This is a genomic window from Spirillospora sp. NPDC000708 (assembly GCF_040299565.1).
Lineage (GTDB): Bacteria > Actinomycetota > Actinomycetes > Streptosporangiales > Streptosporangiaceae > Spirillospora.
Window position 1 is genome coordinate 1 of record NZ_JBEPCJ010000078.1, and the last position, 52193, is coordinate 52193.

General features: G+C 72.9%; 48 protein-coding genes and 1 riboswitch. Of the genes, 18 read left to right on the top strand and 30 right to left on the bottom strand.

The window, feature by feature from the left end:
• Positions 1 to 88: 88 nt before the first annotated feature.
• The 3 genes from ABT299_RS38885 to ABT299_RS38895 all read right to left on the bottom strand — a co-directional run bounded on the left by ABT299_RS38885 (position 89) and on the right by ABT299_RS38895 (position 2438).
• Positions 89 to 748: a choice-of-anchor P family protein gene (locus ABT299_RS38885; RefSeq protein ID WP_190850398.1), complete on the bottom strand. Its 660-nt coding sequence runs from the start codon at positions 746 to 748 to the stop codon at positions 89 to 91.
• A gap of 126 nt (positions 749 to 874) precedes the next feature.
• Positions 875 to 1711 carry a L,D-transpeptidase gene (locus tag ABT299_RS38890; RefSeq protein ID WP_500253796.1) on the bottom strand — a complete coding sequence of 279 codons (837 nt, stop codon included), beginning with the start codon at positions 1709 to 1711 and terminating at the stop codon, positions 875 to 877.
• Between the two features lie 253 nt (positions 1712 to 1964).
• Positions 1965 to 2438 carry a MarR family transcriptional regulator gene (locus ABT299_RS38895; RefSeq protein ID WP_190868944.1) on the bottom strand — a complete coding sequence of 158 codons (474 nt, stop codon included), beginning with the start codon at positions 2436 to 2438 and terminating at the stop codon, positions 1965 to 1967.
• A gap of 75 nt (positions 2439 to 2513) precedes the next feature.
• On the opposite strand from ABT299_RS38895, the gene ABT299_RS38900 reads away from it, so the two are divergent.
• Positions 2514 to 3752 (top strand): PP2C family protein-serine/threonine phosphatase, encoded by a 1239-nt coding sequence (locus ABT299_RS38900; RefSeq protein WP_500253797.1) that lies wholly within the window; start codon positions 2514 to 2516, stop codon positions 3750 to 3752.
• Here ABT299_RS38900 and ABT299_RS38905 read toward each other — a convergent pair.
• Genes ABT299_RS38905 through ABT299_RS38915 form a run of 3 tightly spaced genes read right to left on the bottom strand, consistent with a single transcriptional unit; the run spans position 3736 to position 7197 of the window.
• The gene (locus ABT299_RS38905; protein WP_151544042.1) at positions 3736 to 4173 is read right to left on the bottom strand and encodes a response regulator; all 438 of its coding nucleotides are present in this window, start codon (positions 4171 to 4173) and stop codon (positions 3736 to 3738) included. The two genes, ABT299_RS38900 and ABT299_RS38905, sit on opposite strands and share 17 nt — an antisense overlap.
• On the bottom strand, positions 4166 to 6001 hold the full coding sequence (locus ABT299_RS38910) for a sensor histidine kinase (RefSeq protein ID WP_500253798.1): 1836 nt from the start codon (positions 5999 to 6001) through the stop codon (positions 4166 to 4168). Before ABT299_RS38910 ends, ABT299_RS38905 begins: the two co-directional genes overlap by 8 nt.
• Positions 5998 to 7197, bottom strand: a complete 1200-nt coding sequence (locus ABT299_RS38915; RefSeq protein WP_500253799.1) for a PP2C family protein-serine/threonine phosphatase — start codon at positions 7195 to 7197, stop codon at positions 5998 to 6000. The genes ABT299_RS38910 and ABT299_RS38915 overlap by 4 nt, the downstream gene beginning before the upstream one ends.
• 191 nt (positions 7198 to 7388) lie before the next feature.
• Here ABT299_RS38915 and ABT299_RS38920 point away from each other — a divergent pair, with 191 nt between their 5' ends.
• The gene (locus tag ABT299_RS38920) at positions 7389 to 8024 is read left to right on the top strand and encodes an RNA polymerase sigma factor (RefSeq protein WP_500253800.1); all 636 of its coding nucleotides are present in this window, start codon (positions 7389 to 7391) and stop codon (positions 8022 to 8024) included.
• Positions 8021 to 9190 carry a CU044_5270 family protein gene (locus tag ABT299_RS38925; protein ID WP_500253801.1) on the top strand — a complete coding sequence of 390 codons (1170 nt, stop codon included), beginning with the start codon at positions 8021 to 8023 and terminating at the stop codon, positions 9188 to 9190. Before ABT299_RS38920 ends, ABT299_RS38925 begins: the two co-directional genes overlap by 4 nt.
• Positions 9191 to 9322: 132 nt before the next feature.
• Here the strand turns inward: ABT299_RS38925 and ABT299_RS38930 are convergent, their stop codons facing one another.
• Together ABT299_RS38930 and ABT299_RS38935 are read right to left on the bottom strand one after the other, a co-directional pair.
• Positions 9323 to 9613, bottom strand: a complete 291-nt coding sequence (locus tag ABT299_RS38930; RefSeq protein WP_500253802.1) for a hypothetical protein — start codon at positions 9611 to 9613, stop codon at positions 9323 to 9325.
• A gap of 200 nt (positions 9614 to 9813) precedes the next feature.
• Positions 9814 to 11364: a pentapeptide repeat-containing protein gene (locus tag ABT299_RS38935; protein ID WP_500253803.1), complete on the bottom strand. Its 1551-nt coding sequence runs from the start codon at positions 11362 to 11364 to the stop codon at positions 9814 to 9816.
• A 193-nt stretch (positions 11365 to 11557) separates the two neighbouring features.
• Here ABT299_RS38935 and ABT299_RS38940 point away from each other — a divergent pair, with 193 nt between their 5' ends.
• From ABT299_RS38940 to ABT299_RS38950, 3 genes are all read left to right on the top strand, one after another.
• Positions 11558 to 12106: a hypothetical protein gene (locus ABT299_RS38940; protein ID WP_190868044.1), complete on the top strand. Its 549-nt coding sequence runs from the start codon at positions 11558 to 11560 to the stop codon at positions 12104 to 12106.
• A 132-nt stretch (positions 12107 to 12238) separates the two neighbouring features.
• Positions 12239 to 14323 (top strand): RNA degradosome polyphosphate kinase, encoded by a 2085-nt coding sequence (locus tag ABT299_RS38945; RefSeq protein ID WP_190868047.1) that lies wholly within the window; start codon positions 12239 to 12241, stop codon positions 14321 to 14323.
• Entirely contained in the window at positions 14316 to 15215 is a 900-nt protein-coding gene (locus tag ABT299_RS38950; RefSeq protein WP_500253804.1) for an NUDIX domain-containing protein, read from the top strand. Before ABT299_RS38945 ends, ABT299_RS38950 begins: the two co-directional genes overlap by 8 nt.
• A gap of 110 nt (positions 15216 to 15325) precedes the next feature.
• Here the strand turns inward: ABT299_RS38950 and ABT299_RS38955 are convergent, their stop codons facing one another.
• Positions 15326 to 16852, bottom strand: coding sequence for a CYTH and CHAD domain-containing protein (locus ABT299_RS38955; RefSeq protein ID WP_500253805.1), 1527 nt, complete (start codon positions 16850 to 16852; stop codon positions 15326 to 15328).
• Positions 16853 to 16975: 123 nt separating this feature from the next.
• On the opposite strand from ABT299_RS38955, the gene ABT299_RS38960 reads away from it, so the two are divergent.
• Positions 16976 to 17674, top strand: coding sequence for a haloacid dehalogenase-like hydrolase (locus ABT299_RS38960; protein WP_190868053.1), 699 nt, complete (start codon positions 16976 to 16978; stop codon positions 17672 to 17674).
• Here ABT299_RS38960 and ABT299_RS38965 read toward each other — a convergent pair.
• The gene (locus tag ABT299_RS38965) at positions 17671 to 18315 is read right to left on the bottom strand and encodes a TetR/AcrR family transcriptional regulator (protein ID WP_500253806.1); all 645 of its coding nucleotides are present in this window, start codon (positions 18313 to 18315) and stop codon (positions 17671 to 17673) included. The genes ABT299_RS38960 and ABT299_RS38965 overlap by 4 nt on opposite strands.
• A 95-nt stretch (positions 18316 to 18410) precedes the next feature.
• On the opposite strand from ABT299_RS38965, the gene ABT299_RS38970 reads away from it, so the two are divergent.
• Positions 18411 to 19340 carry a zinc-binding dehydrogenase gene (locus ABT299_RS38970; protein ID WP_500253807.1) on the top strand — a complete coding sequence of 310 codons (930 nt, stop codon included), beginning with the start codon at positions 18411 to 18413 and terminating at the stop codon, positions 19338 to 19340.
• A 62-nt stretch (positions 19341 to 19402) separates the two neighbouring features.
• Positions 19403 to 19804 carry an ester cyclase gene (locus ABT299_RS38975; protein WP_500253808.1) on the top strand — a complete coding sequence of 134 codons (402 nt, stop codon included), beginning with the start codon at positions 19403 to 19405 and terminating at the stop codon, positions 19802 to 19804.
• On the opposite strand, the gene ABT299_RS38980 is transcribed toward ABT299_RS38975, so the two are convergent.
• The gene (locus tag ABT299_RS38980; RefSeq protein WP_500253809.1) at positions 19772 to 20263 is read right to left on the bottom strand and encodes a GNAT family N-acetyltransferase; all 492 of its coding nucleotides are present in this window, start codon (positions 20261 to 20263) and stop codon (positions 19772 to 19774) included. The genes ABT299_RS38975 and ABT299_RS38980 overlap by 33 nt on opposite strands.
• 113 nt (positions 20264 to 20376) lie before the next feature.
• Between ABT299_RS38980 and ABT299_RS38985 the strand changes: the two genes are divergently transcribed.
• A complete protein-coding gene (locus ABT299_RS38985) occupies positions 20377 to 20712 on the top strand; it encodes an antibiotic biosynthesis monooxygenase family protein (RefSeq protein ID WP_190868064.1) in 336 nt (111 codons plus the stop codon).
• Positions 20713 to 20784: 72 nt separating this feature from the next.
• Here ABT299_RS38985 and ABT299_RS38990 read toward each other — a convergent pair whose 3' ends face one another.
• Complete coding sequence (locus ABT299_RS38990) at positions 20785 to 22032, bottom strand: NsdA family TPR-like regulatory protein (RefSeq protein ID WP_500253810.1); 1248 nt, start codon at positions 22030 to 22032, stop codon at positions 20785 to 20787.
• A 141-nt stretch (positions 22033 to 22173) separates the two neighbouring features.
• On the opposite strand from ABT299_RS38990, the gene ABT299_RS38995 reads away from it, so the two are divergent.
• The gene (locus ABT299_RS38995) at positions 22174 to 22434 is read left to right on the top strand and encodes a hypothetical protein (protein ID WP_500253811.1); all 261 of its coding nucleotides are present in this window, start codon (positions 22174 to 22176) and stop codon (positions 22432 to 22434) included.
• 173 nt (positions 22435 to 22607) lie between these two features.
• Here the strand turns inward: ABT299_RS38995 and ABT299_RS39000 are convergent, their stop codons facing one another.
• Positions 22608 to 23057: a GNAT family N-acetyltransferase gene (locus tag ABT299_RS39000; RefSeq protein WP_433252509.1), complete on the bottom strand. Its 450-nt coding sequence runs from the start codon at positions 23055 to 23057 to the stop codon at positions 22608 to 22610.
• A 157-nt stretch (positions 23058 to 23214) separates the two neighbouring features.
• On the opposite strand from ABT299_RS39000, the gene ABT299_RS39005 reads away from it, so the two are divergent.
• Together ABT299_RS39005 and ABT299_RS39010 are read left to right on the top strand one after the other, a co-directional pair.
• On the top strand, positions 23215 to 23544 hold the full coding sequence (locus ABT299_RS39005) for a WhiB family transcriptional regulator (RefSeq protein WP_151543281.1): 330 nt from the start codon (positions 23215 to 23217) through the stop codon (positions 23542 to 23544).
• Positions 23545 to 23644: 100 nt separating this feature from the next.
• On the top strand, positions 23645 to 24037 hold the full coding sequence (locus ABT299_RS39010) for a cupin domain-containing protein (protein ID WP_500253812.1): 393 nt from the start codon (positions 23645 to 23647) through the stop codon (positions 24035 to 24037).
• On the opposite strand, the gene pdxR is transcribed toward ABT299_RS39010, so the two are convergent.
• Positions 24025 to 25440, bottom strand: a complete 1416-nt coding sequence (gene pdxR / locus ABT299_RS39015; protein WP_500253813.1) for a MocR-like pyridoxine biosynthesis transcription factor PdxR — start codon at positions 25438 to 25440, stop codon at positions 24025 to 24027. The two genes, ABT299_RS39010 and pdxR, sit on opposite strands and share 13 nt — an antisense overlap.
• Positions 25441 to 25480: 40 nt before the next feature.
• Positions 25481 to 26407: a zinc-binding dehydrogenase gene (locus ABT299_RS39020; protein ID WP_190868074.1), complete on the bottom strand. Its 927-nt coding sequence runs from the start codon at positions 26405 to 26407 to the stop codon at positions 25481 to 25483.
• A gap of 107 nt (positions 26408 to 26514) precedes the next feature.
• Here ABT299_RS39020 and ABT299_RS39025 point away from each other — a divergent pair, with 107 nt between their 5' ends.
• Positions 26515 to 27135 carry a rhomboid family intramembrane serine protease gene (locus ABT299_RS39025; RefSeq protein ID WP_387024270.1) on the top strand — a complete coding sequence of 207 codons (621 nt, stop codon included), beginning with the start codon at positions 26515 to 26517 and terminating at the stop codon, positions 27133 to 27135.
• Positions 27136 to 27142: 7 nt separating this feature from the next.
• Here ABT299_RS39025 and ABT299_RS39030 read toward each other — a convergent pair whose 3' ends face one another.
• From ABT299_RS39030 to ABT299_RS39080, 11 genes are all read right to left on the bottom strand, one after another.
• Complete coding sequence (locus ABT299_RS39030) at positions 27143 to 28543, bottom strand: hypothetical protein (RefSeq protein WP_500253814.1); 1401 nt, start codon at positions 28541 to 28543, stop codon at positions 27143 to 27145.
• Between the two features lie 100 nt (positions 28544 to 28643).
• A complete protein-coding gene (locus ABT299_RS39035; RefSeq protein WP_190868080.1) occupies positions 28644 to 29399 on the bottom strand; it encodes an SDR family oxidoreductase in 756 nt (251 codons plus the stop codon).
• Positions 29400 to 29466: 67 nt separating this feature from the next.
• Positions 29467 to 30942 (bottom strand): hypothetical protein, encoded by a 1476-nt coding sequence (locus ABT299_RS39040; RefSeq protein WP_500253815.1) that lies wholly within the window; start codon positions 30940 to 30942, stop codon positions 29467 to 29469.
• 78 nt (positions 30943 to 31020) lie between these two features.
• Positions 31021 to 31806, bottom strand: a complete 786-nt coding sequence (locus ABT299_RS39045) for a sporulation protein (RefSeq protein WP_190868084.1) — start codon at positions 31804 to 31806, stop codon at positions 31021 to 31023.
• A gap of 98 nt (positions 31807 to 31904) precedes the next feature.
• Positions 31905 to 32228, bottom strand: coding sequence for a DMT family transporter (locus ABT299_RS39050; RefSeq protein WP_387024265.1), 324 nt, complete (start codon positions 32226 to 32228; stop codon positions 31905 to 31907).
• A gap of 31 nt (positions 32229 to 32259) precedes the next feature.
• A riboswitch (guanidine-III (ykkC-III) riboswitch) is annotated at positions 32260 to 32326 on the bottom strand.
• 112 nt (positions 32327 to 32438) lie between these two features.
• Positions 32439 to 33767 carry a UDP-glucose dehydrogenase family protein gene (locus tag ABT299_RS39055; protein ID WP_190868088.1) on the bottom strand — a complete coding sequence of 443 codons (1329 nt, stop codon included), beginning with the start codon at positions 33765 to 33767 and terminating at the stop codon, positions 32439 to 32441.
• A 49-nt stretch (positions 33768 to 33816) separates the two neighbouring features.
• A complete protein-coding gene (locus ABT299_RS39060; RefSeq protein ID WP_500253816.1) occupies positions 33817 to 34977 on the bottom strand; it encodes a right-handed parallel beta-helix repeat-containing protein in 1161 nt (386 codons plus the stop codon).
• 35 nt (positions 34978 to 35012) lie between these two features.
• A complete protein-coding gene (locus ABT299_RS39065) occupies positions 35013 to 36170 on the bottom strand; it encodes a right-handed parallel beta-helix repeat-containing protein (protein WP_387024261.1) in 1158 nt (385 codons plus the stop codon).
• Positions 36171 to 36226: 56 nt separating this feature from the next.
• Positions 36227 to 38200, bottom strand: coding sequence for a right-handed parallel beta-helix repeat-containing protein (locus tag ABT299_RS39070; RefSeq protein ID WP_500253817.1), 1974 nt, complete (start codon positions 38198 to 38200; stop codon positions 36227 to 36229).
• Between the two features lies 1 nt (position 38201).
• On the bottom strand, positions 38202 to 40421 hold the full coding sequence (locus ABT299_RS39075; protein WP_500253818.1) for a right-handed parallel beta-helix repeat-containing protein: 2220 nt from the start codon (positions 40419 to 40421) through the stop codon (positions 38202 to 38204).
• Position 40422: 1 nt separating this feature from the next.
• The gene (locus ABT299_RS39080) at positions 40423 to 41691 is read right to left on the bottom strand and encodes a glycosyltransferase family 2 protein (RefSeq protein ID WP_206700393.1); all 1269 of its coding nucleotides are present in this window, start codon (positions 41689 to 41691) and stop codon (positions 40423 to 40425) included.
• Between the two features lie 501 nt (positions 41692 to 42192).
• Between ABT299_RS39080 and ABT299_RS39085 the strand changes: the two genes are divergently transcribed.
• Both ABT299_RS39085 and ABT299_RS39090 read left to right on the top strand, forming a co-directional pair.
• Positions 42193 to 44028 carry an acyl-CoA dehydrogenase gene (locus tag ABT299_RS39085; protein WP_190868749.1) on the top strand — a complete coding sequence of 612 codons (1836 nt, stop codon included), beginning with the start codon at positions 42193 to 42195 and terminating at the stop codon, positions 44026 to 44028.
• Positions 44029 to 44231: 203 nt separating this feature from the next.
• Positions 44232 to 45671, top strand: a complete 1440-nt coding sequence (locus ABT299_RS39090) for an OmpA family protein (RefSeq protein ID WP_500253819.1) — start codon at positions 44232 to 44234, stop codon at positions 45669 to 45671.
• Between the two features lie 12 nt (positions 45672 to 45683).
• Here the strand turns inward: ABT299_RS39090 and ABT299_RS39095 are convergent, their stop codons facing one another.
• Both ABT299_RS39095 and ABT299_RS39100 read right to left on the bottom strand, forming a co-directional pair.
• The gene (locus tag ABT299_RS39095) at positions 45684 to 47549 is read right to left on the bottom strand and encodes a serine/threonine-protein kinase (protein ID WP_500253820.1); all 1866 of its coding nucleotides are present in this window, start codon (positions 47547 to 47549) and stop codon (positions 45684 to 45686) included.
• Between the two features lie 236 nt (positions 47550 to 47785).
• A complete protein-coding gene (locus tag ABT299_RS39100) occupies positions 47786 to 48373 on the bottom strand; it encodes a TetR/AcrR family transcriptional regulator (RefSeq protein ID WP_500253821.1) in 588 nt (195 codons plus the stop codon).
• Positions 48374 to 48491: 118 nt separating this feature from the next.
• Between ABT299_RS39100 and ABT299_RS39105 the strand changes: the two genes are divergently transcribed.
• Positions 48492 to 49514 carry a hypothetical protein gene (locus ABT299_RS39105; protein WP_500253822.1) on the top strand — a complete coding sequence of 341 codons (1023 nt, stop codon included), beginning with the start codon at positions 48492 to 48494 and terminating at the stop codon, positions 49512 to 49514.
• A 59-nt stretch (positions 49515 to 49573) separates the two neighbouring features.
• Positions 49574 to 49966 (top strand): VOC family protein, encoded by a 393-nt coding sequence (locus ABT299_RS39110; protein ID WP_190868753.1) that lies wholly within the window; start codon positions 49574 to 49576, stop codon positions 49964 to 49966.
• Here ABT299_RS39110 and ABT299_RS39115 read toward each other — a convergent pair.
• Together ABT299_RS39115 and ABT299_RS39120 are read right to left on the bottom strand one after the other, a co-directional pair.
• The gene (locus ABT299_RS39115) at positions 49963 to 50439 is read right to left on the bottom strand and encodes a nuclear transport factor 2 family protein (protein ID WP_500190455.1); all 477 of its coding nucleotides are present in this window, start codon (positions 50437 to 50439) and stop codon (positions 49963 to 49965) included. The two genes, ABT299_RS39110 and ABT299_RS39115, sit on opposite strands and share 4 nt — an antisense overlap.
• Positions 50440 to 50607: 168 nt before the next feature.
• Positions 50608 to 51954: a lipase family protein gene (locus ABT299_RS39120; RefSeq protein ID WP_500253823.1), complete on the bottom strand. Its 1347-nt coding sequence runs from the start codon at positions 51952 to 51954 to the stop codon at positions 50608 to 50610.
• Between the last annotated feature and the right edge of the window lie 239 nt (positions 51955 to 52193).

Genomic DNA, 52193 nt, shown 5'->3' on the forward strand with positions numbered 1-52193 from the left:
ACGCCCCCCCGCACCCGGGGCTGGCGGTAGGCCCTGCTGGGGCCCCGCCGCCCGGCCCGTCGCCGTTCTAGGCCGTCGCCAGGGGCCGTCAGCCGGTGACCGGCAGATCGTGGTGCTTGACCGGCTTCGGCGCGGGCGCCTCGGCGGGACGCTGCGCGGGGACGCGGCCGCAGGTGGCGGACGCGACCCGGACGGCGCCCTTGCCGCCGGGCAGGTTCAGCTGCATGGCGGTGACGGCGAGCCGCCCGTTCGGCATGCGCTGCTGCTTGTTGAGGACGAGCGAGGTGCGGCCGACGCCCTCGACGTCCACCGGGACGGTGGTGTTGGGCGGCGGCGTCGCGTCCAGCCGCTTGCCCGCGACGGTGGCCCGCGTCAGGTGCGCGCCGCCCTGGCCGTTGTGGCAGGTCGCGGTGACCGCGTTCGCCATCAGCTTCGCGGTGGGGACGGCGAGGTCCGTGACGTTGGAGCGGGCGTTCGAGGGCGTCGCGTCGACGTTCAGCGCGGACGCGCGGACGGCCTTGAGGCGGTCCTCGCTGAGCACGCTCTTGTGCGCGGGGCCGCCGTCGGACGAGACGGCGGGCACCGGCGGGACGGCGCCGAGCGGCCCGGTGGCGGCGAGCCCGAAGGCCGACCCGGACCCGGACGGATCGGGCGGCGCGGCGAGGGCGGGTCCGGTGGCCGCGGCGGCCGCGGCGGTGAGGCCGGCGGCGAGCAGGCCGGCGGCGGTCAGGCGGGTGAAGGCGTGCATGGATCGTCTCCGATCGGTGTGTATCCGGATGAAGGGACGGCCGTGGCCGTCGAGCGGGGTTCGCGGGGTCCCGCCGGCGCGTCCGGGCGCCGGCGGACGGCGTGCCGGGCGTACCGGCCGCCGGGCTCAGGCGTCGATGAACACGAGGCTTCCGAGCGGGACCTTGGAGAGGGACTGGAGCGCGTCCTGGGGCACGCGCACGCAGCCGTGGGTGACCGCCTTGCCGAACACGGACCGGTCGGGCCAGCCGTGCAGGGCGACGGTTCCGGGGCCGCCGCCGAAGCTGTCCAGGGTGGCCGAGTGCGTGCCGAGCGGCAGCACCAGCGGGCTGGGCGTCTTCTTGGCGGGGGCGAGGGTGGCCAGCATGAAGGTGCGGCCGGTGGGCGTCGGGGTCTTGGCGGCGCCGACCGCGACCGCCCAGGAGCCGGCGGGCTTGCCGGACTTGAGCAGGGTGAGCCGGCGCCGCGACAGGTCGACCTTGACGGTGTAGGGCGTGTGCGCGGTGAGCAGGCCGTCGGCGGCGCCGGAGATCCAGCCGGTCGATCCGTTGGGGCGGCTCGGCAGCAGCACGCGCCGCCAGTCCCCGGAGCTCTGCACGACGGGCACCCAGGTGGGGCCGCCCAGTTCCGTGGCGGGGAGCGTGGCGACGGTCCGTCCGCCGGGCTTGTCGAGGACCGGGACGGGCTTGGCGGGGTGCACGACGAGCCCGCCGGTGGCGCCGTCCGGTGCGTCGTCGTGCGGGACGCCCTTGAGGCGGGCGAACGTGGTGGCCTCGGTGGCGCCGGCCGCGCCGCCCGGGGCCTGCGCGGGGGTCGCCCGGTCGCCGCCGCGGGCGGAGGCGGTGTTGGCGGGCGAGTGCCCGCAGCCGCCGAGCAGCAGGCCGGCGCCCGCCAGCAGGGTGCCCGCCGCGAGGGCGGCGCGCGGCCGCCGGGCGGGGTCGGCGCGGAGGCGGCGGGCGGTCATCGCGGCCTCCGCGCGGGTCTTCCGGCCTTCCGGTCGCGATGATCGGGAAAGGCATTGTCATTCGCCATGGGGCCGGATGCTAGTAGTGGAGGAGGCGCCCGTTCGGTAAACGGCGAAAATGAGCGCGGCGTGTCCAGGAAAGTGCCCGGATAATTGCCGTCTGATTTCCGTTTATCGGGAGATTCGGCACATGCCTGGTTTTGGGGACTGAAAGGGTGGATCGGAGGATGATGGGGCCGGGGGAGAAGGGGTATCAGGCCATCATGGGGAACGAGCCGCCGCCGGTGTCGCGGCCGGACGCCGCCTCGTGGAACTCCGCGAGGCCCCACAGCAGCGCCGCGCGCGCGGGCGCCGGCATCGCGGCCAGCACGTCGGCGATCTCCGCGCGCCGCCGCACGCGCAGCCGGTCGAGCAGCGCCTCCCCGTCCGCGCTGAGCCGGACGGTCACCTCGCGGCGGTCCCGGCCGGGGTCGCGGATCAGCAGGCCGGCCGCCTCCAGCCGGTCGCACAGCCGGCTCGCCGACGACACCAGGGCGTCCAGGCCGGCGGCCAGGCTGCTGATGTTGACCGGGCCGCGCTCCAGGATGAACAGCGCTCTGAGCTGCGTGGACGGCACCGGGACGTCCGGCGCGTTGTGGGCGTGCGACCATACGCTCATCAGCGTGAACGCGGCATCGTCGAGAGCGGCAGCGGACCGGGCCGCATCATCACCCGACGTGTCCACCATGCCCTCCACTGTTACACACGACGTCTTCTGCGGCATCCCGGGCCGGTTCCGTCCCGGATCGAGATGAGGGAATCTGTGACTTCCCGTCCAGAGCGCGGCGATGCATTCGCGGCGTTACAGAATGCGATCTGGGCCGCCCGGCCGGACGATCTGGTCGCCGCGGCCACCGCGGAGCTGGCCCGGCAGTGGCCGGGGGCGCGCGCCGAGGTGCTGCTCATCGACTATCGGCAGGCTTTCCTCGTCCCGGCCGTCCGCGGGGTGGCGGAGACGTTCGGCCGCGATCCCGCCGACGAGGACGTCCCGCTCGACAACACCGGTCCCGGGCGGGCCTTCGCCGGGCAGCGTCCCGACCGGGAGGTGTCCGGGCTGATCGGCGGGAGGCTCCTCCACCTCCCGCTCACCGTGCAGGGCGAGCGGCTCGGCGTGCTGACCGTCCGCGTCCCGGGCGAGGCCGGCGCCGAGGAGCCGGAGCCGCCGTGGCTGGCACGGGCGGCGGAGGTCCTCGCCCGCGCTCTGAAGATCGCCGACGCGGCGACGGACCTGTTCCGGCGGATCCGGCGCCGGACGCGGCTGACCGTCGCCGCCGAGATGCAGTGGGACCTGCTGCCCCCGCTGTCCCGCGACACCGCCGGGTTCCACCTGGCCGGGCAGCTCGAACCCGCGTACGCGGTGTGGGGCGACAACTTCGACTGGACCTCGTCCGGCGACCGGCTGACGCTGACCGTCAGCAACGGCATGGGCACGGGCACGTCCGCGGCGGCGCTCACCCACCTGGCGGTCAGTGCGCTGCGCAACGCGCGCCGGTCCGGCGCCGACATCGCCGAGCAGGCCGTGCTCGCCGACCAGTCGGTGTACGCGCTGCACCGGGGCGAGCGGAGCGTCGGGACGCTGCTGATGGAGTTCGAGCTGGCCACCGGCCGGGTCCGGGCGGTGGACGCGGGCTCTCCGAAGCTGTACCGGATGCGCGGCAACCTCACCGAGGCGATCGAGTTCGACGAGCAGCTTCCGCTCGGCATGTTCGGGGACAGCCGCTATGCCGTGGAGGAGTTCACCGTCGAACCCGGCGACCGGCTCGTCATCGTCAGCGACGGGGTCCACGCGGCCCTGTCGCCGAGCGGACAGCCGTACGGGGCGGTCGCGCTGCTCCAGGCGCTGCGGGACACCCGGCTGCAGGAGCCGCCCGAGGCCGTCCGCGCCCTGATCCGGCACTACGTCGCGTACTACGAGGGCGGTGAGCCCGCCGACGACGCGGTGATCGTCTGCGTCGACTGGGACGGCCTGCCCGGCGCCGAGCCCGTCAGCGGGGGAGCTTGACGACCGTCACGAAGAAGTCGTCGATCCGGCGGACCACCGACACGAACTGCTCGAAGTCGACCGGCTTGGTGACGTAGGCGTTCGCGTGCAGGTGGTAGCTGCGCAGGATGTCCTCGTCGGCCTCGGACGTCGTCAGCACGACGACCGGGATGCTGCGCAGGTCCTCGTCGGCCTTGACCTCGCCGAGCACCTCCCGGCCGTCCTTGCGCGGCAGGTTCAGGTCGAGCAGCATCAGGTCGGGACGCGGCGCGCCCTCGTACTCGCCCTCGCGGCGCAGGAACGCCATCGCCTGCTCGCCGTCGTTCACCACGTGCAGCTTGTTGGCGACCTTGTTGTGCTCGAACGCCTCGGTGGTCAGCAGGACGTCACCGGGGTCGTCCTCGACCAGCAGCACCTCGATGGGGCGCGCGCCGTCATTCATCGTCGTCTCCGATGGGAAGGGTCCAGTGGAAGGTGGTGCCGGGGTCGTCCTCGCCGCGCTCCTCGCCGGCCAGCCAGATCCGTCCCCCGTGGTACTCGACGATCTTCTTGCACAGCGCGAGGCCGATGCCGGTGCCGGTGTACTCGTCCCGCGGATGGAGCCGCTGGAAGATCAAGAAGATCCGGTCAGCGTAGCGGGGTTCGATGCCGATCCCGTTGTCGGCGCATGTGAACTCCCATTCGTCGCCCTCCCGCCGGACGCTGACGGTGACCCGCGGGGCGACGCCGGGGCGGCGGAACTTGAGCGCGTTGCCGACGAGGTTCTGGAACAGCTGCGTGAGCTGCGTGCGCTCGCCCGGCACCACGGGCAGGTCCGCCACCTCGACCTGCGCGTCCGTCTCCTCGATCAGCGAGCCGAGGTTGTCGAGGGCCTGCGCGGCGACCTCGTTCAGGTCGATCGCGTCCTCGGGGCGCGCCATGCGGCCGACGCGGGAGAAGCCGAGCAGGTCGTTGATGAGCGCCTGCATCCGCTTGGCGCCGTCCACCGCGAACTGGATGTACTGCCGGCCGCGCTCGTCGAGCTGGTCGCCGTAGCGGCGTTCGAGCATCTGGCAGAAGCTCGCCACCTTGCGCAGCGGCTCCTGAAGGTCGTGGCTGGCGACGTAGGCGAACTGCTCCAGCTCGGCGTTGGAGCGGCGCAGGTCCCCGGCCTGCTCGTCCAGCAGCGCGGCCCGCTCGGTGCTGGTCCGCCACTCCTCGATGATCCGGCGGCGCATCGCGTCGATGATCTCGGTCAGCTCGTTGATCTCGGCGGGCCCGGACACGTCCAGCCGGTGCGCGAAGTCGCCCTGCGCCACCTCGCGGACCTGCGCACCGAGCGACGCGACGGGCCGCACCACCGTCCGGCGGATCACCAGGGCGAGCGCGACCACGGCCACCGCCGCGATCAGCAGCGCGGCGCCCACCGACCACAGCGCCGCGTTCGCGCGGGCCCGCAGCCGGGCGGACGCGTGGTCGTGCAGGGTGGTGATGCCGCTCTGCAGCGGGGTCATGCCGCCCCGCGCGCGGTCGAACAGCCCGCCCGCCTGCCGGCTCTGGCCGCCGCTCAGCCCCCCGCCGCCGTGCCCGGCCGCGATCGGGTCGGCGAACCGCGCCCGCCACTCCTTCGAGCCCGCGGTCACCCGGTCGAGGAGGACGATCACCCGGCCGCCGTCCGGCACCTGCGCGAGCAGCCGGCGCATCGTCGCGGCGGACGCCGCCTCCTGCGCGACGGCCCGGCGGTACTCGGTGATCCGGTCCGCGCCGCCCTCCTCGGTGTACCGGCGGATCGCGGTGTCCTGCGCGGCGATCGCCGAGGACAGCTTGTACTGCTCCAGCGCGACCGGGTCGACCCGGTCGATGAGCGTCTCGCGCGCCTTCCCGGACTGGTACAGCGCCGTCCCGGCCACGACGAACGCCGCGAGCAGCAGGACGCCGAGGACCGCGGACCCGACCCGGTAGATCTGGACGAGGCGGAGGCGGCCGATCCCCTTCGACGCGGGCAGCTCGGCGCCCTCCGGCACGACCGGCGGCGCCAGCAGCTCGGGCGCGCTCGCCTCCTCGGAAGCGCTCGCCTCTTCGGACGCGTCGGGAGCACCGGGCGCGTCGGGCGCGTGGGCCTCGCGGGCCTCGCGGGCGGCGCCGGTCTTCTCGCGCGGGGCGTCCTCAGAGGTCCCGGCGGTCTCGCGCGGCGCGGCCTCGGAAGGCGCGGCGGTCTCGCGCGGGGCGTCTTCGGGCGTCTCCTGTCGCGGTTCCCCGGGGCCGGTCGCCGGCCCGCCGCCGGCCGTCACAGGTCACCCCGGCTCAGCAGCAGGACCGCCAGGTCGTCGGACAGCACGTCCCCGTTCAGCCGCTCCGCCTCCGTGATCAGCCCGTCCACCAGCACGTCCCCGCGCTCGCCGCGGGCATGCGCGGCGCGCGCCAGCCTCTCCAGCCCGTCGAGGTCGAGGCGCTCGCCGCCCTCGCCGACGCAGCCCTCGATCAGCCCGTCGGTGAACAGCATCAGCCCCCACGCGTCGCCGGACACCCCGTCGAAGACCGCCCCCCCCAACCCCCCCCCCCCGCCCCGCGCGGGCCCGGGGGGCCCCCCCGGCAGGCCCCGCACGCCGGACGGGTCGAAGAGCAGCGGGCAGGGGTGCCCGGCCCGGTACAGCCGGACGCTGCGGCGGTCGGGCGCGATGGCGGCCATGCAGAGCGTCGTGAAGATCTCCTCGCCCCAGCGCTCGTGCTCCAGGACGGCGTCGAGCGTGGACAGCAGCCGTTCCCCGGTGTGCCCGGCCAGCACCAGCGTCCGCCACGCCATGCGCAGCCGCACCCCGAGCGACGCCTCGTCCGCGCCGTGCCCGCTGACGTCCCCGATCACCGTGTGCACGGTGCCGTCGTCGGTCTGCACCGTGTCGTGGAAGTCGCCGCCGAGCAGCGCCCGGTCGCGGCCCGGCCGGTACCGGGTGAGGTGCCGCAGCGAGTCGTCCTTGAGGATCGGGACGGGCAGCAGCCCGCGCTCCAGCCGCGCGTTCTCCCGGCCCACCGCGCGCGCCTCGACGAGCTGCCGCTCCGACTCGTCGGCCCGCTTGCGCTCGATCGCGTAGCTGATGGCGCGGCCGAGCAGAGCGCCGTCCACGTCCTGCTTGACGAGGTAGTCCTGGGCGCCCGCGGCGACCGCCTGGACGCCGACGTGCGCGTCGGCGAGGCCGGTGAGCACCAGCACGGCGGTGGACGGCGCGCGGGCGATCACCTGGCGCAGCGCGTCCAGCCCGGACGCGTCCGGCAGGGACAGGTCGACGATCACGCACTGCACCTCGGGGCGCAGCCGCTCCAGCGCCTCGGCGAGCGTCGAGGCGACCGTGATCTGCACGTTGGGCTGGACCTCGGTGAGCAGTTCCTCGAACAGGAACGCGTCACCGGGATCGTCCTCCACCAGGAGGAGATGGGGAGAGCCGGCCACCCCCGGAAGACGCTCGGCACCGCGACTGTGCATCGCGGTCATAGCTCAGCTCCTTCGCCCCGGGAGGCCCCCGCGGGCGGGGGCGGCGTTGGTTGCCATCGAGCAAATGTTACGGGCAGCGCAGCAGTGGCACGACCGGCTATGACACTAATGCTCCAGCATGACGGTAACGATCGTCCTCCCCGGGCCACTTCCCTGTGATGGACACACCAGGACGGACGGAGGAGCACGCGGTGGCAGACCCAGCCCCCCGTGAGAGGGCCCCCGACGAGAGACGCTTCACCGCGATGTACGACGCCTGCCGGCAGCGCGTGTGGGCGTACGCCGCCGCACGCGCCGGGCGGCAGATCGCGGACGAGGTGGTGAGCGAGACGTTCGCGGTGGCGTGGCGGCGGCTCGCGGACGTCCCCGACCCGCCGCTGCCGTGGCTGCTCGGCGTCGCCCGGAACGTGCTCCGCGACGGATACCGCGCGGAGGCGCGGCGCGAGGCGTGCACGGCCGAGCTGGCCCGCTGGGCGCCGCGGCCGTCCGGTGACATCGCCGAGGACGTGGCGGAGCGGCTCGCCGTCCTCCGCGCGATGGCGGCGATCCCCGAGGGCGACCGCGAGGTGCTGATCCTCGTCGCCTGGCAGGGGCTGAGCCCGCGGGAGGCGGCCCGGGTCGTCGGCTGCTCGCCGGCAGCGCTGCGGGTCCGGCTGCACCGGGCCCGCAGGCGCCTGCTGCGCGCCGCCGACGCGGGCGCCGGGGCCGAGGCCGGTCCCGCGGGGACGCCCGGCCAGGCGCGGGGTCCGGCGCGGGGTCCGGCGGCCGAGGCGGCGGGCCGCCCGGTGCGTCCGCAGATGGGAATCGTCAGTGAGGAGAGGGCATGAACGACGTGCTGCGGACGCTGCGCGAGGCGAGGCCGGCGGAGCTGAACCCGGACGCGCCGGTCGGTGACGAGGTCCGGCGGGCCGAGCTGGCGCGAGCGATGGCGGCGCCGGCCGGGTCCGGCGCGCGGGAGGCGCGGGTGCCGCGGCGGTCCCGGGTCCGGCCGGCGTGGGGGCTCGGCCTGGCCGGTGCGGTCGCGGCCGCCTCGGTGGGCGTCGTGGCGGTGACGTCCGGGGGCGACGGCGGTCCGAAGGCGCCGGGCCACGGCCCGCAGGCCGGGCCGGAGCGGCCGCTCGACGCCCGGACGGTGCTGCTCGCCGCCGCCGAGAAGCTGGACAGGACGTCCGAGCCGGCCGGGCGGTACTGGCACAAGTCGACGGTCGGCACCAGCTCGTGGCTGGCCCGGGGGCAGGGCGGGGAGCGGTACACCGTCCTGCTCATGGAGAGGTCGGACGAGTGGGCCCCGGGCGGGCCGGGCGGGAAGATGATCGCCCGGCAGCAGCGGCTCGGCGTGAAGCCCGCGTCCCCGGCCGACGCCGCCGCCTACCGGCGGGCCGGGTCGCCGAAGACGCTGTCGCTGCAGGTGCCGATCCAGCCGAGCGGCAAGGGCGGCTACAAGGCCATGAAGGTGTCGACCGGGCCGGGGACGGCGTCGACGAGCCGCTCCGCGCTCGTCGACGGCGACAAGGTCTACTGGCTGGGCCGGAACGTGACCATGAAGCAACTCCAGAGCCTGCCGGACGACCCGGCGCGGCTGAAGAAGGAGGTGCTGCGCTGGTACGACGGGCACGACACCGAGTCGTCGAGCGTGCCGATGAAGGCGGACGCGTGGCTGTTCCGGGTCGCGGGGAGCCTGGTCACCGAGCTGCCCGTGCGGCCGAAGGTGCGGGCGGCGGCGTTCCGGCTGCTGGCCGGGCTGAAGACGGTCGACTCCGTGGGCAGGGTCACCGATCCGCAGGGCCGCACCGGCGACGCGATCGGGATGACGGAGAAGAGCGCGAGCGGGACGGTCCGGCATCTGCTGGTGATCGACCCGGCGACCGGAAAGGCGCTCGCCGACGAAAGGGTGCTGCTGGCCCCGTCGGGGAAGGAGCCGCGGCCCGCCGGAACGGTGCTCGACTCCAGCTCCGTGATGACCATGGAATGGACGGATTCCGCGCCGAAGTGACGCGTCGGCGGTGATCCGCGCCCATGCCGGGCGCGCATCGGGGAGGGACGGTGCCATGGCCTCGGCGGCCGTGCGCCGTCCCTTCCGCCGCTTCGCGAAACGGGTCGCCGTGATCGGGGCGTGATGGCGTGATCAGGCGCTTTTGGGGGTCCGGCGGGCGGTTCTCTGGGCGGCCCGCCGCTGCGCGGCGGCGGTGCGGGCGCGGTTCAGGCTGTCGCGGACGCGGGCGGCGCCGCGCATTGCGGTGGCGGAGTCCTTGACGCGTCCGGCATAGGCGGCGAGGACCTCCGCAACGGGCGGCGGCTGCCATTCCTCCTTGGCGGTGACCGGCGGGACGGGCGCTTGTGCGGGCGGGGCGGGTCGTGCGGCGGACGGTGAAGCGGGCCCCTTGGCGGGCACCGTGTCGGACGTTGTATCGGGCACGGTGCCGGAACCCGGGGCGGGCACCGCTGCGGGGGCGTTATTTCCGGGCACGGGGACGAGCGCGAGATGGGAATGGCAGTGCGGGCACTGCACCCCCGGATGAGTGTCTCTGCTCATAACAAGAATCATTACCCAAAGCACTGACAAAACAGCGCCGCGCCCTTTTGACGATCATCCGGGGCGGTCCGATGACGCGGGTGTCAGGGCGTGAGGGGGCGCACGCCCCGGCGCGGGGCGGGGTGCGCCGCGCGCCGTCCGGACGAGGAAAAGGGCTGGTGGGAACGGGTGCGGACGGCCGCCTCGGGGTGCTGGTGGCGGACGAGCAGCAGCCCGGAGCACACCAGCGCGAGGGCGAGCACGAGCCAGGCCGCCATCCGCCCGGCGCGCAGCCCGTACCCGCTGGTGATCCACAGCAGGTGCAGGGCCCAGCGCCGCCACTGGTGCGGCTCGCTGCGGCGGCGCATCTCCAGCGCGCTGTAGCGGAAGTCGCGGGCGAGGCGGGCGCGGTCGGAGCCCGCCGTGGCGCGGGCCAGCTCCCGGTAGAGGTCCTCCAGCCCGCCCACGCCGCACGCGGCGTCGCCGTCGGTGCGCGCCAGGTCGTCGGCGAGCACGGCGCGGCCGGCGCCGCCGTGCCCCCAGGGCCGCCAGCGGTGCCGGTCCGGGACCGTCGCGAACGGGCAGTCGCCGCTGATCCGCAGCCGGTCGGGGCGGACGAGCCCGAGGAAGCCGCAGCCGCTGAGGTCGACGTCGGCGAGGTGCAGGCGGGCCGCGTCCACCCGGCGCAGCGACACCAGCCGGACCGTCGCGGGACCGGTCCACGACTCCGGCTCGGCGAGCCCCTGGAACGGGTTCGGCAGCGACCGGACGTTCACCGCCGCGTCGAAGCAGGCGCCCTCCAGGTCGAGCTCGGCGCGGCGCAGCCGGAACTCGGCCTCGCCGCGGACCGTGAGGGCGCGGGCGTGCACCGCGCGCGCGGCCGCGTGGACGCGCAGCCCGCCGCGCGCCGCGGCGTCCGCGAGGCCGATCCGGCCGCCGGCGACGAGCGGGCCGAGCCACAGCCCGCTCCGGAACCGGGTGCGCTCGAACCGGGCGTGCCGGGCGACCTGGACCCGCCGGAACGAGACCGCCGCGCCGAAGCACGCGCCCTGCATCGCCGCGTCCCGCCCGAACCGGGCGCGGTCGAAGCAGGCGGCGCCGAAGAACACCGCCTTGGGGAACGCGGCGTCGGCGTGCCAGACGGCCTCGCCGAACAGCGCGTCGCCGCTGAACACCGCCTCCTCGAAGGAGGCGTGCCGGTGGAACCGCGCCTCGTGGAAGGAGGCGTTGCCGCCGAACCGCGCCCCGCGGAAGGAGACGTGGCCGAAGAACCGCGCGTCGAAGAACGACGCGCCGCCGAGGAAGCGGGCGCCGTCGAACGAGCTGTCGCCCTCGACGCACACGCCGCGCAGGACGGCGTGGGCCGGCAGCACGGCGCCGTCGAACCGGGCGCGGCCGAGGTGCGGGCGCCCGTCGGGGCCGGTGACCGCGTCGAGCACCGCGTCCAGCAGCGACGGGGAGACCGTGACGCCGCGCAGGTCGAGGTCGCCTCCGGGGCGCAGCCCGGCCGCGAACCGCTCGAACTCGGCGGGCCGCAGATGGGCGGGGCAGCCCGCGAATCCGCCGGCGGCGCGCCCGGTGCATCCGTGGACGGCCGAGCACCGCGGCCACAGGACCGCGGTGGAGGACGGAAGGGAAGGCTCGTGAGAGGTCACCGTCCCGTTGTACCTACAGGGCGTTCCCCCGGGAAGCTCTCCCGGCGGTCAGGTCGTTACTTCCGCATGGTTACTGTACGCACGGGAACGGCCACACTAGGACGTTGATTGGCTGTTTACCTCGTCTGTCACCGCTTTCGCGTAAGTCCCTCGTTCTTCTTCGGGTTTGTCCGTGCCGTCGTACTGTGAGCGCATGGGGGAACGGAGCCGCTGGATCGCGGACCTCGACGCGCTGCCGGGCGACGCGCCGGACCTCGCGGACCGCGTCCTGACCCGCCTCGTCGACGCCGGGATCGTGCTGGCCGAGCGGACCGACTGCGTCCTCGGCGACGCCCCTGGCGGGTACGCGCCCGGCCCGGCCGCCGGGTCGGTGGCGATGGGCGACCCGGCCGGCTTCCCGGACCTGTGGCCGAACGGCCTGGAGATCGACGTCGGCCGCGGCGCCTACTACGGGACGATGCGCGAGGACGACCGGGTGCGGTGCCCGCGCTGCGGCGCCTGGCTGCCGTTCGAGACCGTCCTGGACGCGGTGGAGGAGTGGCTGGAGGGCGGTCCGGACGCGCTGGTCTGCGCGCGCTGCGGCGAGCGGACCGGGTTCAACGGCTGGCGCTGGCCGGTGCCGTGCGCGTTCGCGGAGCTCGGGCTGCGGTTCTGGAACTGGCCGCCGCTCGCCGACGTGTTCGTCGCGGACCTGGCGGCCTGGCTGGGGCACCGCCTCGTCACCGGTTCCTGCGGCGTCTAGCCGCGGTCGGCCGGGAGAGGACCTATGTCCCGGTTGATCAACGGGAACCGCGGGCATGATCGACGTATCTGACTCTTCGTCGAAACATCGGCGTTCCACCATTGTTCACCTTGGTCAGGGAAAATTGGGGACATGACCGTCAATCCAGGACATCTTCCTCGTGCCACCGAAGCGCTGCCCGACGACCGCTTCCTCGATCGCGAAGAGAGCTGGCTGCGCTTCAACCAGCGCGTCCTGGAGCTGGCGGAGGATCCCGAGCTGCCGCTGCTGGAGCGCGTCCGGTTCCTGTCGATCTTCGCGAGCAACCTCGACGAGTTCTTCATGGTCCGCGTCGCCGGCCTGGCCCGCCGGATGGCGACCGGCCTCGCCGTCCAGTCCGCCAGCGGCCGGCAGCCCCGCGAGGTGCTGGAGCGCACCGGCGAGGTCGCGCACCAGCTGATGCGCCGGCACGCCGCCTGCTTCCGCGAGGAGGTCCTGCCCGACCTCGCCAAGGAGGGCATCGAGATCCTGCGCTGGGACGAGCTGGCCGAGACCGAGCAGGAGCGGCTGCGCCGGCTGTTCCGCGACCGGATCTACCCCGTCCTCACCCCGCTGGTCGTCGACTCCGCGCACCCCTTCCCCTACATCTCCGGCCTCTCGCTGAACCTCGCGGTGATCGTCCGCGACCCGGAGACGGACGCGACGATGTTCGCCCGGGTCAAGGTGCCGCCGCTGCTGCCGCGCTTCTTCGAGGCGTCCCCCGACCGGTTCACCCCGCTGGAGGACGTGATCGCCGCGCACCTCGGGCAGCTGTTCGTCGGGATGGAGGTCGTCGAGCACCACGCGTTCCGCGTCACCCGCAACCAGGATCTGGAGATCGACGACGACATCAGCGAGGGGCTGCTCCAGGCGCTGGAGCGCGAGCTGCTGCGCCGCCGGTTCGGCCCGGTCGTCCGGCTGGAGGTCGAGGAGTCGATCTCCGACGGCGTGCTGGAGCTGCTCACCACCGAACTGGCCATCGAGGAGCGGCAGATCTACCGGCTCGTCGGGCCGCTCGACCTCGCCGGGCTCGGCGCCATCGCCGACCTGGACCGGCCCGAGCTGAAGTACCCGCCGTTCGTGCCGTCGAAGGAGGCGCTGCCCGAGGACGTGGACATCTTCTCCGCGATCCGGCAGGGCGACGTCCTCGTCCACCACCCCTACGACTCGTTCACCACGACCGTGCAGCGGCTGATCGAGGACGCCGCGACCGACCCCGGCGTCCTCGCGATCAAGCAGACGCTGTACCGGACGAGCGGCGACTCCCCGATCGTCGACGCGCTGATGAGCGCCGCCGAGGCGGGTAAGCAGGTCGTCGTGGTGGTGGAGCTGAAGGCCCGCTTCGACGAGCGCGCCAACATCGCGTGGGCGCGCAAGCTGGAGACGGCCGGCTGCCACGTCGTGTACGGGTTCGTCGGGCTGAAGACGCACTGCAAGCTCGCGCTGATCGTCCGCGAGGACCCGGACGGCACGCTGCGCCGCTACTGCCACATCGGCACCGGCAACTACCATCCGAAGACGGCCCGCCTCTACGAGGACTTCGGCCTGCTGACCTGCGCCCCCGACGTCGGCGAGGACGTCAGCGCGCTGTTCAACCACCTCACCGGCTACTCCCGGCAGGGCTCCTACAACCGGCTGCTGGTCGCGCCGAACAGCCTGCGGTCCGGGCTCGTCCAGCGGATCGAGCACGAGATCGACAACCACCGCGCCGGGCACCGCGCGCGGGTCCGGATCAAGTGCAACTCGCTGGTCGACGAGGTGATCATCGACGCGCTGTACCGGGCGTCGCGGGCCGGGGTGCCGGTGGACGTGTGGGTGCGCGGCATCTGCGCGCTGCGTCCGGGCGTGCCGGGGCTGTCGGAGACGGTCCGGGTCCGCAGCGTCCTCGGCCGGTTCCTGGAGCACTCCCGGGTGTTCGCGTTCGAGAACGGCGGCGAGCCGGAGGTGTGGCTCGGCAGCGCCGACCTGATGCACCGCAACCTCGACCGCCGCGTCGAGGCGCTCGTCACCGTCACCGACCGGACCCAGCGCGACGAGCTGATCGCGCTGCTCGACCGGGCCATGGACGCCGGCACGCACGCCTGGGCGCTCGACGGCGACGGCACCTGGACCCGCAGCGAGCCCGGCCCCGGCGAGACGCTGCTGGACATCCAGACCCACCTGGTCCGGAGCCGGCGGTGGAGGACGGTCGATGACTGACGCCGGTGCGCACGCCGGCCCGATCCGCGCGGCCGGCGCGCTGCTGTGGCGCGACGGCCCGGACGGCCCCGAGTTCGCGGTCGCGCACCGCCCCCGGTACGACGACTGGTCGTTCCCCAAGGGCAAGCTCGACCGGGGCGAGCACATGCTGCGCGCCGCCGTCCGCGAGATCGAGGAGGAGACGGGCCTCGTGCCGCGGCTCGGCCGCCGCCTCCCGACCGCGAAGTACCGGCACGGGGACCGGCCCAAGCGGGTCGAGTACTGGGCGGCGCGGCCCGTCGCGGAGGCCGCGTTCACGCCGAACGACGAGGTCGACGAGCTGGCGTGGCTGCCCGCGGCCGAGGCCGAGGCGCGGCTGAGCTACCCGCACGACGCCGACCTGCTCCGCGCGTTCCTGGACGGGCCGTCCCGCACCTGGCCGCTGATGATCGTCCGGCACGGGTCGGCGGGGGAGAAGCACGCGTGGCGCGAGCCCGACGAGCTGCGCCCGCTGGACGGGCGCGGCCGGGCGGAGGCGGCGGAGCTCGCCGCGCTACTGCACGCCTTCGGCCCGGCGCGGGTGCTCAGCTCGGCGACGTCCCGCTGCCTGGAGACCGTCCTGCCGTACGCGCGCCGCATCCGCGCGGACGTCGTCACCGACGCCGCGTTCACGGTCGGCGAGACGGGCCCGGACCGCGCCCGGGAGCGGCTGCTCGGCCTGCTCGGCGACGGCGTCCCGACCGTCGTGTGCACGCACGGCGAGAACGTGTCGGAGCTGGTCGCGGGGCTGTGCCGGGAGCTCGGCGAGAAGGTCCCGGACGACCCGAGCCTCCACAAGGGCGAGTTCTGGGTGGCCCACATCGGCGAAGGGGCGCTGGCCGCCCTGGAGCGCCATACGCCCAAGTCCCGTTGAGCCGCGGCGAGCCGTCGCCATCCGGCCGTTCGAAACGACGGCTCGCCGCCGGCCTGACGTTCAGGCCGGCCTCAGAGGGCGCGCTCAGAAGGCGGGCTCAGAAGGCGGGCTCAGAAGGCGGGGCCGAGCGTCTGGGACCAGGTCACCGAGAGCTTCTCGCGGGCGGTCTCCGCCTCGCAGCGCTCCCACCCGTACAGGACGCCGAGGTCGAACGCCTCGGACGGGTTCCGTGTGTGCGCGGCAGCCGCCTTGAGGTGCTCCATCGCGATGACGCCGTCCTGGTAGCCGCCCAAGACCTCCTGGATGCGCTTGGCGTCCTTCGCCACCCGCTTGGCCGCGACCCCCAGCACGGGCATGGCCAGCTCGGCGGCGTACCGCGCGCGCTTGGCGGCCTTGCGGGTCTCGTGACGCGCCACCTCCGCGTCCTCGGCGATCGCGATGGACGTGTACGCGCGCGCCATCCGGTCCCAGGACCGCTTCACCAGGTCTGGGAGTTCCTTGCGCGCCTTGCGGTCGGCGTCCTCCGTCAGCGGCGGCTCCGCGATGAGACGGTCCAGCTCGTTCAGCACCGCGAAGTACCGGGGCTCCTTGAGTGCCGCGTTCATCCGCCTGTAGGCGGTGCGCTCCTGGCGGGCCAGGTCGTCCAGCCACGCGGGCGCCGCCCCGCCCAGCCGCTCCTGGAACCGCATCCGCAGCACCTCCAGGTCGCGGACCTCCCCCAGCACCGCCGCGAGCCACCTCAGCTCCGGCCCGAGCGGTTCCGTGCGCGCCTCGTCCAGGACGGGCCGGTACGCCTTCAGCGTGCTGCGGATCCGGCGGACCGCCACCCGCATCCGGTGCACGGCGTCCTCCTCGCCCAGCCGCGCCTTCGGATCGAACGCCATGACGGCCTCGACCTGCGCCGCGAGGTACGCCATCACCGCGTCGCCCGTCGTCGCGGGGCCCTTCCCGTTGTCGATCGCCGCCACCAGCCGCGCCTTGCACGCGGCACGCGCGCGCGCCGCCTCCGACGGCGCGATCGCCCCGCCGAGCAGCCGGCCGAGCTTCGACGACGACTTCGCGCGCCGCGCCCCCGCCTTCCGCAGCCGCTTGCCCGCCGCCTTCAGCAGGTCGCCCGTCCCGTCCCCGAGCTCGACCTCGATCTCCCGCCACCGCTGCACGGGGGCGTCCGCAGGCGTCTCGTCGTGCACGTCCCGCACGTCCTGGCCCGTCACGAGGTCGTCGGCGACCTCCGCGAGCATCGCGCCGTCGCCCGCGTACAGCCGGACGACGGTCCGCCGCGTCTCCAGCGTCGCCACCGGACGCAGCGGCTCGCCCCGCGTGTACGCCGCGACCAGCGCCGCCAGCCGCGCCGGCACGACCTTCGGGCGTCCGAGCGGAGCGTGCAGCTCCTCCTTGCCGTCCGGGCCCGCCGGCACCTTCAGATGCCATCCCGCGTCCGTCCCGCCGCGCCGCCGCCGCAGCGTGATCCCGTGCGCCGCGAGGCGCAGGTCGGCCGTGTCGAAGTAGCTCGCGTGCAGGTCGAAGGTCTCCGGTTCCCCGGCCGACGCCACCCCCGGCAGCCCGCCCAGCTCCGGAAGGACGAAATCGGCCCGGGCGTCGTACTTGTGCTCGATCTCCAGATGCCTTTCGGCCACGACCAGCTCCTTCGGGGAAGGTTCTTCGGGGGACGGCTTCAACGGCGGCGTGCACACCCAGATGTCCACCATTTCACGCCAAGGTGAACAGGAGTCGAAATCTTGACGGCCTACGATGCGTCCGTGCGCACCCTGGTCCTCTGGGACATCGACCACACCCTCCTTCACGCGGGCGGGCTGTCCGCGGACATCTACGCGGAGGTGTTCCACCGCGTCGTCGGCCGCCCGGCCGAGCACGTCGCGCCGATGGCCGGCCGCACCGACCGCGCCATCACCACCGACACGCTCCGGCACCACGGCGTCGACCCCACGCCCGACGTCCTCGAAGCGTTCACCGACGAACTCGCCCTCGCCTTCGAAGCCCGCGCGCACGAGCTCGCGGCCCGGGGCCGGACGCACGACGGCGCCCGCGACGTCCTGGAGGCCCTCGCCGCCCGCCCGGACGTGATCCAGTCCGTCCTGACCGGGAACATGGCGCGGATCGCCGCCTGCAAGCTGAAGGCGTTCGGCCTCGACGCGTTCCTCGACCTGGAGATCGGCGCGTACGGCATGGACGGCGTCGAACGTCCGCCGCTGGTGGAGCTCGCCCGCGAGCGCACCGCCGCGAAGTACGGCGAGCGGTTCGGGCCGTCGAGCACCGTGCTGATCGGCGACACCCCGCACGACGTCCGCGCGGGCCACGAGGGCGGCGCGCGGGTCGTCGCCGTCGCGACCGGGGCCACGTCCGCCGCCGACCTGCGGCTGTCCGGCGCCGACACCGTCCTGCCGGATCTGAGCGACACCGCCCAGGTCGTCGCCCTCGTCCTCGGCGTCGCGCGCTAGCGTCCGCCGGCCTCCGCGCGGGGCGCGGCGGCGAGCGTGAGGCTGCCCGGCAGCGCCGCCACGGCGGCGCGGACGCGGGCGGCGAGGTCGGCCACCGAGGGCGGCTCCACCGCCGCGGACGCCCACCCGCCGAGGGCGTGCCGCCACGCCGCGACCAGCATGTCGCCCGCGAGCCGGGGCCGCGCGTCGTCGGGCAGGTCGAGGCGCCGGTGCAGGACGTCCAGGACGGACCGCAGGGTGTCGTCGCAGAAGTGCAGGCCGTGCGCGTCCATCGACGGCGTCACCTGGAGCAGCCGGTAGCTGCGCAGCGCCCGGTCCGCCCACTCCTCGTCCGCGACCCGGTCCAGCGCCGCGAGCAGCACCGACTCCAGCAGCCCGAGCAGCGGCCGGCCGTCGGCCGGGCACGTCTCCAGCTCGTCGAGGAAGGTGCGCCACAGGTCCTCCAGCGGCGCCATCGCGACGGCCTCCTTGCCGGTGAAGTACCGGAAGAACGTGCGCTTGGACACCTCGACCTCGGCGCACACCTCGTCGAGGGTGACCCCGCCGAAGCCGTGCTCGCCGAACAGGTCCAGCGCGGTGTCGATCAGCGCCTGGCGGGTGCGCTGCTTCTTGCGCTCGCGCAGCGACGGTGCCGTGGTCATGCCCAGGAGTGTATCCGGGAAGCGAATGCCACTTGCAGGCGTATGCCACTGAGTGGCATAAATGGGTCTGTTCTCTTCTCGGAAGGTGTCACCTCATGCGTGCTCTGCTCATCGACCACTCGACGGCCTCCGGCCTGCGCCTCGGCGAGACCGCCGCGCCGGAGCCCGCGCCGCACCAGGCGCTGGTGCGGGTCCGCGCCACCTCGCTCAACTACGGCGAGGTCGCCCACGGCATCGCCGGAGCGCCGGACGGCGCCGTGCTCGGCTGGGACGCCGCCGGCGTGGTCGAGCGCGCGGCGGCCGACGGATCCGGCCCGGCCGCGGGCACCCCCGTGGTCACCCTCGGCGCGGACGGCGCGTGGGCGGAACTCCGCGCCGTCGACACCGCGTTGCTCGGCGCCGTCCCGTTGGACGCCGACCTCGGCGCGATCAGCACGATCCCGGTCGCGGCGGCGAGCGCGCTCCGCGCACTGCGCCGGATCGGGCCGCTGCTCGGCAAGCGCGTCCTCGTACTGGGCGCCACCGGAGGCGTCGGCCGGTACGCCGTGCAACTCGCCCGCCTGGGCGGAGCCCACGTCGTCGCGTCCACTGGCGATCCCGCCGCGCACGGCGACGCGCTGCGCGCGCTCGGCGCCGACGAGGTCGTCGCGCACCCCGAGAAAGTCGCCGAACCGGTCGACGGGGTCGTGGACAACGTCGGCGGCTCCCATCTCGTCGCCGCGTTCGGCAGGCTCGCGCCGCACGGCACCCTGATCGCGGTCGGCCACGGGACGGGCGAGGCGGAGACGTTCCCGTTCGGCGACCTCTTCGGCAACGACGGCCGGCACGACCGCTCCCTCGTCACCTTCTACCTGCTCGACGACGGCGACCTCGCCCCCGACCTGGCATGGCTGGGCGGTCAGGTCGCCGCCGGACGGCTCGACCCGGGGATCTCCTGGCGCGGCTCCTGGGACGGGGCGGAGGAGGCCGTCGCCGCCCTCCTCGAACGCCGCCTGCACGGCAAGGCCGTCCTCGAGATCGGCTGACCCCGGCCGGGCCGGCCGCCCCGCGCGGCGGCCGGCCCGCGCGACGTTGCACCATGGGCCCCATGGATGCGCACACCCTGTACCGGCGGTGGCTGTTCGAGGCGTGGTCCGGCGACTACGACGTCCTCGAAGAGATCCTCACGCCCGGCTTCGCCGGCCACTGGCCCGGCATGGACGTCCACGGCCCGGACGGCGTCGCCGAGCAGATCCGCCGGTCCCGCGCCTACTTCGCCGACATCGAGAACACCCTGGACGTCGGCCCCCTCGCCGACGGCGACCTGCTCGCCGCGCGCTGGACCTTCCACGGCTCCTACCAGGGCGGGATCCCCGGCACCACCGCCGAACCCGGCACCCGCATCGCGTTCGCCGGCCACGACCTCTTCCGCATGGAGGACGGGCGCTTCGCCGAGTACTGGCCCATCTCCGACGCCCTAGGCATGATGCGATCCCTCGGCGCCCTCTGAGGTCTCCACCGCCTGAAGGGCGAGCTTGAAGCCCTCGTGGCTGCGGGCGAACCCCAGCGAGTCATAGAAGCGGTGCGCGCCGCCGCGCCTCTTGTGGCTGGTCAGCTGGACGAGCGCGCACCCCCGCGCGCGGGCCCGCTCGATCGCGCTCTCCATCAGCGCCCGGCCGAGGCCGCCGCCGCGCCGGTCCGCGCGGATCCGCACCGCCTCGATCAGGGCCCGTTCGGCGCCGCCCTTGCCGAGCCCGGGGATGTAGGTCGCCTGCAGGCAGCCCACGACCGTCCCGCCGTCCACCAGCACCAGCATCTCGTTGCGCGGGTCGCGGTCGATCGCCGCGAACGCCCGCTCGTAGGCGTCCGTCACCACGACCGACGCCGGATCCACGACCTTCTCCTCGTCCGCCAGCAGAGCCAGAACCGCAGGCAGGTCGGCCCGCGTCGCCGGACGCACACAGCGCATGCCGCCGACCCTATTCCGCCGGCCCGGCGCCGAAAGTCGTCGTCCCCAAGCCGGTCACTTCACCCGGGTCGCCGTGTCGGTACAGGTGACAGCGACCCACGAAGGGACCAGCGATGCAGAAGATCGCCGTAGTGCAGTACAAGGCCCGTCCCGAGCGCGCCGACGAGAACCAGCGGCTGATCGAGAACGTCATGGACGAGCTGGAGCGCGACGACCCGGGCGGCGTCCGCTACGCGGCGTTCCGCCTGGACGGCGACACGTTCCTCCACGTCGTGGTCAACGAGGACGACCGCGACGTCCTGCCGTCGACCCCCGCCTTCCAGGAGTTCCAGCGCGAACTCCCCGACCGCATGGTCCCCGGCACCCTCACCCGAACGACCGCCACCCTCGTCGGCGCCTACCGCGTCCTCCCCACCCACCCCGCCCAAGCAACGACCACCGCCAACTGAACGCGCACAACGGGTGGGCCGACAGGCCCACCCGTCACCCCCCCGCAAACCAAGCGATACGGCTCCCGGAGTTCACCCGTCCCGGCGATCCGGCCCACCGGCATCCTGATCGTCGCCGCCCACTCGGTGGAGGATGTCGCTCAGGTCGGTGACGTGCGGGTGCGCTGGGTACCGCGTCCTCAGGATGCGGTGGACGTGCGCGACGTCGCGGAGGGTCTTCGTGCCGCCTGTCGCGGTGAGGACGCGGACGGCGGTGCGCAACTCGGCGACCGCCCGTTCCGGATCGCCCGCCAGCGCTCGCGCCGACGCCGCCTTCACGCGGTACCACGCGACCCATTCGGAATCGCGGATCGTGCTGGGCATCGCTTCGATGCCGCGGGTGAGGAGGTCGGCGGCCTTGGCGTGCTCACCGAGGTATCCGTAGATCAGGCCGCGTTGCATGGTGAGCATCTCGGCGCCGTAGAAGTACAGGCCATCCGGGTCGTCGGTGTCTCCGCGTCCGGCGAGGAAATCCTCGGCTCGGCCGACGGCCCGGAGCGCACCCTGCCGGTCGCCCAGCAGGGCCAGGGCCCGGCCACGCTGCTGCGTCGCCACGGTTCGCGTGTCCGACGCCGTGGCGAGACCCGCGGCGGCCTCGGAAAGGCTTGCCATGTCGCCGTACTCGCCTTTCGCCCATGCCAGATGACCTCGCATTGACAGCGCGGTCGCCGCCAAGTCCTTGTCGTCGGCCTGCAGCCCTAGCCGGAGCGCTTGGTCGTAGAGCGGTTCGGCCGCCGCGTGGTTGTTCACCGCCGTGCTGAGCCACCCGTTGAACTGGGAAGCCTCGGACGCGATCGCCAGGAGCCGTGCGACGAGCGGGCCCCGAGCGTCGCGCAGCAGACGCATGATCAGCGCAAGGTGCGCCCGTGCCGCGCCCAAGACGGCGTGAGAGCCGACCACGTCCTCGACCCGCCGCTGGTTGGCGAGCGTGGCCGCCAGACCGTCGATCACGACGCCGTCGAGCCGGGCCGGATCACGCACCGCGAGCGTGAGCCGCTCATGCTCGTCCGAGAAGGCGCGGCGAGCGTCATCGGCGGCGAAGAGGGCTTCTTCGGGGGTGTTGAGGGCGCGGGCGTAGAGGAGGCGGTAGCAGGGGCCTACGGCGTGCTCGCCGGCTTCGTGGCCGCGGATGGTGCGTTCGAGGTCGCGCAGGGACGGGAGGCGTTGCCGGACGCGCTCGGGAGCGACGTCGCGGAACCGTTCGGCCAGGTCGGCGACGGTCAGGCCGTGCGCTTTCCGAGCGGCCCGCAGCCGGGCCCCGGCGCGCTTCTTCTCGGACACCGCAGTACACCTCGTTCCGGATATCCGCGGAGATGGTCCGTGTCCACGCTCGTCTCCGATTATCACGGTGACCTGCGCCACCCGTCATCGATTTACTGAGAGTGATCGAATCGGCACCGAGCGAGGGAACGACGGCGACAGATGACGGGCGCGAGGAGAGGTGGGCCGCCTGCGCTTTTCGCGTGGGACGTCGCCCTGCGCGAGGGAGGGGAGTGCGGCGTCACCGACGACCAGGCGGCCGCGCTCCGGCACGTCCGGCGGGCCCTTCAGGGGGCGGACGCCGGGGCGCGGGGGCGAGTGCGCCTGGTGACCGTCGGGCTGTCGGGACGCGTCGAGTACGTCGAGCTGGGGATCGTCGTGGAGGCGCAGCGCGACGGCGGCGCGGTGGTGTGGGCGTGGTGAGGGCGACCGAGCACCTGGAACGGCTGGCCGTGGCCCTGGACACGGCGGGCTGGACGGTCGACCGGCGGTGCAGGAGGCTCGGCCGTCGCGAAGCTCGCGAAGCGAGGTCGCGCCCGCCCGAGGACGGTCAGAGGGCGAGCCGCCAGGCGAGCCCTCTGGGCCGGGCTTGCAACCTACAGGTGGTACTTCATGCCCATGTGGGAGGGGCGGAAGCCGATCTTCTGGTAGAAGCGGATCGCGTCGGGGCGCTGGCGGTCGGTGGTGAGCTGGACGACGCGGCAGCCGCGGGCGCGGGCCTGGTCGATGGCCCAGGCGAGCATGGTCTGGCCGAGGCCGCGGCCGCGCTCGTCGGCCGCGATGCGGACGCCCTCGATCTGGGCGCGCTCGCCGCCGGTGTAGGTGAGGCCGGGGATGTAGGTGAGCTGCAGCGTGCCCGCGACCGTGCCCGCGACGTCCGCCACGATCAGGTGGTTGTTGGGGTCCTTCTCGATGGCGGCGAAGGCGGTGACGTAGGCCTCGGGAATCTCCTCGGCGAGTGTTTCGCGGGTCGCGCCCAGGGGATCGTCGGCCAGGAGCCGGACGATCTCGGGGAGATCGGCGGCCGTCGCCTCGCGAAAGGTCACTTCTTGATCACGCTGCACGTCACAAGGTTATCCGGGCGCTACGTTGCAATGTTCACAACGACTTGTAGTACTACGGTTCGTAGTACTACGTTGGGTGGAGACCACCCCAGAGCGAACCGCCGGTGGCCTCCTCACCATGCCCCGCAGGGAGAAAGCCATGCACAACGACGAGAACGAGGAACACTGGACCGACCACGCCATCTGCCGCGGCGCGGATCCCGACCTGTTCTTCCCGATCGGCTACTCGGCGCCGGTGCTCCAGGCTCAGATGGACGCGGCGAAGGCGATCTGCGCGAACTGCCCGGTGAAGGCGGAGTGCCTCGCGTGGGCGCTGCGGGTGGGCGAGCCGGACGGCATCTGGGGCGGGACGACCCCGGAGGAGCGGCGCTACCTGCGCCGGACCGCGGAGGCCCCGGCGCGGCGCCGGCTGCCGGTGATCGTGGTCCGCGGCGACGCGTCCGAGTCCGAGCACGCCTCCGCCGCCTGAACCGGTCGCGCGCCGGCGCGCTCGCCCGGCGAACCGGTACAACCAAAAGCACGGGAAGTGGACTACTTCACTGAACCGGTGGCGTCCTAGCGTCGGCGGCATGTCCACTCTCACCACATTGATGCACCAGGTTCCGCCCTTCATCCCCTCGGGTGCCGAGGCGATGACCGCGACGGTCGAACTGCCCCCGGGGGACCCGGGCACACCGCCGCACCGCCACTCCGGCCCCGTCTTCGGCTACCTGGTCGAAGGCGAGATGGTGTTCGAGCTGGAGGGCGAGCCCGAACGGGTGATCCGCGCCGGCGAGGCGTTCTGGGAACCCGGCGGCGACGTGATCCACTACCAGGCCGCCAACAACCTCGCCGACGGCTGGACCCGTTTCGTCATCGTCATGCTGGGCGTCCCCGGCGAGCCGATGCTGACCCTCGTCGACGAGGCGGAGCTGCGCGCGCGCCGAGACCGCCGGGCGCCGCGTCCGGTTCACCCGGCGTAGCGGGGCGGGGTCTCCGCCTGACCTGTCACCGCGTCGACGACCCCGGTTAGGGCCTCCAGGGCGCCGTGCCAGGCGTGCGGGGGAGGGGTGGCGAAGCCGATGACGAGCGCCGCGCGGCGTTCGGGGGACGCCTCGTGCCAGTACCCGTCGGTGTGCAGGCCGTGCAGGCGGAGGCCCGCGTAGAGCCCGGTCTCCACCAGCGCCCGCTCCTCCCCGGCCGACCCGGCCGGGAGCAGGGCGTGCAGGCCCGCGGCCACCCCGTCCAGCGGGCGCGCGAGCCGGTCCGCCAGTTCCGCGCGCCGCCGCCGATGGACGAGCCGGGCCCGCCGGACGTGCCGGTCGTAGTCGCCGCGTTCCAGCAGGTCGGCGAAGGCGAGCTGGTCGACGGCGGGCACCGCCGCGCCGAGGTCCTCCAGCGCGGCCAGCACCGGGTCGAGCAGCGCGGGCGGCACGGCGAGCCAGCCGAGCCGCATGCCCGGGGCCAGCGCCTTACTGACGCTTCCGGCGAAGACCACCCGGTCGGGGGCGAGCGCCTGCATCGCCCCGACCGGCTGCCGGTCGTAGCGGAACTCGCCGTCGTAGTCGTCCTCGATCACGAAGCCGTCCCGCCGGCGCGCCCACGCGGCGAAGGCCGCCCGGCGGGACGGCGCGAGCACCACGCCGCACGGGTACTGGTGGGCCGGGGTGAGGAGCACGGCCCCGGCCTGGTCCGGCAGGCCGGCGGGGTCGGCGCCGTCGCCGTCCACGCGCAGCGGGACGACGCCCAGCCCCGCCGCGCGCAGCAGGTCCCGGTGCCGGGGCAGGCCCGGGTCCTCGGTGGCCGCGCACCGGACGCCGATGCTCCGCAGGGCTCGTCCGAGCACCGCGAGCGCGTGGGCGAAGCCCGCGGTGATCACCACGGCTCCCGGGTCGGCGCGCACGCCGCGCGTGCGGGCGGCGTATCCCGCGATCGCGGCCCTCAGCACCGGCAGCCCGGCCGGTTCCGCGTAGTCCCAGGCAGTCGGTGAGGCCGAAGCCAGCGCCCGCCGCACCGCCGAGGCCCAGGCGGTGCGCGGGAACGAGCTGAGATCCGGGCGGCCCGGCCGCAGGTCGAACTGCGTGCCGGGGCGGCGTGCGGGCGGTTCCGTGTCCGGACGGGCCTCGACCGCGCCGACGGCGGCGACGCGGGTGCCCGACCCGGGCGTCCCCGACAACCATCCCTCGGCCGTCAGCTGGGCGTAGACCTGGACGACCGTCCCCCGCGCGATCCCGAGATCGGAGGCGAGGGTCCGGCTCCCGGGCAGCCGGGTGTCCGGGGCGAGCCGCCCCGACCGCACCGCCGCGCGCAGGGCCTCCTCCAGGGCTCGCCCCACACCGCCGCCCTGCGTCACGTCCAGGTGCAGGTCGAGACCGGGTCCGTCCATCGCCACCTCCTCCGGACACTGTCCCGCGTCCGGCCGGAGGTCAGGGCAGCAGGGCCACCTTGCCGACGACGCGGCGGTTGAGCAGGTCGTCGAGGACCCGCGGCGCGGACGCGAGCGGCTCCGTGCGCGGCGCGACGGGGTCGAGGCGGTCCTCGGCCACCATGGCGAGCAGCTCGTCGAGAAGGGCGCGCTGCTCGGCGGGGTGCCTCATGGACCAGGCGCCCCAGTCGACGCCGACGATGGAGCGGTTGCGCAGCAGCACCTGGTTGAGCGGGAGGGACGGGATGTCCCCGGACGCGAAGCCGATCACGGCGTAGCGGCCGCCCTCGCGCAGGGCGCGCAGCGCCGGGTCGGCGAGGGCGCCGCCGACCGGGTCGTAGACGAGGTCGACACCGCCGTCCGACCAGGCGCGGGCGGCGGCCTTGACGTCGGCGGCGTCGACGGCGGAGTCCGCGCCCGCGGCGAGGGCCGCCCGGCGCTTCTCCTCCGACGACGCGACCGCCAGCACCCGGGCGCCGAGGGCCGTCGCGACCTGGACGGCGGCGAGGCCGACGCCGCCGCCGGCGCCGAGGACGAGGACGGTCTCGCCGGCGGCGAGGGCGGCGCGGTCGCGCAGCGCGAACAGGGCGGTGCAGTAGCTCTGGGTGAAGGTCGCGGCGCGCGGGGCGTCCAGCTTGTCCGGGAGCGGCACCGCTGCGGCGGCGGGGACGGCGACGTGCGACGCGAAGCCGCCGAGCCCGCACATCGCGAGGACGCGCGTCCCGTCCGGGAGGGTGCCGGCGACCTCGCTGCCGGGGACGAACGGCAGCGGCGGCTTGATCTGGTAGCGGCCCTGGACGAACAGGGCGTCGACGTAGTTGACGCCGGCCGCCTCGACGGTGAGCAGCACCTGGCCGGGGCCGGGCTCGACCGGGGCGGTGTCCTTGACGGCGAGGGAGCCGAGCTCCTCGCAGATCGCAGCGCGCATCCGTCCACTATGCCGGAAACCGAATAGCGTTCACCATCGGGCACCTTCGTGGGGATATGTACGTTGACCCCGGTGACGGCAGGATCGATCGGTCATACGGTGGCGACATGAGCTACACCCCCGACAGACAACGCTCCGACGGGCTCGTCAAGGCCGGCACGCGCGCGCTGTCGGCGGCGGTGCTCATCGGCTCGGTGACGGTCGTGATGTGGGTCCTCGAGGGCATCGACGTGCTCGACAACGGCGCGCTGGACCAGTTCGGCATCCAGCCGCACGACGTCGACGACCTTCCGGACATCTTCACGGCGCCCTTCATGCACGCGGGCTTCCCGCACCTGATGGCCAACACGATCCCGTTCGTGATCCTCGGGTTCATCGCGGCGGCGCGGGGGATCGCGAAGTTCCTGGCCGCGAGCCTGATCATCATCGTGGTCGGCGGGCTCGGCGTGTGGTTCTTCAGCTCCGCGAACACGCTCGGGTCCAGCATCCTGATCTTCGGGTTCTTCGGCTACCTGGTCGGGCGCGGGATCTTCGAGCGGCGGGTGCTGGACGTCGTGATCGCCGTGCTGGTGGTCGCGGTCTACGGGACGATGCTGGTCGGCGTGGTCCCGAACGACCCGACGATCTCCTGGCAGGGCCACCTGTTCGGGCTGATCGGCGGCGTGCTGGGCGCGTGGTTCCTGCGCCGGAGCCGCGTCGAGCGCCAGGAGGTCGTCCGCGGGGTGTGAGAGCCGGTCACCCGCCGGGTGTGAGGTCGGCCGTCTCCGCTTCGAGGCGCTTGGGACGGGACGGGACGTCCTCGTCGGGCCGTTCGGCGCTGCGGGCCGTCAGGGCGGCCAGGCCGAAGGCGACGGGGATCCACGCCACCGCCGACAGCCGCGGCAGCTCGTCGACGAGCGGGTGCAGCGAGGCGATCGCCGCGCCGGTGAGGCCCGCGGCGGCGACGGGCCAGGCGGCGTCCCAGCGGACGCGGGAGACCAGGCCGGCGGCGGCGAACAGGAACGCGGCCGGGATCAGCGGGTTCTCCAGCATCGCGGGGCCGATGTCGCCGCTCCACAGCTTCCCCGCGGCGGCCGAGAGCCGGTGCCACGGGTCGGGCACGTCGGGATGCCGGAAATGCCTGGTGAAGGTGTCCTGGAGTGTCTCGTGGACGCCCGGCAGGTGCAGGGCGGAGCCGATCCACAGGTTGCCCGCGAGGACGAGCACGGCGACGCCCGCGACGGCCAGAAACGCCCGCCGCGACGCGAAGACCGGGAGCAGGAGCACGGCGCCGACCGCGAGCGCGGTGGCCAGCACGACGCCGTTGGCGGGCTTGACGACGCACAGCAGCGCGAGCGCGCCGGCCAGCAGCGCCGATCCCGCGATCGCGGCGCGTTCGCGCAGCACCAGCACGGCACCGGTCAGCGCGAGCATCACGCACAGCATCATGGGCGCCTCGGCGAGCAGGCGGCTGCCCCAGAAACCGGTCGGGAGCAGGAAGAACAGGGCCTCCGCGACCAGGGCCTGGAGAGGCCGCAGCCCGATCGCCAGCGCCAGCAGGACGGCCGCGAGGCCGCACGCCACCCCCAGCGCGGCCGTCGCGGCGCTGAACCCGGCCGTGCCCATCACCCGGACGAACGGCACCGTGAGCAGCGGATAGCCCGGACGCGAGGTGAAGATCCGCTGGAAGCGCTCCGGCGCCACGCCGGGCAGCGCGGTCCGGTACCGGACGCAGTCGGGCCGCGTCCCCGCCGGGCGCGAGGGTCCCCGCATCAGGCCGCCGCAGGTGATGTCCGCCGCGGCGCGGTCGGCGGCGGGCTCCGACCAGCCCGCGTACCGGAACGCGTCGCGCGCGTACCAGAAGGTGTCGGGCGTGGCGGTGGGCGCGGTCCCCGACCAGCGCAGCAGCCACAGCCCGGACCCGAGCAGGACCGCGACCGCGACGAGCAGCACCGCCCGCGCCCAGGGCCGGTCGAGCGGGTGCGGCGCCGCGACGTCCGCGAACCGCACGCGCCAGGACGGCCACACCGCCGGGAGCCGGCGGCGGCGCCACGTCCGCGGCAAGCGGGGCGGCGGCCGGTGCGTCCCGCCGGGTTCCGGACCGTCGCCGGGGATCCGGCGGCCGGCGTCCTCGGGCCGTGAATAACTCTGCGTCACGGGCCGGGCACTGCCCGGCCGCGCGCACGGCAAGCGAGTTATGGGGATCTATCAGAAAATATTGGACATCCCTATAACCCCCCAGACCGCCGGGAACCCGCTAGTTCGGACGTACGGTCACATCCGACACGACGGCGTCGCGGGGCGTCTCCAGCGCGGCGACCAGCACGCGCGCCACCGTGCCGGGCGCGGCGAAGTCGTCCTCCGCGTACGGGTGGCCCTCCTGCGCGCGCACCTTCCGCTGCATCTCCGTGGCCGTCCGCCCCGGATAGACGGTCGTGACCCGCAGCGACGGCTCCTCCGCCCGCAGCGAGTCGGCGAGCGCGCGCAGCCCGAACTTGCTCGCCGCGTACGCCGACCACTCCGGGTTGGCGCGCAGCCCGGCGGTCGAGTTGACGAAGACCACGTGGCCCTCGGCGGCGCGCAGCGCGGGCAGCAGCAGCCGCGTCACCTCGGCGGCGGACACCAGGTTCACCGACAGGTGGTCCATCCACTCGTCCGCCTCCAGCTCGGCGACCGGCGACAGATGGACGACCCCGGCCGCGTGGACGACGCCGTCGAGCCGGCCGGGCAGCTCCGCCCCCGCGAGCACCGCCTCGATCCGCCGCGGCTCGGTGAGGTCCAGCGGGACCGTGGTGATGGACGCGCCCGACGCGGCGGCGGGCGGCGCGCCCGGCGCGATCGCGATGGACTGGGTGGCGGCGTGCGCGGCGCCGGTGCGCAGCTTCCCGGCCAGCTCGGCCAGCCGGTCGGGGGAGCGGCCGGTCAGGACCAGGTCGTGCCCGCGCTCGCGGAGCAGCTCCGCGACCGCGGTGCCGATGCCGCCGGTCGCCCCCGTGATCAGATACGTGCCCATGGGGCCCCATTCTCCTCGATCTCCGTACCCCCGTGGACGCGCGGGGCGCCGCCCCGGTTCGGCCACGTCAGTTCGGGCGCAGGACGCGGGTGACCCCCGCGATGAGCGCGGTGGCGAGCACCCACCCCGTCGCGATCAGCGCGTAGGCGACCCAGCGGGACCAGTTCTGCGGGTCGAACGCCTGCTGCTGCCCGAACGTGTCGATCGGGATCAGCAGGTCGAGGCTGTAGACGAGCGCGTGGAAGTGCGGCTGCTCCGCCGGCTGCTTGATCCCCTTCGGATGGTCGAGGGAGAACACCGTGGTCCCGACGGCGACCAGCACCGCGAACCACGCGAACGCCAGCCACGGCCGGTACCCGTAGCCGACCGTCCAGTCCAGGACGAGGTTCCACACCCGGCTGACCGCGTGGACCTTCCGGCGGCGCGCGCGCAGCTTGGCGAGCTGCACCTTGCGGGCCAGGACGTCGTGGCCGATGCCGTGGTACCAGGCGGCGAGCTGCTCGTACGGCTGGAGGTGGAACTCGGGATCGCGGGACACCCAGCTCAGCCGGTCCTTGAACCCGCCGCCGCGCAGCGTCTGGTACGTCAAGCCGTTCAGGTACAGCTCGTCCGGCCAGATCGACGGATGGTCCATGATCAGGTCGATCTTCGAGTACGACAGCGACACCCGGCCCTTGATCTTCTCCGACGGCCACAGCAGCAGCTCGTCGCAGACCATGTGGCTGGCGTGCAGCGCCATCCGCTTCGGGTCGGCGGAGTCGAGGATCCCCTTGGAGAACGACAGGATGCCGTTGAAGCGGGCGCTGCGCAGCCGGACCGTCCCGATCGCGCGGAAGCCGGCGCTGAACTCGCAGGTGTTCTCGACCACCATGTTCTGCCCGTCCAGCGCGATCCGCCCCGGGTTGGACAGCGTGGTGCCCTCCATGAACAGCCCGCCGTTCATCTTCGCGCCGACGAACCGGACCCCGCCGGTGATATCGGCGTTCCGGGCGAACAGCCCGACCTCGACGACCATGCTGCCGCTGAACAGCGCCCACTTGTCCGGCGCGGACGCGGTGATGCGGGTCCCGTTCATGCGGAACCCGCCGAGCAGCTGCGCGCGCGGCAGCCGCACCTCGCCCTCGATCTCCGAGCCGGACAGGCTGAGGAACCCGTCCGCCTGGAGGCCGCCGCCGTCGAAGCCCGGCATCCGGCACTCGGCGAACCGCAGCTGCCCGGTGCGCGCGTTCGACAGGCGCGGCGCCTCGACGAGGCGGCACCGCTCCAGCCGCAGCGGATGCTCGACGGTGCCGTTCGACACGTCCAGGCACCCGGTGATGTACGCGCCGGTGAGCCGGACGGCGGCGACGGCGCCGGTCCGGGTCTCGCCCGCGCCGAGGAGGAGCCGGTTGATGACCTCCGCCCGGACGATCCGGTCGGGCAGCGGCCCGGCGGGACGGTCGTCGCCGAGGACGACGCGCGCGCCGGTCGGGAACGCGGCCCACAGCCGGCGTTCGGCGGCGCTGAGACCGGGCGGTTCGCTGAGGCCAGGGGGGTGCGGCACGGGAACCCTTTCTACGGGGAGACCCCCTCCGCGATCAACACCGCGGAGGGGGTCCGCGTCGTCCCCCCAGGTCAGGGCTTAGAAGAAGCCGCGGCGGCGGCCGGCCTCCTGGAGGAAGCCGTCCAGCTCGCGCTCCCAGTCGGTGTGCTCGACGGTCGCGTAGTCGACGGTGAAGCGGCTGAACGCGTCGTGGCCCTCGGTGAAGACGCCGCCGCGCTTGTCCAGCTCCAGGACGACCTCCATCGACTGCGGGTACGACACGAACGTCACTTCGAGCTGGTTGATGCCGTGCGAGTAGTGGTGCGGCGGGTGGAACTCGATCTCCTGGTAGAAGGGCAGCTCCTGGTGCACGCCCCAGATGCGGCCCTTCTCGCAGTCGGCGTTGCGGAAGTGGAAGCCGAGGTTGGAGAACGCCGCGAGGATGCGCTCCTGCGCGGGCAGCGGGTGCACGGCGATCGGGTCGAGGTCGCCCGGGTCGAGGGCGCCCGCGACCTCCAGCTCGGTGGCGATGCCGACGGTGGTGCCGTGCAGCGGGTGCCCGTACATGTGGGTGAGCGGCGCCTCCCACGGGATCGGGAACTGGAACGGGACGCTGTGCCGCATCCCCTCCTCCAGCTTGAAACCGCCCGCGACCGGCATCTTCGAGTACTCGATGTTGGAGGTGTACTCGCTGTCGTCCGTCTCGACCTCGACCCGGGTGCGCAGCGCGAGGTTCACCGACTTGATGTCGGAGTTGTACTGGCCGCCGACGATGACGACCTCGCCCGTCACGACGCCGCCCGGGGTGGTGTTCGGGTCGTGCAGGGTCGTCTCGATCGAGGGCCCGCCGATGCCCATCGCCTGCCGCAGCTTCTTGAAGACCAAGGTCCGTCCTCCCGTGTCCGAGCACCCCCGGTGCTCCCGTCGTCGCATAGACGCGCTTACGGGAGATTACGTTCCTTAACGGCAGGTCGTAAGGCGAATCAGTGGCCCCCACCGGCCAGGTTGAGGCCGATGACGCCGAGGATGATGCAGGCGAGCGCGCCGATCTTCACCGCGGAGACCTGGTCGCCCATGACCAGCATCCCGAGCGCGGCGGTGCCGACGGCGCCGATCCCGACCCAGACGGCGTACGCGGTGCCGACCTCCAGCGACTTCAGCGCATGGCTGAGCAGGCCGAAACCGGCCACGGCGAAGAGGAGGAATCCGGCGGACGGCAGCCACTCGGAGAAGTTCTTGCTGGCCTTCAGGCACAGCGCCATCGCGACCTCGAACAGGCCCGCGAGGATGACGAGGATCCACGCCATGGTGACTCCCGGATGCGTGAGACGGCACGGTCACGCGTCGTCTTCGCTTTCCGGGTACGGCGCACCTCGTCCGGGACGGCCCGCTCAGGGGCCCTCGACCGCGTCAACGGCTCCGCGGTGCGGGGTGTTCCCGCCGGTGGCCGATGTCACCGGCGGGAACCTCGAAACGTGCGAAACGCGGGGAACATGGAGGACGCGGGGAACGCGGCCTCAGGAGCGTCCCAGCGCGCGGTACTCCCAGCCGGCGGCCCGCCAGCGCTCGGCGTCCAGCGCGTGGCGGCCGTCCACGATCCGCTTGTGCCGGACGACCTGCGCCAGCGCCTCCGGATCGATCTCCTTGAAGTCGGACCACTCGGTCAGCAGCACGACGACGTCGGCGTCCCGGGCGACGTCGAGCGCGCTGTCGCCGTAGCGCAGCTCCGGGAACGCCCGCCGCGCGTTGTCGAGCGCGGCCGGGTCGAACACCCGGACGTGCCCGCCGAGCCCGTGCATGGTGCGCGCCACGTCCAGCGCGGGCGCGTCCCGGATGTCGTCGGAGTTCGGCTTGAACGCCGCGCCCCACGCCGCGATCCGCTTGCCGGAGATCCCGCCGAGCATCTCCCGGACGAGGTCGACGGTGCGGGCGCGCCGCCGCCGGTTGATGTCGTCGACCTCGCGCAGGAACGACACGGCCTGCCCGACGCCGAGCTCCTCCGCGCGGTGCGCGAACGCCCGGATGTCCTTCGGCAGGCAGCCGCCGCCGAAGCCGAGGCCCGGCTTGAGGAACTTGCCGCCGATCCGGTCGTCCAGCGCGAGCGAGTCCGCGAGGTGCTTGATGTCGGCGCCGACCGCCTCGCAGACCTCCGCCATCGCGTTGATGTAGGAGATCTTCGTGGCGAGGAAGGAGTTCGCGGCGACCTTCACCAGCTCGGCGGTCGCGAGGTCGGTGCGGACCACCGGGGTGCCGAGGTCGAGGATCGGCCGGAACGCGGCCTCCAGCCGCTCCAGCGCCCAGTCGGACGCGACGCCGAACACCAGCCGGTCGGGGCGCATCGTGTCGTCCACGGCGAAGCCCTCGCGCAGGAACTCGGGGTTCCACGCCAGCTCGACGTCCTCGCCCGCCGGGGCGAGGTCGTGGAGGACGCCGGTGATGCGCTGGGCCGTGCCGACCGGCACCGTCGACTTCCCGACGACCAGCGCGCGCCGGGTGAGGTTCGGCGCGAGCGCGCGTACCGCCGCGTCGACGTAGGTGAGGTCGGCGGCGTCGGATCCCGGCTGCTGCGGCGTCCCCACGCACAGGAAGTGGACGTCGCCGAACTCGCCGGCCTCCTCGAAGGAGGTGGTGAACCGCAGCCGCCCGGACTCCAGCGCCTTGGTGAGCAGCTCCGGCAGGCCGGGCTCGAAGAACGGCACCTCGCCGGACGCGAGCCGGTCGACCTTCCGCTGGTCGACGTCCACGCCGAGGACCTCGAAGCCCAGCACGGCCATGCAGATGGCGTGCGTGGCGCCGAGGTAGCCGGTGCCGATGACGGTGAGCCGCGGGGACTCCGTCGGGTTCATTGCGCTTCTCCTTCTTCACAGCTGACGGAAGGGACGGCTCCCGATGGCTCTAGGAGCACGTGCCCTTGTTGGTCAGTCGGCCGCCGGTGACGCGGTTGTCGCAGGCGACCGTGTTGCCGTCCGAACCGAGGAAGATCCCGACGCCCTTGCCGCCGCCCAGGTCGATGACGTTGCGGCGGAAGACGTTGCCGGTCCCCCAGCCCTTGTACTCCTCGTGGGTCTGGAAACCGTCCTTGAGCGTTCCGGTCCCGCGGTTGCCCTCGATGACGTAGCCGTTGCCCTTGGCGTCGACCCACGAGTCGTTGACGCTCCCGCCGGAGAGCTGCGAGCCGTCGAAGACGTTCCCGACGAGCCGGCCGCCCGACGTGCCCTCCTTGATGTCCACCGCCTCCGCGGTCGCGGTGATCCGGTTCCCGGCGACGAGGTTGGCGTCGCTCGCGTCCGGCCTGCCCTGGGTGACCTGGCCCCAGTTGTTGTGCGACGAGCCGAGGTACACCCCCTCGCCGAAGCGCGGGTTCGCCCGGCCCGTCCGGGTGATCATGTTGTACTGCACCGCGTTGCCGGTGCTGAAATCGCGCAGGTGGACGGCCTCGTCGCCGACGTCGTGGACGGTGAGCCCCTGCACGACCGTCCCGCTGGTGCCGTCGAGCATGACGCCCTTCTGGCTGCGGGTGACGGTGAAGCCGACCAGCCGCCAGTGGCTCGCGTTCTGCAGGTGGAAGCCGTAGCCCTTGGAGAGGGCGCCGCCGTCCAGCACCGACTGCGGCGTCCCGCACACGAAGATCGGTTTCGCGCGGGTGCCGGACCTCTGGCTGGAGAACCGGCCCGCGTACCGGCCGGGGGCCAGCCGGATGACGTCACCGGGCGCGGCCGTGTTCAGCTTCTCCTGCAACTGGACGGCTCCGTGCACGGTCACGGTCGCCTTGGGGCACGCGATCCGCTGGTACGACGACGGCAGCGGCATCGCCGGCGCCGGCTGCCCGATCCCGCTCCCCGAGCCGGCCCCCGAGCCCGCCCCGGCCCCGGCGCCCGCACCGGCGCCCGCGCCGTTCCCCGTGCCGGCGCGCGCGCCCTTCCCCGTTCCGGGAAAGGGGTCGCTCTCGGCGGCGTTCTTGCCCTTGCCGCCGCCCTGGGTGGCCAGCACGACCACGGCGCTGGTCGCGACGGCCCCGACGGCCAGCACGCCGGCGAACTTCACATCAATCTTCACGGTCCACCCCGCCCCGCGTCACGCGCCCCCGCGCGTCAGGAGCACTTGCCCTTCGCGGTGAGCCGCCCGCCGGTCACCTTGTTGTTGCAGGCGATCGTGTTGCCGCCGACGGTGTCGTTGATGCCGACGCCCTTGCCGCCGTCCAGGTTGATCGTGTTGTTGCGGAAGGTGTTGCCGGTGCCCCAGCCGTTGATGATCTGGTGCACCTGGAAGCCGTCCGCGGGCGTCTTGTCGCCCTTGTTGCCCTCGATCAGGTAGCCGTTGCCCTTGACGTCGACCCACGAGTCGTTGTGCTTGTCGCCGCCGGTCCTCGACCCGTCGAACACGTTGTTGAGGATCTTGCCGCCCTTCGTGCCCTCCTTGATGTCGACCGCCTCCGCGGTGGCGCGGATGACGTTGCCGCGGACCACGTTGTTGTCGCTGTTGTCGACCTTGCCGCCGGAGACCGATTTGAAGTTGGACTGCGCGGTGCCGAGGTAGACGCCCTCGCCGAACTTCTCGCGCCGCAGCCCGGTGTTGAAGATCTTGTTGTACTGGATGGTGTTGCCGGTGGAGAAGTCGCGCACGTGGATGCCCTCGTCACCGATGTCGTGCACGTTCAGGCCCTGGATGACCGACCCGTTCGTGGTGTCGCCGACGACGCCCTTCTGGCTGTTCTGGACGGTGAAGCCGATCAGCCGCCAGTAGTTCGCCTTGTCCAGGTGGAAGCCGTAGCCCTTCTTGACGCCGCCGCCGTCGATGACCGACCCCTGCTCGCCGCACAGGAAGATCGGCTGCTGCTGCGTGCCGGACGCGGTCGCGACGAACTTGCCGACGTACTTCCCGGGGTTCATCTTGATGACGTCGCCGGCCTGCGCGCCCTTCAGCGCCTGCTGGAGCGCGTTCGCGTCGCCGACGGTCTTGGTCGGCTTCGGGCAGGCGACCTTCCCGCCGCCGTCGGGGACGGGCAGCGTCAGCGGAGCGCCGGCCTGCGCGCCGCCGCCCGCGCCGCCGTCCCCGTCGCCGTCCCCGGAGCCCTGGTCGCCGCCCTGGTCGCCGCCGCCCTGCGGGGCGGGGCTGATCCGGCCGTCCGCGGACGTCTTCTTCGAGTCGTCCCCGCCGCCCCCGCTGGTGAACAGGATCACCAGCCCGGCCGCCACCAGCGCGCCGACCGCGAGGCCGATGAGGAACTTGACGTCGATCTTGATCGTCATGCTGAACTACTCCTTGGATGACCGCTCTGGTGCGTCGTGCCGCCGTGGGCGCCGGGCTAGCGTCCCGCGCGCGCACCGACTCGCTGACCGTCCTGGGAGGGGACGGTATCGGCGCGGCGGAGCAGCCGCACGGGCCGTTCCTCGAGCTTGTCCTGCGCCGAATACGGGTGGGCGCCGAGGCTGCCGATGCGCAGCCGCGTGCCGCGGGACCGGAACATGGAGATGGCCACCAGCAGGAACACGCCCGCCCAGATGACGTTCATCGGCTTGAAGATCCGCTTCAGCCAGGTCACGAAGCCCGCGGTCTTGTGCCATCCCTTGATGTTGTTGTTGGCGTTCTGGTACTTGCCCGTGGCCCGGTCGACGTCCATCACGCTCGTGCCGGCGCCGCTCAGGGTGTTGCCGGTGATGACGGACCCGGTGACGTCGCCGCGCAGCGTGATCCCGTGCCGGTGCGCCGACTGCACCGTGTTGCCGTTGAAGGTGCCGTTGGCGTCGCGGACGTACAGGGCGGTCTTCCCGCCGGTGACGACGTTGCCGGACACCGTCGCGGCAGCCATCCCGTCGCGGACGACGATCCCCTGCCGGGAGAAGCCCTTCACCTGGTTCCCGGCGATCTGGATGCGGGTGCCCTTCTCGCGCGCCACGATGCCCATGTCGCCGCCGGTGATCCGGCTGTTCTGCACGGCGACGCCGGTGCCGCCGAGCAGCTCCACCCCGTAGCGCCCGTTGTCCGTCGCGACGCTGCTGCCCACCAGGTTGTTGCCGAAGCTGGTGATCGCCTCGCCGGACGCCGACGGCCCCTCGGCGAGCGGCTCGCCGTTCAGCGTGAACCCGTTGCCGCCGTTCCCGTTCGACGTGCAGTTGGTGACGCGGACGCCCTCGGTCCCGCGCGACAGCACGAAGCCGTCGCCGCGGCTGGCGGTGACGGTGGTGTTCTCGATCGTCGCGTTCTTCGCGAACCGGTGCAGCAGCACCCCGTCGACCAGGCTGTTCCTGATGGCGGTGTTGGTGATCTGTACCTGGTTGGACGCGGTGACGAACACCCCGTAGGCGTCGCCGTCGAAGCGGGAGTGGTCGATCGTCCCGCTGACCAGGCTCGCCGCCGGGACCTCGAACGTGCCGCCCCTGCCGGCGGCGCCCGCCGGGGTGACCTGGACCCGCTGGCGGTCGCCCTGCGTCGCCTCCTGCTGGCCGTCCGGGAGCTGCACCCGGTGCGCGGGCCCGGCGTCCGACAGCTCGGCGGACGAGTCCGGGCGGTCCGAGCCGGTCAGCGCGACGCCGCCGGTGCGGCCGCTCCAGAACCCGAGGTCGGACGCCTGCGTGTAGTGCATCTCGAACGTGCCGCCGATCGCGCGGATGTAGGCGCGGCCGTCGGCGACCTGCGTGTCCGGCTTGTTCGTGTCGTCGTTCCAGCTGGTGAAGCGGACCGGGTTCTGCGCCGACCCGTTGATGCGGACGGTGCCGCCCGCGCTGACGATCGAGGTGAACGAGCCGGGCACGCTGCGCATCCGGATCGTCAGCGGCCCGGTGGAGCTCTGCAGGATCAGCTTGCCGCCGGCCGCGACCATGATGTTGACGCTGAGCAGGTAGGAGCCGTCGCTCTGCTTCTGGAAGTCCTGCCCGGCGAGCTTCTGCAGCTCGGAGACGTAGTACGGCTGCCGGCGCTGCGGCAGCATCAGCGTCCGCCCGGTGGCCGAGGTCATCAGCCGCGGCTGGCGGGCCGCCGCGGCGGCCGCGCCGCCGCCCGCGAGGTCGGACTCCTGCTTCGCGCGGATCTGCATGACCCGCAGGTCCTCCTGGTCGACCAGCGTCGACTGCTGCCGCGCCGCGCTCGGCGCGACGTCGTCGACGCCCGGCAGCCCGGAGCCCTGCTGAGAGTAGACGCGGTAGGCGTAGGTGCCGCCGCCCGCGAGGCCCAGGACGAGCAGCGTCACGACGACCTTGCCGGCGCCGCCCTTCTTCTTCCCGGGCGCGGCGCCGTGCCGCGGCCCCGCGGGCCCGGCCGGTGCCGGAGTCGGCCCGCTCATGTCAGACACCCCTTCGTTGCGGCTGCGGGACGCCGCCGCGCGGCGTCGGGTGCGGCGGCGTCGCCGGCGGCGGCACCGGGCGCGGGCCGGTCGTCTGCGACGCGTGCGGCGCGACCGGCTGCGGCACCGCGGGCCGCGGGACGTTGCCGGGGACCGTCGGCGAGGCGGACGGCCCGCCCGGCGGCGGCACGGCGTGCCGCCCGGCGACCGGCTGTCCGGGCGCCGCGGCGAGCGGGTTCCCGCCGAGGCCGCCGGCCCCGGCGCCCGCCATCGCGGGGGCGCCCGGCATCGCGCCGGGCATCGGGCCGGGCCGCGCGGGCATCGGCCGCGGCTGCGGATGCGCCGACCGCCGCGGCAGGCTCCACACCTGCCGCTTCTCCAGCGGCTGCTGCAGCGTGTACGGGTGCAGGCCGAGCCGGCCGATCCGCTGCCGGTCGTTGCGGGCCCGGACCATCGAGAAGATGACGACCGCGAACACGCACGTCCAGATGACGTTCAGCGGCGTCAGGTACCGCTGGACCTTCATCCACAGCGACGCGGTGTCGTGCCAGCCGTCGTCGTTGTTGTCCTCCTTGACGACCTTCCCGTGCGACCGGGACGTGCTGACCGCGCTGGTGCCGGACCCGCTGAGCGTGTTGTCGCGGATCTGCGAGCCGCCCGCCGAGCCGATCACCGAGATGCCGTGCGCCCTCGCGCCCTTGACGGTGTTGCCGAGCAGCGTCGCCGACGAGGAGCGCAGGTAGATGCCGGTGCGGGCGCCGTCGACGGTGTTGCCGGCGAGGTTCGCGTCCCGCACCCCGTCGCGCAGCGAGATGCCCTGCCGGACCTGCCCGGTCAGCTGGTTGCCGGAGATCTGCACGTTGGTGGCGGCGTCCCGGACGACGATGCCCATGTCGCCGCCGATGACCTTGCTGTTCTGTACCGACAGCTTGTCGCCGCCGAGCAGTTCGATCCCGTAGTGGCCGTTGTCCTTGGCCAGGCTGTTGTTGATCGAGCTGTCGCCGAAGCTCTCCAGCGACTCGCCGGACGCGGACGGCCCGTCGGCGAGCGCCTTGCCGTTCAGCGTGAAGCCGTCGTGGCCGTTCTTCTCCGCGGTGCAGTTCGTGACGCGGATCTTCTCGGTGGCACGCGACAGCACGAACCCGTCGCCGCGGCTGCCCCGCACGGTCGTGTTCGCGATGTTGGCGTTCTTCGCGAACCGGTGCATGACCAGCCCGTTCACCAGGCTGTTCTGGATCTCGTTGCTGGTGATCTGGGTCTGGTTGGAGCCGGACACGAACAGCCCGAACGCGTCGCCGGTGACGGTGCTGTTGGTGATCGACCCGGTGACGAGGTCGGCGGCCGGGACGTGCGTCGCGGTGCCGCCGGGCGTCTCGGTCTCGATGTCGCCGGGGCCGCCGCCGGTGCTGCCGCCGTTCTGCTGCTGTTGCTGACGCTTCTTCTTGGCCTCGTGCCGCTGCTGCTTGTTCAGGTGCTTGGTGGCGCTGGACGGGCGGTCGGTGCCGGTCAGCGCGATGCCGCCGGTCCGGCCGCTCCAGAAGCCGAGGTCGCTGACCTTGGTGTGGTCCATCCGGAACTCGCCGCCGACGGCGCGGATGTAGGCGCGGCCGTCGGCGACCTGCCGGTCCGGGGCGTTGACGCGCGGGTTCCAGCTGATGATCTGCACCGGGGCGCGCTGGGTGCCCTTGATCTGGATGGTGCCGCCGAAGCTGACGATGGAGCTGAACGCGCCCGGCAGGCTGCCCATCCGCAGGACGAGCGGGCTCGTCCCGCTGGCGAGCAGCAGCTTCGCGCCGTCGGCGACGAACACGTGGATGCCGAGCAGGAACGAGCCGTCGCCCTGGCGGCGGAAGTACTGCCCGCCGTACTTGGCGAGGTCGGCGACGGTGTAGGGGCGTCCGGTGGGCGTCGCGGGCAGGACCAGCGTCTTGCCCTGCGCGGAGCCGAAGATCTGCGGCCGCTTCCACTGCGCGGTCGCCTGCCCGCCGATCATCAGGATCGCGGACAGCACGGACCGCGTCTGCATGATCCGCTGGTCTTCCTGGTCGACCAGCGCGGCCTGCCGGTTGGCGTCGGCGACCGGGTCGGCGTGCGCGCGCGGCGTCGGTGTCCCGGGCAGGAGCCCGAGCGGGACGAGCCCCAGGCCGAGCGCGACGGCGGCCGCGGCGAGGCCCCGCCCTGAGACGCTCGGCAGGCGCGGGCGGAGGTTCGGGTGCGTCACCTCAGCCCACTCCCTGGAGCGAGCTCGCGCTCTGCCCGGCGCCGCCGACCTGGTCGGCGGTGCGGGTCAGCCAGCCCTGCTTGTTCATCGTGACGAACGCGTACAGCTTGATCGGCAGCGAGATGCCGATGACGACGAACACGGTCAGCGGCAGCAGCAGGATCTCGCCGGGGTGCCGCTTGAGGTGCGACCAGCCGCGGATGCCGCGGCCGAGCAGCACCCAGCCGAGCGCGAGCGTGATGCCGAGCGGGGTGAAGTTGTCGGCCAGCCGGCTGAAGATCAGGTACCCGAGGGTGACGGCCATGGTGACCGGGGTCAGCAGGATCTGCAGGACGGTCACCTTGGTGACGAACGGCGTCTTCCACAGCCACCCCTTCCACAGGGCGGTGAGGTAGCAGCGGTAGGAGTTGCGGCTCCACCGGATGCGCTGCTTGAAGAAGGCCCGGAACGAGTCGGGGAACATCGAGATCGCGCGCGCCGACGACTGGTGCACGGTCTTGTAGCCCTGCGACAGGGTGAGCCAGGTGAGCCGGCCGTCGTCGCCGGCGATGCAGCGGCGGCCGAGGAAGAACTCGTTCTCGAGGTTCTCCACCACCGGCAGGATCACCGAGCGGCGGTAGGCGGCGGTGCGGCCGGACAGGCAGGCGACGCCGCCCTTGGAGCCCATGGCGGGGACGTAGTCGTAGTAGCGCAGGTTGACCAGCCAGTCGGCGACGCGGCGCCAGACGCTGGTGGTGCGCTGGTACACGTTCTGCTGGGTGCCGACGCCGCCGACCTGCGGGTCCTCGAAGGGCATCTGCACCGCGTCGAGCAGGCCGGGCTGCCACCACGTGTCGGAGTCGGCGAACACGATGACCTCGCCGCGGGCGGCGCGGATGCCGACGCCGAGCGCGGAGCGCTTGCCGGCGTGCTCGTAGACGAGCACGTGCAGCCGCGGGTCGGTGACCTGGGCGAGGCGCCGGTGCCCCTCGGTGTCGCCGACGTCGATCACGATGATGACCTCGCTGGGGTTCTGGGCGAGCCAGCTCTCCAGGCAGCGGATGAGGATCTCGGGGTCCTCGCGGTAGGAGGGGACCACGACCGAGACGGTCGTCCGGAAGTTGTTGACCACCGGCTTGTCCATGCGGGACAGGATCACCCGGTAGAGCCAGAGCCCCCAGACGAGCAGCCCGGCGAAGCCCAGCGGAACGAACTTCCGCCAGTCGCCTCCGGCCGTCGCCCCCGCGACCGAACTCCAGGCGTCACTCAGCCACCCCGTGACAGACGACAAGACAGGTCCTCTCTCTTCCGTGGCATCGGCGGATTCGCCGACCATTGCGACCCCGTGCCACCTCCAGTAAGAGTGAGCAGCGCAGCAAATGGTTCACATTTGCCAGATTCGGCCACACCTGCCACTTGCGCCGGGCCCTTTATCGTGCGTCTTGATCAACTGTCAAGGGAAAGCGGGAGATCGTTCGTCGATCGACGCGTTCGTAAGGAGCCGGACGCGCGGACGCCACGATTCGGAAACACCCGACTGGAAGTCAGTGGTCGTGTATAGGGATCGGGGTCCAAAAAATGTCCATTTGACCGCTTATTTCTACGCGCCGGTACGGGACGTGTGATTCGCGTCACGTTTAGCGGCCGTGCCGGGCCGCGTTGTGGCCTGCGTCCCGCGAGCCGTCCGGTTCGGGGTGGTTGCCACTGGTTACCAGCGGGTAGCATGATGATGAGTTACTGACCAGTAGACGTGCGGGGCCGGCCGGCGCCGCCGGACCAGACGGAGTCTCGAATGGGGCACTACAAGAGCAACCTCCGGGACCTGGAGTTCAACCTCTTCGAGGTGTTCAAGCGCCAGGACCTCCTCGGCAGCGGACCGTACGCCGACCTGGACGAGGACACGGTGCGCAGCATCCTCGACGAGGTGAACCGGCTCGCCGAGGGCCCGCTGGCCGACTCCTTCGAGGACGCCGACCGCAACCCGCCGAAGTTCGACCCCGCCACCGGCACCGTCCAGATGCCGGAGAGCTTCAAGAAGTCGTTCAAGGCGTGGATGGACGCCGAGTGGTACCGCCTCGACCTCGCCCCCGAGTTCGGCGGCAGCGGCGCCCCGCGCTCGCTGACCTGGGCCGTCGCGGAGCAGGTGCTCGGCGCCAACCCGGCGGTCTACATGTTCGCCTCCGGCCCCGGGTTCGCCCAGATCCTGTGGCACATCGGCACCCCGGAGCAGAAGAGGTTCGCCGAGCTGGCGCTGGAGCGGCAGTGGGGCGCCACGATGGTGCTGACCGAGCCGGACGCCGGCTCCGACGTCGGCGCCGGCCGCACCAAGGCCGTCCAGCAGCCCGACGGCACCTGGCACATCGAGGGCGTCAAGCGCTTCATCACCTCGGCCGAGCACGACATGGCCGAGAACATCTTCCACCTGGTGCTCGCCCGCCCCGAGGGCGCCGGCCCCGGCACCAAGGGCCTGTCGATGTTCCTCGTCCCCAAGTACCTGGTGGACGTGGAGACCGGTGAGCTCGGCGAGCGCAACGGCGCCTACGTCACCAACGTCGAGAAGAAGATGGGCCTCAAGGTCTCCACGACCTGCGAGCTCACCCTCGGCGAGAAGCACCCCGCGGTCGGCTACCTGGTCGGCGACGTGCACCAGGGCATCAAGCAGATGTTCCTCGTCATCGAGTACGCCCGGATGATGGTCGGCACCAAGGCGATCGCCACGCTGTCCACCGGCTACCTGAACGCGCTGGAGTACGCCAAGGAGCGCGTCCAGGGCGCCGACATGACGCAGATGACCGACAAGTCGGCCCCGCGCGTGACGATCACCCACCACCCGGACGTCCGCCGCAGCCTGATGACCCAGAAGGCGTACGCGGAGGGCATGCGGGCGCTGGTGCAGCTCACCGCCACCTACCAGGACGCGGTGCAGATCGCCGAGTTCGAGGGCCGCAAGGACGAGCAGGCCGAGAAGGTCAACGACCTGCTGCTCCCGATCGTCAAGGGCTTCGGCTCCGAGCGGGCCTACGCGCTGCTCGGCGCGGAGTCCCTGCAGACCTTCGGCGGCTCCGGCTTCCTGCAGGAGTACCCGGTCGAGCAGTACATCCGCGACTCCAAGATCGACACCCTGTACGAGGGCACCACCGCGATCCAGGGCCAGGACCTGTTCTTCCGCAAGATCCTCCGGGACAACGGCGAGGCCCTCAAGGTGCTCGCCGGGCAGATCCAGGCGTTCGCCGAGTCCGACGCCGGCAACGGCCGGCTGAAGAACGAGCGGGCCCTGCTCGGCAAGGCCCTCGACGACGTGCAGGGCATCCTGAACCCGATGATCGGGTGGGCGCTCGGCTCGATGGAGAACCCGAAGGAGCTGTACCGGGTCGGCCTCAACACCTCCCGGCTGCTGCTCGCCCTCGGCGACCTGATCGTCGCGTGGCTGCTGTGCCGGCAGGCCGAGGTCGCCCTCACCGCCCTCGGCGGCGGCGACGTCTCCGACGCCGACAAGGCGTTCTACACCGGCAAGGTCGCCGCCGCGCAGTTCTTCTGCCAGACGGTGCTGCCGCGGCTCGCGTCCGAGCGCGCCGTCACCGAGGCCACCACCCTGGACGTGATGGAGCTGCCCGAAGAGGCCTTCTGAGACCCCTCCGCCTCCCGCGGACAGGGAACAGCGGCCCCCGCCACCCCGTGTGGCGGGGGCCGCTGCCGTTCCCGCGGCCGGGTCACTACTGTGGGCGCCGTCCCCGCCCCTCCCCCCGAACCGAACCGGAGAAGCCGATGCCGGTAAGCCGACAGCGGGATCACCGAAGCGCGCAGCGCCTTTCCTTAACCGTCCCCTTGGCCGTGTCCCTCGCCGGGGTGCTGGTCGCCGCGGGCTGCTCCGACTCCGGCAAGGCGAGCAAGAGCGACCCGCCGACGGCCAAGGGCGGCGCGCCCGCCGCGCCCGCGGCGACGACCGCGGCGGCCGGGTACACCAAGGAGGGGTGGTTCGGCGGCGCGGACGGCCTGCACGCCCGGCTCGCGATCACCGGCGTCGAGCGGCAGGGCGCCAAGTCCGTGCTGAAGTACAGCCTGACCTCGCTCGACCAGGCGCCGAAGTCGGTGCCGGTCGAGATCGCCCTGCTCGACCCCGTCGCCGGGAAGCTGTACAAGCCGACCGCGACCACCAGCGCCGCGCAGCTCGCGCCCAACGCCACCCGGCAGATGCAGGCCGAGTACCCGGCGATCCCGCAGACCGTCCAGAAGGTCACCGCGATCACCCCGGGCACGGCGGGGGAGTACACCGGCATCCCGGTGACGGGCACGGGGGACTCGCCCGCGGCGGGCTCCGGGGCCGGGGCGTCCGGCGGGAACCCGGCGGAGCTGTACGACATCACCGAGGGCGAGATCAAGGACGTCACGTCCAGCGGCACCGACGTCACGATGAACCTGCGCACCGACGTGCTGTTCGCGTTCAACTCGGCGAAGCTGTCCGGCCGCGCCAAGTCCGTCCTGGACGAGGCCGCGCAGGAGATCAAGGCGAAGGCCGACCCGGACAAGCGGCCGCTGACCTTCGACGGCCACACCGACAGCAAGGGCGGCGACTCCTACAACCTCAAGCTGTCCCGCCAGCGCGCCGAAGCCGTCATGGGCGAGATGAAGAAGCGGCTCGGCAACGCGTTCAAGTACTCCGCGCACGGCAAGGGCGAGGCCGAGCCCGTTGCGAAGGAGGGCGGCAAGGACGACGCGCAGGCCCGCGCCCGCAACCGCCGCGTCGAGATCTCCTACGTCGTCCGGCAGCAGACCGGCGGGACCACCGGCTCCAGCACCGCGGCCGCGGGCGGGCGCGGCGGCGCGGTCGCGCCCGCCGCCTTCCACGGCCAGGACGGCAACACCGTCGCCAGCCGGTACGGGCGGTTCGGCGCCGACAAGCGCCGCCTGGACGTCAAGCCGTTCTACCGGGACGGCGCCTACATCGTCTGCGTCTTCACCATCACCGACGAGGGTCCCGGAACCACCCCGCCCGACGCGGCCTACGCCCACAAGGACTACCCGGGCGGCGCGTTCACGTCGTTCTCCGTCCTCGCGCAGGGCGGGAAGGACGTGTACCGGGCCGTCCGCGTCGGCCCCGGCGACCCCGGCAAGCCCGCCGTCTACGTCGACCCGGGCCGCGCCACCTTCCTCACCGCCGTGAACCAGCCGCAGCGCGGGTTCATCTACGTCCCGGCCCCGCCCGGGAACGTCTCGTCGGTGGTCTTCGACGGCGGGCCGTTCGGGAAGGTCCTCAACGTCCCCGTCTCGTGACCGCGCACCGCGTCACTGCTTGGCGGACGCGACGAACGCCGCGATGCTCTTGGCCGCCCGATCCAGGTCGGCCTTGGGCGCGTGCGCCTTCTCGACCGCCTGCACGAACGCGTAGGTGAACGCGGCCGTGCAGAGGTCGGCCTGCGCCCACGGCTTGGTGCAGCCGACCACCGTCGGCCACCCGTTGGCGTCCATCGTCGCGAAGGACACGGCCACGTACGGGCTCGGCGGGCCGCCGTTCGTCAGCTGGTCCTTCCGGATGGACGCCCGCACGGACGGCACTCCGGTCGGGACGGCCTGCACGGGCAGCGGCGGCCGGCATTCGCCCTGCTCCTGCCCCTCCGGGGAGTCGGGGAAGTAGTCGCAGTCCGTCTGATATTTCGAGCCGACCCCGCCCGGCAGGACCTGGGTGATCGTCCCGGTCGGCCCCGCGCCCCCGGTTCCGCCGCGTGCCGGGATGTCCGTCTCTCCGCCGCCGTCCACCCCCAACGACCCGGCGCACTGCTCGGCGGCGGGTGCGATCAGGTACTGCCCGACCTGGCTGCGGAAGACGGCCGCGCCCTTCGGAAGCTTGACCTGCTCGGGCAGCCGCACCTTCGCGGGCCCGGGGGACGGCGTCATCGTCGTCGCCGTCGCGCCGGAGTAGGTGGTGGTGGTGCAGTTCCGGACGGCGGCGACGGTGACGGCGGACGGCGCGCCGGCGCGGTGCTTCCCGCCCGACCCGTGCCCGGCCGTGGTCGCGACGACGGCGCCGGCGGCGACAACCGCCGCCGTCCCGGCCGCGGCCGCCAGCAGGCCCTTCGCCCCGACGGTGGCTCCCTTCGCGCCCGTCCCCGCCGCCTTTCCGGCGCCGTGCTTGGCGCTCTGCGCGGTGAGGTGGCCGACCGTCTCGTTGGTGCCCTGCGCAGCGACATGGCCCGCCGCATGACTCGTGGCCTGCCCCGCTGCGTGACCTGCCGTCTGACCCACCGCGTGCCCCGCGGCCTGGCCGCCGGGAAGCAGCCAGGCGGCGAGCGGGAACAGCGCGGCGAGGGCCGCGGCGGCCGCCGCGAGCCTGCGGACGCCCCGTTCCTCCCAATCCGGCCCGTACGCCTCCCGGGCGGTCCGTTCCAGGTCCGCGACGAAGGCGGCGGCGCTCGCCGGCCGGTCGTCCGGCTCCTTGGCCATCCCGGCCGCGACCAGCGGACGCAGCGGCTCGGGGACGCTCTCGACCGGCACCGGCGCCGTGAGATGCGCCCGCCTCAACTCCCGCCGGTCACCCCTGTAGGGCCGCCGCCCGCTGACGCATTCCACGAACACGCAGGTGGCCGAGTACACGTCGCCGGCAGGCCGGGCGATGTGCCGGTCCCACTGTTCGGGCGCCATGTAGTACGCGGTGCCCGAGCCGCCCGCCTCCCGCCCGGCCCGCACGGCGATGCCGAAGTCGACCAGCCGGCTCGTGCCGTCCGCCGGGACGATGACGTTGGCGGGCTTGTAGTCGCGGTGGACGACGCCCAGCTCATGCGCCGCCGCCAAGCCCAGCAGCGAGCCCTTCAGCACGGCCAGGGACGCCTCGGGCCCGAGCGCCCCGTTCCGCTCGAGAAGCTCCTTGAGCGACACGCCGTCGACCGCCTCCATGACGATCGCGACGCCGTCCGCGCCCTCCACCAGCCGGTGCAGGCGGGCGACATGGGGGCTGTCGGCCTGCGCGAGCATGCGGGCCTCGTGGCGCATCCGCTCCCGGTCCGCCTCGTCCGCGCCACCGGCCAGATACTTGATCGCCACGGGTGCGCCCGTTGCGTCGTCCCGCGCCAGGACGACCCGCCCCTGGCCTCCGTGCCCGAGTTCGCGGACCTCGGTGTACCCCTCGACGTGCCAGCCGTCCATGCTCTCGTCCATGTGAATTCAGGGAACCCGGCGCAACGGGCCGCTCGCTCGCGGCCGGTCGAACCGAACGCGCCGGCCACGGCTGCCCTGCGGAGATCTTATTCTCGCCGCCATATCCGAAAAAGGCGCGCTTCGGCGAACCGTATCCGCCGACGTCGATGTGCGGATTCTTGCGTCCGGCCTTTTCCGCCTCGCGGTATAGAGATCATCGCGGCCGGGATAAGTACCAGACCGAAAACGGGGTCCGCCTACCCGGCGCGCCCCCGCACCAGGGGCAGGAACACCTCGTCCACGATCTCGGTCAGCACGGTGTCCGGGGCGTCGGGCAGGCCGCGCACCGCGTACTCGCCGCGCAGCATCGTCATCGGTAGTGAAGCCACGCGCGGGTGCACCGCTTCCGGCGGGGCCTCGCCCCGCGCCACCGCGCGGCCGAGCAGTGCAAGCCACGCGTTGTCCATGGTGCTGTCGCCGGACTGCTCGCGCAGCAGGCCCAGCAGTTGCGGATCGTCCCCGGCGGCCGTGAGCAGTTCCCTCAGTACGGCGCCCTGGGGTGACGACCATGTCGCGTTCGCCCGCCGGAGCAGTTCCAGTGCGTCGCCCCGCAACGTCCCGGTGTCCGGCACGGTCAACTGCGCGCGCGCGAGCCGCCGGTACGCGGCGACACCGAGCGCCGCCCGGTTCGGCCAGCGCCGGTAGATGGCGTTCTTGTTGGTGGCGGCGCGCCGGGCGACGGCGTCCATCGTCATCCCCGCGTAGCCGGACTCGCGCATCTCGTCGGCCGCCGCCTGAAGGATCGCCTCCTCGAGAGCCGCACCCCGCCGCCTCGTCCCCGACATCCCACCTCCAGAGTACGAACCGTACTCGAAACACCTCCGCGCTCCAACCATGAACAGCGCGCCAGATCCTGGCATAAGGTACTTCACGTACCGTATAGCGACCACCGATCGGAGAACCGTGCGCGCCTACGGCATCACCTACGACACCGGCTTCACGTCCGCCGGAACCACCACCCACGAGCCCTTCGACCCGGACCTGGTCCGCCGCGAGATGCGGATCATCCGGGACAAGTTGCGCTGCGACGCCGTCCGGATCACCGGCGGCGTCCAGGATCGCCTGGAGACCGCCGCGCGCCACGCCGCCGACGCCGGCCTGGAGGTCTGGTACTCGCCGTTCACCAACGGCCTCACCCCGGACGAGCTGATGGCGTTCATCCTCGACGGCGCCGAACGCGCCGAGCGCATCCGCCGTTCCGGCGCGTCCGTCGTCTTCCTCACCGGCTCCGAGATCACCCTGTTCACGCACGGCTTCCTGCCCGGCGACGACCTCCACGCCCGGGTGGCCGTGATGACGGACCCCGCCCGCTTCCGCGCGCTGCTCCCCGACCTGCACCCCCGCGTGAACGCCTTCCTCGGCCGGGCCGTCGCCGCCGTCCGCGAACGCTTCGCCGGCCCCGTCGGCTACGCGTCACTGCCGTTCGAAGGCGTCGACTGGGCCCCGTTCGACGTGATCGCCACCGACGCCGGATACCGCGACGCGAACACCGCGCCCGGCTTCGCCGAGCACCTCGCCGGGCAGACGTCGCAGGGCAATCCGTTCGCCGTCACCGAGTTCGGCTGCACCACCCACCGCGGCTCCGCCGACCTCGGCGGGCACGGCGAATCCGTGCTCGAATACGACGACCGCGCCCGCCCCGTCCGCATGACGAAGCCCCTCGTCCGCGACGAGCAGGAGCAGGCCGACTACATCCGCGAACTCCTCGACATCTACGACAAGGCCGGCGTCGACGCGGCCTTCGTCAACACCTTCGCCCGCCGCGACCTCCCCACGTCGTCCGACCCCGAACGCGACTTCGACAAGGCCAGCTACGGCATCGTCAAAATCCTCGAACCCGGCACCGCCACACCCGCCACCGGCCTCCCCTGGGAACCCAAAGCCGCCTTCCACACCCTCGCCACCCACCCCCGCACCCACCGCTGAGCTGCCTTCTCCCCTTGGCGACCGAATCGAGGTCTCCTGGCGGCGTCTATGATCGGCGGATGCCTCTAGGCCACCTTGGCGTAAATGTCCGCGACCTTGGCCAAGCCAAGGCGTACTACGACGAGTTGATGCCCCTGGTCGGCTTCGAAACCTTCTTCGCCACCGAGGAGGAGTTCTCCTACCGTCCGGCGGGCGGCAAGCCGGGCACGTATCTGTTCTTCTATCCGGCATTGGAGGACGGCGAGTACTCGCGCCACCGTCCGGGGCTCCAGCACCTCGCTTTCATGGTGAAGACGCGGGAGGAGGTCGACCGTCTTCATGAGTGGGCGGTCAAGCGGGGCGCGAATGTGCTCTATGAGCCGCAGGAGTTCCCGCAGTACGGCCCCACCTACTACGCCACCTTCTGGGAAGGCCACGACGGCGTCACTTTGGAGACCGTCTGCCACCGTTAGTGCTCATGGGCGGGGGTGTGGTGTCGGCTGACGGCGTTGAGGACCTCGTCCAGGTGGCCGCGGGCTTGTGCGGAGCGCAGGTGGTCCAGGTAGTCGCGGGATTCGACGATCTTCCCGTCCCGGACCCGGAGGACGAAGATCGCGGGAATGGTGAACGGCTCGCCGGTCTCCACCACGGTTCCCTCGTACCGGAACTCGGCGACGATGACCTCGGGGTCCGCCGTGTCGTGGACGGTGATTCCGGCCGGGCGGCGGCGCAGGGTGTGCCCTGGACCGGTGCCGGGCGGCGCGGTGACGCCGAAGTGCGCGCGCAGTTCGTCGAGGGAGCGCATGGGCGGCGCCGCGAGCGGATGGAAGGGGTGCTCGACATGGGTCCGTTCGGCGTACAGGTCGATCACCTCCTCCCAGCGTTCCTCGCAGACGCCGTGCACGAGCTTCAGGAAGACCTCGCGGGGAGTCAGGGGTTCGGGCATGGGGCTTCTCTCGCTAGAGCTCACCCACCGTCGGTGACGGCCGGTGCGGAGGCCGAGCAGGGGTCACGATAGTTCGCTGGGGAATTATTCGTCAACGAACTATTTGAGGTCGGCCGAGCGTGGCGAGGGCGCGCGCCGGGTCGGCGCGCGCCCTCGTCTTGTCCGGGCCTACGGCTGCGTGGGCAGGGTCTTGCAGGTGGAGGGGCTCGGCTTGCCGGTGAGGCGGTCGGTGAGCCAGGAGACCGCGTCGCCCTGGTCGAGGAGGAGCGGCGCGAAGTGGTTCAGGAGCGTCTTGTCGCCGAGGTTCGGCAGGTCGACGGGGACGTAGCTGACGTCGCCGCCCCGCCGGCACCAGTCGGCGGCGAGCCGCCGTGCCTGCGCGTGCGGGACGATGTCGTCCTTGACCCCCGTCATCAGCCGGACGGGCCCGGCGGGCTTGAGCGTGCCGATGCGCTGCTTGTCCAGGACGGCCCGCGCCTCGGGGATGGCCGGGATGATGTCGCCGATGGGCTTCCCGCTGACGCTCCACTTGGTGCTGGAGGTGAAGCCGTACTTGAAGAGCGCGTCGCCCACGCACATCGTGGACATGTCCTTGAGCGCGGCCTTGCCCGCCGCGTTGATGTTGTCGTCGATGAGGCGGCGCAGGGCGGGGTCGGACTGGGCGAAGCCGTTGATCGACCAGCCCAGCGCCCCGGCGAGCGCGCTGCCGTCGATGCCCTTCATGACGGCGGTCAGGTCGGCGGGCGGCGCGCCCGCGTAGGTGCCGGCGAGGTGGACGCCGGGCGCGTAGGCCGGCTGGAGTTCGGCCGCGGCGGCGCTGGCGCCGCCGCCCTGGCTGTAGCCGTAGAGCCCGACCTTCGACTTCGCCGTGATGGACGCCCCGGGTACGGCGTGCGCGGCGCGGGCGGCGTCGAGGAGGGCGTGCCCTTCGTCGGCGCGGTTCACGTAGGTGTGGAGGCGGTCGGTGGCGCCGAGGCCGACGTAGTCGGTGACGACCACGGCCGCGCCGGTGGACAGCAGCCGGTAGATCGCCAGGTCCTCGTAGGCCACGGACATGGTGTCGCCGGTCAGCGTCAGCGGGTTCTGCAGGGCGTACGAGGGGGCGCACTGGTCGCCTTGGCCCATCGTCCCGGAGGCCAGGGCGACCAGCGGACGGGGGCCGCCGCCGTTCCACGCCGCCGTGGGCTCGATGTAGGCGCCCGTCACCGCGACGGGCCTCCCGTTGGAGTCGGTGGACTTGTACATCAGCCGGGTCGCCTTGCCGGGCAGCGGACGGCCGTCCAGCCCCGGCAGGCTCAGCCCGAGCGGCAGCGGCTCGGTGCGGACGAGCGTGCCGTTCGTACGCGGCAGCGCGGCGGGCGGGTCGTAGAAGACCGGGATCGTGACGCCCCGGGACACCACGGGCGCCGGGCCCGGAGTCGCCGCCAGGCCCGGTCCGGCCTGGACGGTCGCCGCGAGGACGCCGGCCGACGACACGGCCAGCACCCCGCGCACCAGGGATCCGGTTCTCCTCATGCTCACTCCACGGACGGTCAATAAGAACTCACTTACTCTGTCATCCGTGGATCTTGTTTCCTATCGGCGGGGCGCACATCCGGAGGCCCGCGATCCATGCGCGACTGACAGGAACGCCCCGCGCATGACGAAGGCGCGCGCCGGGACGGCGCGCGCCGTCGACGGGATCCCACAGCCCCCCGGGCGCCGGGGCCGGGGGGGGTGGGGCCATTAGCCGCCGGGGCGGGGGGGGCGGGGGC

What these genes read in the sequence shown, in the direction of transcription:
- ABT299_RS38885 (WP_190850398.1), bottom strand. Translation starts at nt 748, where the DNA reads ATGCACGCCTTCACCCGCCTGACCGCCGCCGGCCTGCTCGCCGCCGGC.
- ABT299_RS38890 (WP_500253796.1), bottom strand. Translation starts at nt 1,711, where the DNA reads ATGACCGCCCGCCGCCTCCGCGCCGACCCCGCCCGGCGGCCGCGCGCC.
- ABT299_RS38895 (WP_190868944.1), bottom strand. Translation starts at nt 2,438, where the DNA reads ATGGTGGACACGTCGGGTGATGATGCGGCCCGGTCCGCTGCCGCTCTC.
- ABT299_RS38905 (WP_151544042.1), bottom strand. Translation starts at nt 4,173, where the DNA reads ATGAATGACGGCGCGCGCCCCATCGAGGTGCTGCTGGTCGAGGACGAC.
- ABT299_RS38915 (WP_500253799.1), bottom strand. Translation starts at nt 7,197, where the DNA reads ATGACCGCGATGCACAGTCGCGGTGCCGAGCGTCTTCCGGGGGTGGCC.
- ABT299_RS38925 (WP_500253801.1), top strand. Translation starts at nt 8,021, where the DNA reads ATGAACGACGTGCTGCGGACGCTGCGCGAGGCGAGGCCGGCGGAGCTG.
- ABT299_RS38940 (WP_190868044.1), top strand. Translation starts at nt 11,558, where the DNA reads ATGGGGGAACGGAGCCGCTGGATCGCGGACCTCGACGCGCTGCCGGGC.
- ABT299_RS38945 (WP_190868047.1), top strand. Translation starts at nt 12,239, where the DNA reads ATGACCGTCAATCCAGGACATCTTCCTCGTGCCACCGAAGCGCTGCCC.
- ABT299_RS38950 (WP_500253804.1), top strand. Translation starts at nt 14,316, where the DNA reads ATGACTGACGCCGGTGCGCACGCCGGCCCGATCCGCGCGGCCGGCGCG.
- ABT299_RS38965 (WP_500253806.1), bottom strand. Translation starts at nt 18,315, where the DNA reads ATGACCACGGCACCGTCGCTGCGCGAGCGCAAGAAGCAGCGCACCCGC.
- ABT299_RS38970 (WP_500253807.1), top strand. Translation starts at nt 18,411, where the DNA reads ATGCGTGCTCTGCTCATCGACCACTCGACGGCCTCCGGCCTGCGCCTC.
- ABT299_RS38975 (WP_500253808.1), top strand. Translation starts at nt 19,403, where the DNA reads ATGGATGCGCACACCCTGTACCGGCGGTGGCTGTTCGAGGCGTGGTCC.
- ABT299_RS38980 (WP_500253809.1), bottom strand. Translation starts at nt 20,263, where the DNA reads ATGCGCTGTGTGCGTCCGGCGACGCGGGCCGACCTGCCTGCGGTTCTG.
- ABT299_RS38985 (WP_190868064.1), top strand. Translation starts at nt 20,377, where the DNA reads ATGCAGAAGATCGCCGTAGTGCAGTACAAGGCCCGTCCCGAGCGCGCC.
- ABT299_RS38995 (WP_500253811.1), top strand. Translation starts at nt 22,174, where the DNA reads ATGACGGGCGCGAGGAGAGGTGGGCCGCCTGCGCTTTTCGCGTGGGAC.
- ABT299_RS39005 (WP_151543281.1), top strand. Translation starts at nt 23,215, where the DNA reads ATGCACAACGACGAGAACGAGGAACACTGGACCGACCACGCCATCTGC.
- ABT299_RS39010 (WP_500253812.1), top strand. Translation starts at nt 23,645, where the DNA reads ATGTCCACTCTCACCACATTGATGCACCAGGTTCCGCCCTTCATCCCC.
- pdxR (WP_500253813.1), bottom strand. Translation starts at nt 25,440, where the DNA reads ATGGACGGACCCGGTCTCGACCTGCACCTGGACGTGACGCAGGGCGGC.
- ABT299_RS39020 (WP_190868074.1), bottom strand. Translation starts at nt 26,407, where the DNA reads ATGCGCGCTGCGATCTGCGAGGAGCTCGGCTCCCTCGCCGTCAAGGAC.
- ABT299_RS39025 (WP_387024270.1), top strand. Translation starts at nt 26,515, where the DNA reads ATGAGCTACACCCCCGACAGACAACGCTCCGACGGGCTCGTCAAGGCC.
- ABT299_RS39035 (WP_190868080.1), bottom strand. Translation starts at nt 29,399, where the DNA reads ATGGGCACGTATCTGATCACGGGGGCGACCGGCGGCATCGGCACCGCG.
- ABT299_RS39050 (WP_387024265.1), bottom strand. Translation starts at nt 32,228, where the DNA reads ATGGCGTGGATCCTCGTCATCCTCGCGGGCCTGTTCGAGGTCGCGATG.
- ABT299_RS39055 (WP_190868088.1), bottom strand. Translation starts at nt 33,767, where the DNA reads ATGAACCCGACGGAGTCCCCGCGGCTCACCGTCATCGGCACCGGCTAC.
- ABT299_RS39065 (WP_387024261.1), bottom strand. Translation starts at nt 36,170, where the DNA reads ATGACGATCAAGATCGACGTCAAGTTCCTCATCGGCCTCGCGGTCGGC.
- ABT299_RS39070 (WP_500253817.1), bottom strand. Translation starts at nt 38,200, where the DNA reads ATGAGCGGGCCGACTCCGGCACCGGCCGGGCCCGCGGGGCCGCGGCAC.
- ABT299_RS39085 (WP_190868749.1), top strand. Translation starts at nt 42,193, where the DNA reads ATGGGGCACTACAAGAGCAACCTCCGGGACCTGGAGTTCAACCTCTTC.
- ABT299_RS39095 (WP_500253820.1), bottom strand. Translation starts at nt 47,549, where the DNA reads ATGGACGAGAGCATGGACGGCTGGCACGTCGAGGGGTACACCGAGGTC.
- ABT299_RS39100 (WP_500253821.1), bottom strand. Translation starts at nt 48,373, where the DNA reads ATGTCGGGGACGAGGCGGCGGGGTGCGGCTCTCGAGGAGGCGATCCTT.
- ABT299_RS39110 (WP_190868753.1), top strand. Translation starts at nt 49,574, where the DNA reads ATGCCTCTAGGCCACCTTGGCGTAAATGTCCGCGACCTTGGCCAAGCC.
- ABT299_RS39115 (WP_500190455.1), bottom strand. Translation starts at nt 50,439, where the DNA reads ATGCCCGAACCCCTGACTCCCCGCGAGGTCTTCCTGAAGCTCGTGCAC.
- ABT299_RS39120 (WP_500253823.1), bottom strand. Translation starts at nt 51,954, where the DNA reads ATGAGGAGAACCGGATCCCTGGTGCGCGGGGTGCTGGCCGTGTCGTCG.